General features: G+C 73.8%; 49 protein-coding genes and 1 pseudogene (2 of these 50 only partly in view). 23 read left to right on the top strand and 27 right to left on the bottom strand.

Translation table 11 applies throughout. The annotated features are described in order from the left end of the window. On the top strand, window positions 1-215 hold the final stretch of the coding sequence (locus AB0O01_RS11390) for an ATP-dependent Clp protease proteolytic subunit (RefSeq protein WP_365312463.1). Its footprint begins 388 nt before the window's first position; 215 of the gene's 603 nt are visible here — the last part of the coding sequence; its start codon lies beyond the left edge, outside the window; it ends in the stop codon at window positions 213-215. A 42-nt stretch (window positions 216-257) separates the two neighbouring features. On the opposite strand, the gene AB0O01_RS11385 is transcribed toward AB0O01_RS11390, so the two are convergent. Next, window positions 258-701 carry a helix-turn-helix transcriptional regulator gene (locus tag AB0O01_RS11385; protein ID WP_365312340.1) on the bottom strand — a complete coding sequence of 148 codons (444 nt, stop codon included), beginning with the start codon at window positions 699-701 and terminating at the stop codon, window positions 258-260. A 194-nt stretch (window positions 702-895) separates the two neighbouring features. Between AB0O01_RS11385 and AB0O01_RS11380 the strand changes: the two genes are divergently transcribed. Beyond that, window positions 896-1783: an RNA polymerase sigma factor SigF gene (locus tag AB0O01_RS11380; RefSeq protein ID WP_365312338.1), complete on the top strand. Its 888-nt coding sequence runs from the start codon at window positions 896-898 to the stop codon at window positions 1781-1783. Between the two features lie 114 nt (window positions 1784-1897). Here AB0O01_RS11380 and AB0O01_RS11375 read toward each other — a convergent pair whose 3' ends face one another. Continuing rightward, a complete protein-coding gene (locus AB0O01_RS11375) occupies window positions 1898-2353 on the bottom strand; it encodes an ATP-binding protein (RefSeq protein ID WP_365312336.1) in 456 nt (151 codons plus the stop codon). Window positions 2354-2609: 256 nt separating this feature from the next. On the opposite strand from AB0O01_RS11375, the gene AB0O01_RS11370 reads away from it, so the two are divergent. Continuing rightward, entirely contained in the window at window positions 2610-3908 is a 1299-nt protein-coding gene (locus AB0O01_RS11370) for a streptophobe family protein (protein WP_365312334.1), read from the top strand. A gap of 151 nt (window positions 3909-4059) precedes the next feature. Here AB0O01_RS11370 and AB0O01_RS11365 read toward each other — a convergent pair whose 3' ends face one another. Further along, window positions 4060-4470 (bottom strand): hypothetical protein, encoded by a 411-nt coding sequence (locus AB0O01_RS11365; protein ID WP_365312332.1) that lies wholly within the window; start codon window positions 4468-4470, stop codon window positions 4060-4062. Between the two features lie 438 nt (window positions 4471-4908). Beyond that, window positions 4909-5901, bottom strand: coding sequence for an L-glyceraldehyde 3-phosphate reductase (mgrA, locus tag AB0O01_RS11360; RefSeq protein WP_365312330.1), 993 nt, complete (start codon window positions 5899-5901; stop codon window positions 4909-4911). Between the two features lie 124 nt (window positions 5902-6025). Here mgrA and AB0O01_RS11355 point away from each other — a divergent pair, with 124 nt between their 5' ends. Both AB0O01_RS11355 and AB0O01_RS11350 read left to right on the top strand, forming a co-directional pair. Continuing rightward, complete coding sequence (locus AB0O01_RS11355) at window positions 6026-6922, top strand: LysR substrate-binding domain-containing protein (RefSeq protein WP_365312328.1); 897 nt, start codon at window positions 6026-6028, stop codon at window positions 6920-6922. A gap of 57 nt (window positions 6923-6979) precedes the next feature. Then, window positions 6980-7489, top strand: a complete 510-nt coding sequence (locus tag AB0O01_RS11350) for a DinB family protein (protein ID WP_365312461.1) — start codon at window positions 6980-6982, stop codon at window positions 7487-7489. Here AB0O01_RS11350 and AB0O01_RS11345 read toward each other — a convergent pair. Further along, on the bottom strand, window positions 7459-8550 hold the full coding sequence (locus AB0O01_RS11345; RefSeq protein ID WP_365312327.1) for an adenosine deaminase: 1092 nt from the start codon (window positions 8548-8550) through the stop codon (window positions 7459-7461). The genes AB0O01_RS11350 and AB0O01_RS11345 overlap by 31 nt on opposite strands. A gap of 117 nt (window positions 8551-8667) precedes the next feature. Further along, window positions 8668-9066 (bottom strand): VOC family protein, encoded by a 399-nt coding sequence (locus AB0O01_RS11340; protein ID WP_365312326.1) that lies wholly within the window; start codon window positions 9064-9066, stop codon window positions 8668-8670. A 478-nt stretch (window positions 9067-9544) separates the two neighbouring features. On the opposite strand from AB0O01_RS11340, the gene AB0O01_RS11335 reads away from it, so the two are divergent. Beyond that, window positions 9545-10006 (top strand): pyridoxamine 5'-phosphate oxidase family protein, encoded by a 462-nt coding sequence (locus AB0O01_RS11335; protein WP_365312324.1) that lies wholly within the window; start codon window positions 9545-9547, stop codon window positions 10004-10006. Between the two features lie 222 nt (window positions 10007-10228). Here AB0O01_RS11335 and AB0O01_RS11330 read toward each other — a convergent pair whose 3' ends face one another. The 3 genes from AB0O01_RS11330 to AB0O01_RS11320 form a co-directional block, all read right to left on the bottom strand. Further along, a complete protein-coding gene (locus AB0O01_RS11330; RefSeq protein WP_365312323.1) occupies window positions 10229-11338 on the bottom strand; it encodes a CU044_5270 family protein in 1110 nt (369 codons plus the stop codon). After that, on the bottom strand, window positions 11335-12066 hold the full coding sequence (locus AB0O01_RS11325; RefSeq protein ID WP_365312322.1) for an RNA polymerase sigma factor: 732 nt from the start codon (window positions 12064-12066) through the stop codon (window positions 11335-11337). The genes AB0O01_RS11330 and AB0O01_RS11325 overlap by 4 nt, the downstream gene beginning before the upstream one ends. 152 nt (window positions 12067-12218) lie before the next feature. Further along, complete coding sequence (locus tag AB0O01_RS11320; RefSeq protein ID WP_365312321.1) at window positions 12219-12815, bottom strand: TetR/AcrR family transcriptional regulator; 597 nt, start codon at window positions 12813-12815, stop codon at window positions 12219-12221. Between the two features lie 156 nt (window positions 12816-12971). Here AB0O01_RS11320 and AB0O01_RS11315 point away from each other — a divergent pair, with 156 nt between their 5' ends. Continuing rightward, on the top strand, window positions 12972-13487 hold the full coding sequence (locus AB0O01_RS11315) for a cupin domain-containing protein (protein WP_365312319.1): 516 nt from the start codon (window positions 12972-12974) through the stop codon (window positions 13485-13487). Window positions 13488-13599: 112 nt separating this feature from the next. Here AB0O01_RS11315 and AB0O01_RS11310 read toward each other — a convergent pair whose 3' ends face one another. The 3 genes from AB0O01_RS11310 to AB0O01_RS11300 all read right to left on the bottom strand — a co-directional run bounded on the left by AB0O01_RS11310 (window position 13600) and on the right by AB0O01_RS11300 (window position 17120). Next, entirely contained in the window at window positions 13600-14979 is a 1380-nt protein-coding gene (locus AB0O01_RS11310; RefSeq protein ID WP_365312318.1) for a phospholipase, read from the bottom strand. A gap of 132 nt (window positions 14980-15111) precedes the next feature. Beyond that, complete coding sequence (locus tag AB0O01_RS11305) at window positions 15112-16002, bottom strand: glycoside hydrolase family 19 protein (RefSeq protein ID WP_365312317.1); 891 nt, start codon at window positions 16000-16002, stop codon at window positions 15112-15114. Between the two features lie 314 nt (window positions 16003-16316). Beyond that, window positions 16317-17120 (bottom strand): SDR family NAD(P)-dependent oxidoreductase, encoded by an 804-nt coding sequence (locus AB0O01_RS11300; protein ID WP_365312315.1) that lies wholly within the window; start codon window positions 17118-17120, stop codon window positions 16317-16319. A gap of 240 nt (window positions 17121-17360) precedes the next feature. Here AB0O01_RS11300 and AB0O01_RS11295 point away from each other — a divergent pair, with 240 nt between their 5' ends. Beyond that, the gene (locus tag AB0O01_RS11295; RefSeq protein ID WP_365312313.1) at window positions 17361-18464 is read left to right on the top strand and encodes an acyl-CoA dehydrogenase family protein; all 1104 of its coding nucleotides are present in this window, start codon (window positions 17361-17363) and stop codon (window positions 18462-18464) included. Window positions 18465-18717: 253 nt separating this feature from the next. Here the strand turns inward: AB0O01_RS11295 and AB0O01_RS11290 are convergent, their stop codons facing one another. Next, the gene (locus AB0O01_RS11290; protein WP_365312312.1) at window positions 18718-19872 is read right to left on the bottom strand and encodes an LLM class flavin-dependent oxidoreductase; all 1155 of its coding nucleotides are present in this window, start codon (window positions 19870-19872) and stop codon (window positions 18718-18720) included. A gap of 119 nt (window positions 19873-19991) precedes the next feature. Next, entirely contained in the window at window positions 19992-20546 is a 555-nt protein-coding gene (gene ssuE, locus AB0O01_RS11285) for an NADPH-dependent FMN reductase (protein WP_365312310.1), read from the bottom strand. Window positions 20547-21544: 998 nt separating this feature from the next. On the opposite strand from ssuE, the gene AB0O01_RS11280 reads away from it, so the two are divergent. Next, window positions 21545-21991 (top strand): SPW repeat protein, encoded by a 447-nt coding sequence (locus AB0O01_RS11280; protein WP_365312308.1) that lies wholly within the window; start codon window positions 21545-21547, stop codon window positions 21989-21991. Between the two features lie 310 nt (window positions 21992-22301). Here the strand turns inward: AB0O01_RS11280 and AB0O01_RS11275 are convergent, their stop codons facing one another. Beyond that, on the bottom strand, window positions 22302-23075 hold the full coding sequence (locus tag AB0O01_RS11275) for a metalloregulator ArsR/SmtB family transcription factor (RefSeq protein WP_365312460.1): 774 nt from the start codon (window positions 23073-23075) through the stop codon (window positions 22302-22304). An 89-nt stretch (window positions 23076-23164) separates the two neighbouring features. On the opposite strand from AB0O01_RS11275, the gene AB0O01_RS11270 reads away from it, so the two are divergent. Together AB0O01_RS11270 and AB0O01_RS11265 are read left to right on the top strand one after the other, a co-directional pair. Beyond that, on the top strand, window positions 23165-23740 hold the full coding sequence (locus AB0O01_RS11270) for a hypothetical protein (RefSeq protein WP_365312307.1): 576 nt from the start codon (window positions 23165-23167) through the stop codon (window positions 23738-23740). A gap of 498 nt (window positions 23741-24238) precedes the next feature. Continuing rightward, window positions 24239-25423 carry a Cmx/CmrA family chloramphenicol efflux MFS transporter gene (locus tag AB0O01_RS11265; RefSeq protein WP_365312306.1) on the top strand — a complete coding sequence of 395 codons (1185 nt, stop codon included), beginning with the start codon at window positions 24239-24241 and terminating at the stop codon, window positions 25421-25423. A gap of 48 nt (window positions 25424-25471) precedes the next feature. Here the strand turns inward: AB0O01_RS11265 and AB0O01_RS11260 are convergent, their stop codons facing one another. Next, window positions 25472-26269, bottom strand: a complete 798-nt coding sequence (locus tag AB0O01_RS11260; RefSeq protein WP_365312304.1) for a GNAT family N-acetyltransferase — start codon at window positions 26267-26269, stop codon at window positions 25472-25474. Window positions 26270-26477: 208 nt separating this feature from the next. Here AB0O01_RS11260 and AB0O01_RS11255 point away from each other — a divergent pair, with 208 nt between their 5' ends. After that, window positions 26478-26960: a nucleoside deaminase gene (locus AB0O01_RS11255; RefSeq protein WP_365312302.1), complete on the top strand. Its 483-nt coding sequence runs from the start codon at window positions 26478-26480 to the stop codon at window positions 26958-26960. Between the two features lie 384 nt (window positions 26961-27344). Here the strand turns inward: AB0O01_RS11255 and AB0O01_RS11250 are convergent, their stop codons facing one another. After that, on the bottom strand, window positions 27345-28073 hold the full coding sequence (locus AB0O01_RS11250) for a chaplin family protein (protein WP_365312301.1): 729 nt from the start codon (window positions 28071-28073) through the stop codon (window positions 27345-27347). Window positions 28074-28393: 320 nt separating this feature from the next. Here AB0O01_RS11250 and AB0O01_RS11245 point away from each other — a divergent pair, with 320 nt between their 5' ends. The 3 genes from AB0O01_RS11245 (at window position 28394) to AB0O01_RS11235 (ending at window position 32533) form a co-directional block, all read left to right on the top strand. Further along, window positions 28394-30223, top strand: coding sequence for an alpha/beta fold hydrolase (locus AB0O01_RS11245; protein WP_365312299.1), 1830 nt, complete (start codon window positions 28394-28396; stop codon window positions 30221-30223). 124 nt (window positions 30224-30347) lie between these two features. Further along, a complete protein-coding gene (locus AB0O01_RS11240) occupies window positions 30348-31442 on the top strand; it encodes a chemotaxis protein (RefSeq protein WP_365312297.1) in 1095 nt (364 codons plus the stop codon). 77 nt (window positions 31443-31519) lie between these two features. After that, window positions 31520-32533, top strand: coding sequence for a Gfo/Idh/MocA family oxidoreductase (locus AB0O01_RS11235; RefSeq protein WP_365312295.1), 1014 nt, complete (start codon window positions 31520-31522; stop codon window positions 32531-32533). A gap of 16 nt (window positions 32534-32549) precedes the next feature. Here the strand turns inward: AB0O01_RS11235 and AB0O01_RS11230 are convergent, their stop codons facing one another. After that, on the bottom strand, window positions 32550-33638 hold the full coding sequence (locus AB0O01_RS11230; protein ID WP_365312293.1) for a maleylacetate reductase: 1089 nt from the start codon (window positions 33636-33638) through the stop codon (window positions 32550-32552). A gap of 120 nt (window positions 33639-33758) precedes the next feature. Between AB0O01_RS11230 and AB0O01_RS11225 the strand changes: the two genes are divergently transcribed. Beyond that, the gene (locus tag AB0O01_RS11225) at window positions 33759-34694 is read left to right on the top strand and encodes a dioxygenase (protein WP_365312291.1); all 936 of its coding nucleotides are present in this window, start codon (window positions 33759-33761) and stop codon (window positions 34692-34694) included. A gap of 1 nt (window position 34695) precedes the next feature. Here the strand turns inward: AB0O01_RS11225 and AB0O01_RS11220 are convergent, their stop codons facing one another. Further along, window positions 34696-35106 (bottom strand): SsgA family sporulation/cell division regulator, encoded by a 411-nt coding sequence (locus AB0O01_RS11220; protein ID WP_365312289.1) that lies wholly within the window; start codon window positions 35104-35106, stop codon window positions 34696-34698. A 411-nt stretch (window positions 35107-35517) separates the two neighbouring features. Here AB0O01_RS11220 and AB0O01_RS11215 point away from each other — a divergent pair, with 411 nt between their 5' ends. Continuing rightward, complete coding sequence (locus tag AB0O01_RS11215; protein ID WP_365312287.1) at window positions 35518-36927, top strand: SpoIIE family protein phosphatase; 1410 nt, start codon at window positions 35518-35520, stop codon at window positions 36925-36927. Between the two features lie 36 nt (window positions 36928-36963). On the opposite strand, the gene AB0O01_RS11210 is transcribed toward AB0O01_RS11215, so the two are convergent. Next, window positions 36964-38463, bottom strand: a complete 1500-nt coding sequence (locus AB0O01_RS11210) for a hypothetical protein (protein WP_365312286.1) — start codon at window positions 38461-38463, stop codon at window positions 36964-36966. A gap of 242 nt (window positions 38464-38705) precedes the next feature. Here AB0O01_RS11210 and AB0O01_RS11205 point away from each other — a divergent pair, with 242 nt between their 5' ends. Continuing rightward, on the top strand, window positions 38706-39878 hold the full coding sequence (locus tag AB0O01_RS11205) for an aminoglycoside phosphotransferase family protein (RefSeq protein ID WP_365312284.1): 1173 nt from the start codon (window positions 38706-38708) through the stop codon (window positions 39876-39878). A 309-nt stretch (window positions 39879-40187) separates the two neighbouring features. After that, window positions 40188-42116, top strand: a complete 1929-nt coding sequence (locus AB0O01_RS11200; RefSeq protein WP_365312283.1) for an N-acetylmuramoyl-L-alanine amidase — start codon at window positions 40188-40190, stop codon at window positions 42114-42116. Window positions 42117-42122: 6 nt separating this feature from the next. On the opposite strand, the gene AB0O01_RS11195 is transcribed toward AB0O01_RS11200, so the two are convergent. The 3 genes from AB0O01_RS11195 to AB0O01_RS11185 all read right to left on the bottom strand — a co-directional run bounded on the left by AB0O01_RS11195 (window position 42123) and on the right by AB0O01_RS11185 (window position 44105). Next, window positions 42123-42620, bottom strand: coding sequence for a hypothetical protein (locus AB0O01_RS11195; protein WP_365312282.1), 498 nt, complete (start codon window positions 42618-42620; stop codon window positions 42123-42125). A gap of 211 nt (window positions 42621-42831) precedes the next feature. Beyond that, a complete protein-coding gene (locus AB0O01_RS11190) occupies window positions 42832-43734 on the bottom strand; it encodes a universal stress protein (RefSeq protein ID WP_365312280.1) in 903 nt (300 codons plus the stop codon). A gap of 128 nt (window positions 43735-43862) precedes the next feature. Next, a complete protein-coding gene (locus AB0O01_RS11185) occupies window positions 43863-44105 on the bottom strand; it encodes a DUF397 domain-containing protein (RefSeq protein WP_365312278.1) in 243 nt (80 codons plus the stop codon). A gap of 377 nt (window positions 44106-44482) precedes the next feature. On the opposite strand from AB0O01_RS11185, the gene AB0O01_RS11180 reads away from it, so the two are divergent. Next, entirely contained in the window at window positions 44483-46273 is a 1791-nt protein-coding gene (locus tag AB0O01_RS11180) for a sulfatase (protein ID WP_365312276.1), read from the top strand. A 125-nt stretch (window positions 46274-46398) separates the two neighbouring features. Here the strand turns inward: AB0O01_RS11180 and AB0O01_RS11175 are convergent, their stop codons facing one another. Together AB0O01_RS11175 and AB0O01_RS11170 are read right to left on the bottom strand one after the other, a co-directional pair. Continuing rightward, complete coding sequence (locus AB0O01_RS11175) at window positions 46399-47655, bottom strand: hypothetical protein (protein WP_365312275.1); 1257 nt, start codon at window positions 47653-47655, stop codon at window positions 46399-46401. Continuing rightward, a complete protein-coding gene (locus AB0O01_RS11170) occupies window positions 47652-49148 on the bottom strand; it encodes an acyl-CoA synthetase (protein ID WP_365312273.1) in 1497 nt (498 codons plus the stop codon). Before AB0O01_RS11170 ends, AB0O01_RS11175 begins: the two co-directional genes overlap by 4 nt. A gap of 111 nt (window positions 49149-49259) precedes the next feature. Here AB0O01_RS11170 and AB0O01_RS11165 point away from each other — a divergent pair, with 111 nt between their 5' ends. Then, window positions 49260-51671, top strand: coding sequence for a penicillin acylase family protein (locus AB0O01_RS11165; protein ID WP_365312271.1), 2412 nt, complete (start codon window positions 49260-49262; stop codon window positions 51669-51671). Between the two features lie 151 nt (window positions 51672-51822). Here the strand turns inward: AB0O01_RS11165 and AB0O01_RS11160 are convergent, their stop codons facing one another. Further along, a complete protein-coding gene (locus AB0O01_RS11160) occupies window positions 51823-52053 on the bottom strand; it encodes a nitronate monooxygenase (protein ID WP_365312458.1) in 231 nt (76 codons plus the stop codon). Window positions 52054-52316: 263 nt separating this feature from the next. On the opposite strand from AB0O01_RS11160, the pseudogene AB0O01_RS11155 reads away from it, so the two are divergent. Both AB0O01_RS11155 and AB0O01_RS11150 read left to right on the top strand, forming a co-directional pair. After that, a pseudogene (locus tag AB0O01_RS11155) lies at window positions 52317-52527 on the top strand (serine hydrolase); the annotation flags it as partial. Window positions 52528-52687: 160 nt separating this feature from the next. Beyond that, the gene (locus AB0O01_RS11150; RefSeq protein WP_365312269.1) at window positions 52688-54082 is read left to right on the top strand and encodes a DUF1214 domain-containing protein; all 1395 of its coding nucleotides are present in this window, start codon (window positions 52688-52690) and stop codon (window positions 54080-54082) included. Window positions 54083-54105: 23 nt separating this feature from the next. On the opposite strand, the gene AB0O01_RS11145 is transcribed toward AB0O01_RS11150, so the two are convergent. Then, on the bottom strand, window positions 54106-55517 hold the 3' portion of the coding sequence (locus AB0O01_RS11145; protein WP_365312267.1) for a serine/threonine-protein kinase. Its footprint extends 934 nt past the window's final position; 1412 of the gene's 2346 nt are visible here — the last part of the coding sequence; its start codon lies beyond the right edge, outside the window; it ends in the stop codon at window positions 54106-54108.

Raw genomic sequence — 55517 nt, 5'->3', positions numbered from 1 at the left:
GCGGCCGGCGCGGCACGGTGTCCGATCTGGCGCTCCAGGCCAAGGAGATGGTCCGTATCCGCGGCCAGGTCGAAGAGGTGCTGACCCGCCACACCGGGCACGACATCGCCACCCTGCGCGCGGACATGGACCGCGACAAGGTGTTCACCGCGCACGAGGCGGTGGCGTACGGGCTGGCCGACCAGGTACTGAGCCGACGCCTGCCCGGCGCGTGAGACACCGGGAGGCGGGGGCAAGTCCTCTGTGGCTCCAGCGGATCAGGCGGCCAGGCACAGTCCGTCGTAGGAGGAGCGGGACGAGGTGCGGCCGGTACGGCCCGTGCGGCGGGTGACCCGGACCAGTTCGCCCTGGGCCAGCGACAGCAGATCGCCGAGCCCGAGGCCCAGGGCACGGGCCGCGGCGGCGAGCACCTCGGAGGACGCCTCCTTGCGGCCCCGCTCCACCTCGGAGAGGTACGGCATGGAGATCCGGGCCTCTTCGGCGACATCCTTGAGCGTCCTCTCCTGCGCGAGCCGCTCACGGCGCAGGACATCGCCGACGAGGTCCCGCCACAGCGGCTCGGCGGGCCTTGGACCCCCCGGCGGCACGGGCGCGGCGGACGCGGGCGCGGCGGGTGCGGTGGGTGCGGGCGCGGCGGGCCGCAGCGGGATCACGCGGGCTTCGTCGGGCGCTCGGCGCGCCGGGTGCACTGGGTTGCTCACCTCTCCAGCCTAGGAGCCCCGGCCGTCCGGGGAACCGGCCGGGATTCCGCTCTGCGGGAAATCCGGGATGTCCATGGTGCGCGAGGCATTGTGCATGCACCGCCGAACCCTGGGTAGCCGAGCCATCGAAGAGGCACGGACCGAAGCAGCAACCCGTCGACAGAAACCGGACCTTGGGGTTCGTGGGAGAGGCAATGGACACCGCCGTGATCAGGTCGAAGGCACAGGTCGAGCACGACACCGCCGGGACCCGAGCGGGGGAGGGGATACTGCCGGACTCCGTGGATCCGCGGACCGTGGCCCCCCTGGACGCACGTGAGCTGTCCCGTCAGCTCTTCCCCCGGCTGGCGGAGCTGGAGGAGGGCACGCACGAGCACCAGTACGTCCGCAACACCCTGATCGAGCTGAACATCTCGCTGGTGCGGTTCGCGGCCGGACGGTTCCGCGGGCGCGGCGACGACATGGAGGACATCGTCCAGACCGGCATGATCGGTCTGATCAAGGCGATCGACCGGTTCGACCTGTCCCGCGAGGTGGAGTTCACCACGTTCGCGCTGCCGTACATCGTCGGCGAGATCAAGCGGTTCTTCCGGGACACCACCTGGGCGGTGCATGTGCCGCGCCGCCTCCAGGAGGCCCGGGTCGAGCTGGCGAAGGCCCGCGAGGAGCTGGCCGGTCATCTGGACCGGGAGCCGACGGTGGCCGAGCTGGCGGCGCTCATGGACATCACCCCGGACGAGGTGGTCGAGGCGCAGCTCGCGTCCAACGGCTACAACTCGTCCTCCCTCGACGCGGCTCTCACCGGGGAGGACCCCGGCCATGGCGAGGCCGTGCTCGCGGACTTCATCGGCGTCGAGGAGCACGGTCTGCGGCTGGTGGAGGACGTCCACTCGCTGGCCCCGCTGATGGCCGAGCTGGGCGAGCGCGACCGGCGGATCCTTCATATGCGGTTCGTGGAGGAGGCCACCCAGGCGGAGATCGGCGAGAAACTGGGCTGCTCGCAGATGCATGTGTCGCGGCTGCTGAAGCGGATCATCGTGCGGCTGCGCAGGGGGATGCTGGGGGAACTGGGCTGCGCCTGAGGGCCGCCGCCCCTTGGAGGGCAATCCGGGCCGGGAGACCGGAAGACCAGCAGCGTCCTCCCGGTCACCCCGCCCGGACCTCACCCCGGCCCCCGGCCGGGAACGCACCCCCGGTCACCCGGCCCCGACGCGCACCACGGCCCGTACCCGCTTGCCCACCGGCACCCGCTCGACCGTCACCCCGGCCGTGAGGGCGTGCACGATCTCCAGTCCGTGGCGGCCGACGCGCTCCGGGTCGCGCGGGTAGGCGCGCGGCAGGGCGGCGCTGCTGTCGCAGACGCAGACCGCCACCTCGGCGTCCGTGCCCTCCAGTTCGAGGATGTACGGGCCGTTGCTGTGCCGGTCGGCGTTGGTGACGAGTTCGCTGACCACGAGGAGGACCTCGTCCTCGGCGCGGGCGCCGATCAGGGCGCACCACTCGGTTCTGAGCTGCTCCAGGAAGCGTCCGGCGAACGCCCGCGCCTCGGCGATGCACCCCGGTTCCCCGGTGTAGTGCGCCGCCCGCCGCAGCGGTTCGACGGGCACGTCGAAACCAGTCGGCATCACTGCCCCGTCCCGGTGCTCGATCATGGGTTTCTCTCTCGGAAGCCGGCGTGGCCGGACGCTGCTGCACCAGTGCTGGTACCCAGAGCCGGGCCGCGCAGTCCCCGGGGCGGAGAGCGTGACGCGGTGTGTCACGGCGCCGGGGAGGTCGCGGTGGCTCCGCAGCAGTGTAGGCGTCGGGTGTTTCCTGTGTGGGCGCTGTGCGCAAGTGGGGTGGGGGCGGCTCCGGCGCGGACGGACCTCCCGGCGGGCGGCCGGGGCGGCGGCTGCTTAGCGTGACGGGATGACCGCCCCCGTTCCCGGCCCCGTTCCCGGCCCCCCGGCGCCCGCCCGGCACGGCTGGTCCGACGCGCTGTTCACCGTGGTGGCCGGGCTGCTGGCGATGGGGGTGGTGGCGGCGCTGGGGCTATGGGCGGCCGGGGCGCCGGGGCTGCCGGACTCCGCGTATCCGAGGGTGGTCGCGGCGACGGTGGTCACGGCGGTGGGCGGCACGGTGGAGATGCGCGGCGACGCGGGCGGGCTGGTGCGGACGGAGGGCGACCTGAGTGTGCTGCCGCTGTCGGTGACGCTCGCCGGGGCCTTGGTGATCGGCGCCGGGTTCCTCCGGCCGCTGCGGCACGGGGCGCCGACGGGCGGGGCGGGCCTGGCGGGCTGGGCACTGCGGATCGCGGTGCTGTGGGTGGCGGCCCTGCTCGGGCCGGCCTTCGCGGCACGGCAGTTGTTCCGGATCTCGCTGGGCGAGGGCGCGGCGCGGGAGCTGACCGAGCTGTTCGGGATCTCCCCCGAGGTCGGCTTCACCACTGATGTCCCGCTCACCGTGCTGTTCGGGCTGCTGTGGCTGGCCGGGGTGTTCGTGCTGGCCCTGCTGGTCGCGCGCCGGGCGCCACTGCCGGGACCGGCGGCGCGACTGCGGGCGGCGGCGGGGCCGGTGGCGTACGCGATGGTGGGGCTGCTGCTGGGGTCGGTGGGGGTGGGGGCGGTGATCGGGCTGGTGGTGGCGGCCTCGCGGGGGCACGCGGCGGACACCTTCGCGGTGCTGCTGCTGGGGCTGCCGAATCTGGTGTGGCCGGTGTTCACGCTGGGGCTGGGTGCCACCTGGCACGGCCGGGTGGACGGGCCGTTCGGGCTGCCCGTGCCCCGGCTCCTGGACCAGGTCCTGCGCGGCCCGGATGTGTCGACCCTCGATCTGCGCACGCTGGCGGAGTACGACGGCCAGGTGTGGTGGCTGGTCGCGGTGGACGCGGTCCTGGTCCTGGGGGCGGCGTGCGTGCTGGCGGCCCGCTCACCGGCCCGCACTCCGCTGTGGCGGCTCGCGGCGGGGATGGCGGTGGGTCTGGTGCTGACGGTGCTGATGATCTGTCTGGTCTGCCGGATCAGCGCCCACTACGGGCTGTCGGTCCTGGGCATCGGCAGCCTGGGCGGGGACCTCGCCGGGGAACTGCTGCTGCGCCCGGAGACATGGCGGGCGCTGGGACTGGCGGCGCTGTGGGGCCTGGTGGCGGGCGTCGCGGGCGGCCTCCTGACCGAGGGCACCCGCCGCGCGAGGGCTCGCGGGGGGCACGGGTCCGGCACGGGGGCGTGAGGGTACGGCGTCCCTCCGTACGATCGGGCCACCGGCACCAGGGCGGGTATCGGGTCCGGGGCACCCGGCATCGGTCCAGGCATCCGGCATCGGTCCGGAGCATCCGGCATCGGCCCGGATCACCGCCCCCGAGACGCTGGTCCGCCGCGCCTCACGCCACCGGCACCTCCAGTGCCGGGACCGTCCGCTGCATGCGCAGGGCGTCCACCGACTCGGCCAGCAGTTCGTACTCGGTGGTGTCGTCGTGCGCCGCGATCCGGACCAGCCGCCCGATCGCGAGCTGGTCGGCGACCAGTTCCTGCTGGGCCGCGTCCGCGCACCAGCGGCGCAGCAGCCGGGGCACGTCCGGGACGGTCCCGGCGACCGGGACCAGGGCGCCCTGGGGGTAGGCCGGGCTGGTGGGGAGCGGGTCGAGCCGCTCCGCTATCCAGGAGGCCCGGTCACGCAGCCACCAGAGCGCCAGTGCGAGCGTCGGTGCGCGATAGGTGCCGAGCGGGACACCGATCCGCCGGCCGTCGCACACCCCGTACGCCGTGACATGGCACAGGAATTCGTCGTGCACCTTTCCACTCCCCCGCTGATCGCGTGCGGCCTTGCCTCGCTTTCGTGCGGCTCCGGAGCGGTGAACTGCCCCTCACGTTGAGTATGTTCACTCTTGACACACTGTCACCATTACTTTCCGGCCAGTCTCTTGGCATATTCCCGGGGCCGGATGGCCGAAAGAGTGAGGGTTGGCCGACGGCGGACGCATAAGCCGCCGGTCGGGGCCGGGGGGCGAGCGGCTGCGGGGGCGGGGCGGGAGAGCGGAGAGGGACAGGCCGACGGTACACCGCCGGGGGCGGAACGGAAGCAGACCGGAGGCGGAGCACGCACCCGTACGCGCCCTGGGCGGCCGAGCACGCACCCTTGCGCGCCCCCTGCGCCCGGTGTACCCTGGCGCGCTTCGTGCGCGCCCGCCCCCTCCGCCCTCCCGCACGCCCCCGGATGGGGTGCCCCCCGCTCAGCCCTTGACGATCGCGTCGATCCGGGACAGTTCCCCGGCGTCGAAGTCCAGATTGCGGGCGGCGCCCACGCTGTCCTCCAGTTGGGCGACGCTGCTCGCGCCGATCAGCGCCGAGGTGACCCGGCCGCCGCGCAGCACCCAGGCCAGGGCGAGCTGGGCGAGGGTCTGGCCCCGGCCCGCGGCGATCTCGTTCAGCGCGCGCAGCCGCTCCAACTGCTCGGCGACGGTGTCCGCGGTCAGGAACGGACTGGCACCGGCGGCCCGGGACCCCTCGGGGATACCGCCGTCGAGATAGCGGCCGGTGAGCAGACCCTGCTCCAGCGGGGAGTAGGCGATGGAGCCGACGCCCAGCTCGTCCAGCGCGTCCAGCAGACCCTCGTCCTCGGGGCGGCGGTCGAGCAGGGAGTAGCGCGGCTGGTGGATCAGCAGCGGGGTGCCCAGCTCGCGCAGGATCCGGGCGGCCTCCCGGGTCTGGGCGGCGGAGTAGTTGGACACGCCCACGTACAGCGCCTTGCCCTGCTGCACGGCGGAGTGCAGCGCGCCCATCGTCTCCTCCAGCGGAGTGTCCGGGTCGTAGCGGTGCGAGTAGAAGATGTCGACGTACTCCAGGCCCATCCGCGTCAGGCTCCGGTCGAGCGAGGACAGCAGGTACTTGCGCGAACCCCACTCCCCGTAGGGGCCGGGCCACATCAGATAGCCCGCCTTGGTGGAGATCACCAGTTCGTCGCGGTACGGGGTGAAGTCGGCGCGCAGGGCGTCGCCGAGCGCGGACTCGGCGGCACCGGGCGGCGGGCCGTAGTTGTTGGCGAGATCGAAGTGGGTGACACCGAGGTCGAAGGCGCGGCGCAGGATGGCCCGCTGGGTCCCGGCGGGGCGGTCGGGGCCGAAGTTGTGCCACAGGCCGAGGGAGAGCGCCGGGAGGCGCAGGCCGCTGCGTCCGGTACGCCGGTAGGGCAGGTCCGCGTAGCGGTCGGGGTGTGCGGTGTACAACGCGACTCCAGGGGGTTGGCGGAGGTCCCGGGTGATCCGGTGATCCGTCCCTACTCTGGCCCGTGGCGCACGCAGCGGTCCAACAGGAGAATCAGATGGAATTGAGCGACTACGCTGCTCAATCATGGAACTGCGCCATCTCCAGCACTTCGTCGCCGTCGCCGAGGACCAGCACTTCACCCGGGCCGCCGAGCGGCTGATGGTCTCCCAGTCGGGGCTGTCGGCCTCCATCCGGGCCCTGGAGCGCGAGCTGCGCGCCCCGCTGTTCGTGCGGACCACCCGCCGGGTGACCCTGACACCGGCCGGGCGGGCGCTGCTGGACGAGGCGGAACGGATCCTCGCCCAGGTGCGGTCGGCGCACGAGGCGGTGGCCGCGGTGCAGGGCGTGCTGCGCGGGATGCTGGCGCTGGGCTCGGAGCAGTGCATCGCCGGGGTGCATGTGGCGGGGCTGCTGGCAGCGTTCCGGCGGTGCCATCCGGATGTGGAGATCTGTCTGCGGCAGGCGGGCTCGGGCGCGCTGGCCGAGGAGGTGGCGGCGGGTCGGCTGGATCTCGCCTTCGTGGTGCAGTCGGCGGCGGAGGACCCGGACCAGTTGCGCCGGGTGCCGCTGACCAGCGAGCCGATGACGATGCTGTGCCATCCCGGGCACCGGCTGGCGCGGGCGGGCGCCCCGGTGACCCCGGGCGAGCTGGGCGGCGAGGTGTTCGTGGACTTCCACCCGGACTGGGGGCCGCGCCGCACCACGGACGCCGCGTTCGCCGCCGCGGGGGTGCGGCGCAAGGTGGCGCTGGAGGTCAACGACGTCCACGGCCTGCTCGACATGGTGGACGAGAATCTCGGCATCGCGGTCGTCCCGGCCCACTTCCGCTTCAAGCGCGAGTCGCTGACCGCGCTGCCGGTGAAGGACACCGAGGACACGGTCTACGAGACGGTCGCCCTGCTGCCCCCGGCCCAGGCCACCAGCCCGGCGGCCCGCGCGCTGATGGGGCTGCTGGAATCGGGCGGAGCGCACCGCCCGTAGGCCCCCCTCGGCCGTGGCGGGGCCGCGTCCGGCCGGAAGGTGCGCGAGGGTGTGACCATGCATGCCAAGGACATCCTCATCGACGGCTTCGGCCGGATCCAGGAAGAGGTCCACACCGTGGTGGAGGGCCTCGACCCCGAGCGGCTCAACGCCCGCCCCGCCCCCGGCGCCAACTCCGTGGCCTGGCTGGTCTGGCATCTCACCCGGGTGCAGGACGACCACATCGCGGACGCGTTCGGGCTGGACCAGAGCTGGCTGACCGGCGACTGGGCGGACCGCTTCGGCCTCGGCCTGCCCCGCCACGACACCGGCTACGGCCACACCCCGGCCGAGGTCGGCCGGGTACGGGTGGCCGACGCCCGCCTCCTCACCGGCTACTACGACACCGTCCACACCCAGACCCTGGGGGCGCTGCGCGGGCTCACCGCCAGGGATCTGGAGCGGGTGGTGGACGAGCGCTGGGAGCCGCCGGTCACCCTCGGGGTACGGCTGGTCAGTGTGCTGTCCGACGATCTCCAGCACGTCGGGCAGGCCGCCTACGCGCGGGGGCTGCTCACCCGGTCGTAGCCCGGCAGCACCACGTCCTCGATCAGGGCGTTGCGCTCGTCGAACGGGAGGAAGGCGCTCTTCACCGCGTTCACGGTGACCGTGCGCAGATCGTCGGCGGTCCAGCCCGCCTCGTTCACCAGCAGGGACATCTCACGGGACAGGGTGGTGCCGGAGACGAGACGGTTGTCGGTGTTGAGGGTGACGCGGAAGCCCAGGTCCTTCAGAACGGTGATGGGGTGCTCGGCAATGGAGGTGGCCGCGCCGGTCTGGAGGTTGGAGGTCGGGCACATCTCCAGGGCGATCCGGCGGTCCCGGACCCACCCGGCGAGCCGCCCCAGCTTGCCGTTCACGATGTCGTCCATGATCCGCACGCCGTGCCCGATCCGCTGGGCGCCGCACACCTGGAGCGCCTGGTGGATGCTGGGCAGTCCGTGCGCCTCCCCGGCGTGGATGGTGAACGGCACGCTCTCGCGGCGCAGGTGCTCGAAGGCGGCGAGGTGGTCGGCGGGCGGGAAGCCGTCCTCGGCGCCGGCGATGTCGAAGCCGACGACCCCGGCGTCCCGGTACGCCACCGTCAGATCGGCGATCTCCCGGGTCCGGTCGAACATCCGCATCCCGCACAGCAGCGTGCCGACCCGGACCGGGGTGCCCGCCGCCGCGGCCTTCGCCATCCCCGCCGCGAGCCCCTCCTGGACGGTCTCCACCACCTCCGGCAGGGTCAGCCCGCCCCGCAGCATCAGCTCCGGCGCGTACCGCACCTCGCCGTAGACCACGCCGTCGGCCGCGAGGTCGAGGACGTACTCCTCGGCGGTGCGCAGCAGCCCCTCCCGGGTCTGCATCACGGCGAGGGTGTGCTCGAAGGTGGCGATGTACCGGACCAGGTCACCGGAGTTGGCGGCCTCGTAGTACCAGGCGGCGAGGGCGTCCGGGTCGGTGGTGGGCAGGGTGTGCCCGACGGTCGCGGCGAGTTCCACGACGGTGGCGGGGCGCAGGCCGCCGTCGAGGTGATCGTGCAGCACGGCCTTGGGGAGCCGGCGGAGGGTGGCGTCGTCCAGCGCTTCTACGCGCGTAGCGGTCATGGTGCGGTTCATTTCTGGGCGGGCCCGGCGGGCGGGTGGGTGTGAAGGGGTGAAAGGGGTGACGGTGTGCAGGGTGGAGCGGGTGAGCGGGAGACCGCTCCTCGGGGTGGGCGGTGCCTACGGGGTGGTGGCGGGCTGGAGCAGATCCCACCGGTTGCCGTACAGGTCCTGGAAGACGGCGACCGAGCCGTACGGCTCATGCCGGGGCTCCTCCAGGAAGGTCACCCCCGCGGCCAGCATCCGGGCGTGGTCCCGGGCGAAGTCGTCGGTGTGCAGGAAGAAGCCGACCCGGCCGCCGGTCTGGTCGCCGATCCGGGCGCGCTGGGCCTCGCCCTTGGCGCGGGCGAGCAGCACGGCGGCGCCGGTGCTCCCGGTGTCCGGTTCGACGACGACCCAGCGGGAGCCGTCGGGGCGCGGGCTGTCCTCGGCGAGACGGAAGCCGAGGGCCTCGGTGTAGAAGCGGATGGCTTCGTCGTAGTCGTCGACGACAAGGCTGACCAGGGCGACGCGTCGCATCGGGACCTTCCGGGAGTGCGGTTGACCGGAGAGGTTATACGTAAAACGCGGGGTGCGCCACCTGGCGGTGCCCGCCTCCTCGCCGGGTGCGCCGCGCGGCGGTGCCGGCCCTCTCGCCGGGTGTGCCGCCGCCCCGGGGATGCCCATCTCCTCGGCGCGTCCGCCGCCCGGCGGTGCCCGCCCTCTCGCCGGGTGCGGCGCGCGGTGGTGTCCGCCTGCCCGCCGGGTGCGGCGCCCGACGGTGGCCGCCTGCCCGCCGGGTACGCCATCCCGGGGATGCCCACCCTCCTCGCCGTACGCCGCCCGGCGGTGCCGGCCCTCCTCGCCGAGTGTGCCGCGCGGTGGTGCCCGTCGAGCCCGTCGGGTGCGTCATCCCGGCGGTGCCCGCCTCCTGCCCGGGGCGTCCGGGCCTCTCCGCCGGGAGTCCTAGACCCCTGGCCCGAGGCGCCGGGGGCGGGCGGCGGATAGCGTGCCCGGCATGACGACCACGGAGGTGCCGCGCGACCGTGAACAGCGCAAACGGGAGGTGCTGGAGCGGCTGGAGAACGAGATGGACATCTGGGTGGCCTCGGCGGACACCGGCGGGGTGCCGTGTCTGGTCGCCCTGTGGTTCGTCTGGCACCAGGACGCGGTCTGGCTGGCGACCCGCCCCACCAACCCCACCGGCCGCAATCTCGCCACCGGCACCCGCGCGGCCCGGCTGGCGTTCGGTGACACCCGGGACGTCGTGCTGATCGACGGGGATGTGGAGGTCCACTCCCGCGAGGAGGTACCGGCCGCCGCGGCGGAGGCGTTCCACCGCAAGACGGGCTGGGACCCGAGGACGGACCGCGCGGTGTACGCCTACTACCGGGTAAGCCCCCGGGCGGTCCAGTCCTGGCACGAGGTACGGGAACTGCCGCAGCGGCACATCATGCGCGACGGGCGCTGGCTGGACTGAGGGAGCCGGGCGGGCGGCCGGGACGGGCGCGTCCTGGCGAGGTACGGCCGCGGGGGTGACCTCCGGGTCGTCGCCCCTGCGGCCGGGCCCGCGCCCCCTCCGGCGTCTGCGGTGGTCGCCCGAGGACGCACCGCCCCGGGTGTCGGCGAGGTCGCCGGGCACCGCGCACCGCCGCGCGCCGGATCGTCCGGACGGTCCGGACGGTCCGGACGGTCCGGAGGGTCAGGACGGTGACGACGTCTCCGGGGTCTGCTTCATCCCGTCGACGACGGCCCGGTCGATGACCGCGCTGGTGTGCATGATCGTGCCGGGCTCGATGACGACGCCCTGCTCCGTGCGCTCGTTCACCTGGACGCTGCGCTCACCGAGGAAGACGAAGGTCTTCCGGTCGAAGATCCACTCCTCCCGGGCGCCGCTGGTCTCGTCGAGCCGGGCCACCGCGATGCCCTCCCGCCCGGCCGCGTCCTCGGCGTCGTTCACCACGACGACCCCGGGGATCTTCGCGGCGGTCTTGAACAGCGCCGAGTACAGCTCGGTCGGCGGGTAGCTCTCGCCGAGCAGGTCGCCGATGGTGGAGAACGCCTGCTGGTCGGGGGAGTTGCCCTGGCCCTCGGTCTCCTTGTAGATCTTCGCGAGGAGCTGGTCGGGGTCGGTGGTGAGCTTGGTGAGGTAGTCGTAGGAGGGGCCGTTGATCGTGGCCTCGGGGGTGTTGCCCTGCTCGTCGGGCAGGCTCAGGGTCTCGCCCTCGGGGCTGTCGTTGACGGCGGGGTCGATGAGCCAGCCCTCGGTGCCGTCCGGGGACTTCCAGACCTTGCGGGTGTGCAGGGCGTGGCTGGCGAGGGAGGCGTCGTCGCCCTCGATCTTGAGGAAGGAGTCGGCGACCCGGGACTCGACGTAGACGAACTGCCCCGGCTTCGGGATCGGCCGGGCGGTGCCGTCGGGGGCGGAGGCGGCGTGCGAGATCCTGTCGAGCAGTTGGGGCACGCCGTCGGAGCTGGCGGTGCCGAGGTCGGTGGTCAGGGCCGGGCCGGTGGCGAGGCCGCCGCCCCCGCCGTTGTTCAGCACCGTGACGGCGACGATCACGCCGGTCACGGCCGCGGCGACAGCGGGCAGGGTGATCGCGGGACGCGGCAGCCGCAGCCGCCGGGGCTTCATCCCGGAGGCGGCCGTCCCCGTGCTCTCCTCGCGCTGCCGCATGTCCTGGATCTGGGCCATCAGACGCTCCTTGTGGAACTGGTGACGGCCCGGTGGCAGGTCGCGCGCTGTCCGGGACAGGAGCTGGGCGCTCTCGTCCTCCTCGGCAGGGCGCTGCCGGGACGGGTTCGCGTTCATCGGTTTCCTTCCTGTGCGGGCCGGATCGCGTGGTCGTGATCGCCTCTTGTCTGTCGGGCGGCGCGGACGGCTTCCCGGGTTCCGCGAACTTTTTCGCGGGCGGTGCCGGCGGCGCCCCGCGCTACGGAGGCCGCGGCGGTCGTCGGCGCGGGGCGCGGAGCGGTGTCCAGCGGGCGGGCGAGTTCGGCCTCGGCGAGGGTGCGCAGCTTCCGCCGGGCCCGGGAGAGCCGGGAGGCGACCGTGCCGACGGGGATGCCGAGCGCCTCGGCGGCGGACTCGTAGTCCAGGCCCTCGCCGAGGCAGAGCGCGATGACCTCGCGTTCGGTGCGGCGCAGCGCGGCCAGCGAGGTGAGGACGGTCGCGAGCCGGCGCCGGTCGTCGAGCCGCCCGGCCACCTCGTCGGCGTGGTCGGGTACCGCCAGGGACAGTTCGGCCGCCGCGGCGGCACCGGCGGCGGCCCGGTAGCGGCGGTTGGAGCGGAACTGGTTGCGCGCGGTGTTGGTGGCGATGCCGAGCAGCCAGGGCCGCAGGGATCCCCCTTCGGGGCTCACCCGATCCCGCAGCCGCCATGCCTCCAGGAAGGTGGCGGCCATGACGTCCTCGGCGGTCGACCAGTCGGCGGTTAGCCGGAAGGCATGGTTGTAGACCGCGCGCGCATAGCTGTCGAACAGCTCGGCGTACGCGGTCGGATCCCCGGCTCTGATCCGGGAACGCAGTTGAGTACTCACCTCAGACAACTGTCCGGCACCCTTCGCCCCCTTCCCGTGACCCGGGTCACAGCCGTCTCACCCGGGTCGCGATCCCCTCACCAAGGTCGCGATCCCCTCACCCGGGTCTCAGTCCTCCCCGCCCGGTCACAGCCCGCTCCCCCGGGGCGGGTTCACTGCGCCCGGCGGGGCCAGCAGGCGAGCAGTTGGTCGGCGACGGTGTGCAGGGCCGCGCGGGGCACTCCCGAGGCGGCCTGGACGGCGAGTCCCTGGACGACCGAGACCAGGAGCCGGGCGAAGGCCCGGGAGTCGGTGCCGGGCGGCAGACCGGCGGTGCCCGGGAAGGAGTCGAGCCGGTCGGCGAGGACGGTCACCCCGTCCTCCCGGAGCCCGGTCAGATACGCCCGCACCGACGCCGAGCGCGGGTTCACGGCGAGGGCGCTGTGCACGACCAGACAGCCGGGCGGGGTGTCCTCCCCGGCGACGGCCTCCACCGCACGGTGCAGGAAGGTGTGGGCCAGCGCCTGGGCCGAAGGCTCTTCGAGGGCGGCGCCCAGATAGGACCCGGGGCCCGCCATATAACGCTCGACAGCCTTGCGGAAGAGGGTCTCCTTGTCGCCGAAGGCCGCGTAGACGCTGGGGGCGCTCATGCCCATGGCCGCAGTCAGATCGGACAGGGCGGTGCCTTCGTAGCCCTGGGTCCAGAAGGTCAGCATGGCCGCGTCCAGCGCCCGCTCGGGGTCGTAGCCGCGTGGCCGGCCACCCGGCATGAGCCCGCCTCCCCTTCTGCCCCCGCCTGTCCGCCCCGCCCGCGCGGGGAGCGTCTGCGCGCAGCTTATCGAGGGCTCGGTTGACACCCCGTCATGGGAACCGGAATAGTTTCCTATCGATCGTTAGGATACTGCTGCTCAGTGACGAGGAGAGCCATGAGCCTGATCGATCCGTACGCGACCGATCCCCGCTACACCCAGCGGAGCGCGGTCTATGTGCCGGCCGGGGAGGGGCAGACCTCCTGGGTGTTCGCCGACACCTACACCCTCAAGGCCGGTGCGCGGGAGACCCATGGGTCGCTGACGTTCCTGGAGGCGACGGTGCCGCCGGAGGGGGGACCCGGGCCGCATGTCCACAACGATCACGACGAGACGTTCTATGTCATCTCCGGGGAACTGGAGTTCCTCAACGGCGACGAGACGGTGACCGCCGGGCCCGGCGGGTTCTTCTTCGTCCCGCGCGGCACCCGGCACCGCTTCCGCAACCGTGGCCACCACGCCGTGAAGATGATCTTCTTCTTCACGCCGGGCGGCATCGAGGAACTCCTCCTCGCCGGTGCCACCCCCGCCGAACCCGGGGTGGCACCCCCCGTCCGCGACCTCAGCATCGCGGCGCCCCCGGCCGAACTGATGGCGCGCTACGGCACCGAGAACCTCCCCGACCCCGAGTAGACGGAGGGCGACGACCCCGAGCGGACGGGGGACAGCCCCGAGTGGACGGGGTGGGGACGGCCCGCCCGCCGGGGTCAGGGGTAGACCTCGGGGCCAGGGATAGACCTCGGGGTCAGGGATAGACGTAAGTGTTCAGGGTGTCGACCGCGGCCTGTGGATTGCCCAGGTCGTAGCGGTCCACGGCGAGGAAGGTGGGCTTCTTGCGGGCGGCGGGCTCGCAGAAGCGGCGGGCGCGGTCGGTGAGCTTGGTGTTGTCGGTCCCGGCGGTGCCGGACACCGTGGTGTCCCGGAAGTGGTTCATCACGAACAGCGGCTTGAAGGCGCCTTCGGTGCGGGTCAGCGGGAGGGTGGTGTCGGGCCCGTACCAGCGGCTGTAGCAGGACCAGTCGGAGGCGCCGACGCCGGAGCCCATGGACCAGTGGTTCTCCACGGTCCACTCGCTCTGGTACATGACCCCGAAGGTGTCCCGGGTCAGTCCCGCGGACTGGTCGGCGGCGCGGCTGTGGTCGGTGAAGATCAGCAGCCGGTCGTCGGCGGCGATCAGATCGGCCACCTTGGGCCAGCCGTTCTGCCGGACGCCGGTCCGGTCGGGGCGGTGGAGGAGGTCGGAGAGGCCGCTGACGCGGGCGAGTTCGGAGCGCAGGACGGCCGGGTCGACATAGTCCTCCAGGAAGACGGTGGCGAGCTGGTCCGGGTGGGCGCGGAGGAAGTCCACGATCCGCTGGAGGTCGACCCAGAGGGCGACCGGGCGGCTGACCAGGGTGCAACTGGTGTGGCAGAGGATGGCGCCGTCCGGCGTCTGATGGATGTCCAGCATGAATCCCCGTACACCATCGGCGAGTTGCCGGTCGATGCCGCGCGACTGGTTGGGGAACAGATTGACGAAGGGCGGGGCGAAGCCGCCGTCGACGCCGTTGGCGTAGGCGTTGTGCGCGGTGAGGAAGGTGACCTGGTCCAGGGTGCGCTCGCTCGCGGGCGGCATGGGGCGGGTCGCGGGGGTGACCGGGGTGAGGTACCAGGTGGCGAGGGCGCCGGAGCCGCCGAGGGTGAGCCGGGCCGGGTAGGTGGCGCCGGAGGGCTTGGCGGCGACCGTGAGATGGCGGTCGGTGCCGGGGGCCTTCAGGGTGTACTGGTCCGCCCCGGCGGAGGTGATCTCCCAGAGGGCGTCGGGGCCGGTGCAGGCGACGGCTGCGGCCTGGTCGCCGGACCGGCCGAGACAGGAGCCGGGGGTGTCGGTGTTCTCCAGGAGGTGTCCGGAGCCGCTCGCCCGCAGCGTCCACTGCTGGCGGTCCTCGTTGCCCCGGGGGTTGTGCTGCTCGACGGCACCGCCGCCCGCGTCGGCGGCGTTCAGGCCGGTGACGGCGCTCTGCACGTAGTAGGCGCCGGGGGTGGGGACGGCGGTGGCCCGGGCCGCGGCACCGGCCGGAACGGGGGCCACGGCCGACGCGGCGAGCGCGACGGCCGTGGCGAGCAGGATGTGGGGGGTACGCATGACGGGGTCCTTCGTCCGGGGCGTCAGATCCATGGGGTCAGGAGCAAGACCATGGGGTCAGGAGCAAGACCGCTGGGGTCGGATCCATGACCGTTAGGTCAGGTGCATGACACCACGCCCCGCCGGACCGCGTCAGCAGTACAGGTTGCCGCCGGGTGAGACTCCGAGGATCTGGGTGAACCGGTTGTAGTTGTTGACCCGGCTCTGGACCTGGGCCGGGTTCTTGCCGTCGCACTCCAGGGAGCCGTTGATGGAACGGATGGTCTGGCCGAAACCGGCGCCGTTGACCATCGCGTTGTGGCCGGTCATGGTGCCGGGGCCGCGCTGGGTGTTCCAGTACCAGAGCCCGGTCTTCCAGGCCACGGCCGCGTTGTTCTGGACCTGCCAGGGGTTGTTGAGCAGGTCGATGCCCAGCGCGTCCCCGGCCGCCTTGTAGTTGAAGTTCCAGCTCAGTTGGATCGGGCCGCGCCCGTAGTAGGCGGCCTGGCCCGCGGGGCAGCCGTAGGACTGGCTGGTGTCGCAGTAGTGGGGGTAGTTGGCGGTGTTCTGCTCCACGATGTGGACCAGGCCGCCTGTCTCGTGGCTGACATTGGCCAGGAAGGCCGCCGCCTCCTGCTTCTTGACCGTGTCGCTACCGGTGGTGGCGAACGCCGGGAAGGCGCTCATCGCGGAGACCAGCCCGCTGTAGGTGTAGAAGGAGTTGCGGCTCGGGAACATCTGGTTGAACTGGGCCTCGGTGACCACGAAACCCGTGACGGGGGTGCCGGGTGTGGTGTCACACGCGTACGGCTCCCAGTACCAGGTGCTGATGGTGGGGTCGTAGCCCGGGTTGGCGTGCTCGGCGATGTACGCCTTCCCGTCGGTGTAGCGGACGATGGCTCCGGCGGCGTAGGACTGCCCGGCCACCCAGTTGGGGTAGCTGGAGCACGGGGCCGCGACCGCCTCGGTGGCCGGGAGGAGCACCGGCACGGAGGCCGCGATGGCGACGGCGGCGAGAACTGCGGAGATGCGACGCCTCTTCACGGAGTGAACTCCTTTTCAGGACACGGCCGCACCCGGACAGGACGGGAGGAGAACCGACCTTGAGCGCGCACGCCGGCGTCACACCGGTCACGGCGGTCGGGGGCGGCCGTGGTGGGGGGTTGTGGACGCACACTCAACCGTCTTGGTCTGGACCAGTCAAGGGTTTAGACCAGTTGACGGATGTGGAGATTATGTCGACCCAGGTCAGGGGGTTGGGCGGGCGCGTTGACGGCTGATGCGCGGTCATGTCCGCTGCCCGGAAGAGCGGTTCCCGAGGAACCCGACCCACCCCCTCCCCTGCCCCCCGGGGGGGCTCACGGGCGTGGCGTGGCCCGGCTCACCGCCTGTGACGCCTCCTCCCGGGACTGCTGGAGGCACATCGCGGCGTCGATCACATTCGGGCGTCCCGGGATGCACAGTTCCGCGCCCTGTTCCATCGCGCTGATCGCCGTGGCCGCGACCTTGTCGGCCGCCACCCACATGACCCTGGGAACGGCCGCGATCTCCTCCTCGCTGAATCCGGCGGTCCGGGCGAACGGGGTCGGCACCGGGCCGGGGCACAACGCCGTCACCGTGACCGGTGAGTCCTGGAGTTCGAGAGCCAGGGTGCGGGAGAAGGAGAGCACGAACGCCTTCGAGGCGGCATAGGTCCCCTGCCCCGCCAAGGGGCGGAACGCGGCGACCGAGGACACGTTCAGAATGGCCCCGGACTTCCGTGCGAGCATGCCGTCCACATAGCGGCGGCAGAGCTCCACCACAGTGGTCACATTGAGTGCGATGTGCGCGAGTTCCGACGCGACATCGCACTCCGCGACGCTGGTCCGGGTGGCGGCCCCGGCGGCGTTGACGAGGATGTCGACGGTCAGACCCGAGCGCTCGACGCGCTCCGCGAGCAGCCGACGGCCGGATGCCTCGGCCAGATCGGCTTCGACGGTCTCGACGCGCCCGCCGTGCCGCGCCGCGTCCTCGGCGACCGCGCCGAGCCGGGCCGGGTCACGGCCGACCAGGACAGTGCCGTAGCCGCGTTCCGCGAGGGCCTGTGCCAGGGCCGCGCCGATGCCCGAGGAAGCGCCGGTGATCAGTGCGGTGCCCTGTGCGGAGGGCGGCGGTAGTGACATGGCCTCAACGTAGCCTCCCCGCACGGGGGATGTACCGGCACAGATCGGCCATTGATCAGCCGGTCATCAGCCGGGCCGGACCGGTCGGGGCGGGGGGCGCCGGGGGGCGCCGGGGGGCGCCGGGGGCAGCATTGCGGCAACTCCGCCCCGGATCTGCGGCAACTCCGGGGCGGGTCTGCGGCAGCGCTGCGGCAACTCCGGGGCGCGTCTGCGGCAGCTCCGGGGCGGAGAATCACCCCCATGACCACCCCACCCCCGCCCAAGCCCCCCACGCCCCCCACATCCCCACCCTCACCCCCGCACCCCCTGGTCGACCGTGCCCGGCGCCTCGCCCATGACCTGCTCGCGCCGTGTGCCCAGGAGGTGGACCGGACGGAAGTACCTCCGAGTCACCTCGCGGCGATCCGGGAGTCCGGGGTGCTGGGGGTGAGCGCGCCGGTGGCGTACGGCGGGGCGGGGGCGCCGGACGCGGTGGCGCGGGAGGTCGCGGAGATCCTGGCGGGCGCCTGCTGTGCGACCTGGTTCGTCCAGACCCAGCACCACACACCGGTCCGGCTGCTCGCCCGTTCCGACGCCCCGGTGCGGCAGCGGCTGCTGCGTCCGCTGGCCACCGGTGAGCTGCTGGCCGGGATCGCGTACGCGCATGTCCGCGCCTATCCCCGGGTGCCGGTGCGGGCGACGGCCGAGCGCGGCGGCTGGAGGTTCGACGGCACCGTGCCCTGGTACACCGGCTGGGGGCTCAACGAGGTGATGCTGCTGGCGGGGATCAGTGAGGGGGAGTCGGGCGCCGAGGTGGTGCTCGCCTTCGCGGACGCCCGGGAGCAGCCCGGGATGCGGGCGTCGGAGCCGCTGCGACTGGCGGCGCTGACGGCGGCGCGGACCGTCGCCCTCGAACTCGACGGACTGTGGCTGCCGGACGAGGCGGTGGCGCTGCGCACCCCTCGCGAGGCGTTCGCCGCCGTCGACCTGCCGCGCAGCGCGAACGCCTCCCCGGCGGTCTTCGGTATCGCCTATGCCGCGCTCGATCTGCTGGACGAGGAGGCACGGGCCACCGTGGCACCGCTGCGGGAGCGGATCGACGCGGTGCGGGAACGGGCGTACGCGCTGGCCGAGTCGGCGGAGCCCCGGGAGCGGATCGAGGAGCGGCTCGCGCTGCGGGTGCGCGCGCACGATCTGATGCGGGCGGCGACGACGGCCGCGGTGGTGGCGGGCGGCGGCCGGGTGACCGGCCTCGACAGCCCGGCCCAGCGGCTGTACCGGGAGGGCATGTTCCTGCTGATCCAGGCCCAGACGCCACCGGTACGTGAGGCGCACCTGGAGCATCTGGGGGCGGGTGAGGTCTAGCGGGTCGCTGAGCGCCACGCGCTGGAGGCGGGGCGGGGCGGGGCGGGTCGCCGAGCGCCGTGCAGCGGCAGGGCGGCGGGTCGCCGAGGGCCCGGCGGCGGCAGCGCGGTTCCTCGACGGGGGTGATCTCCGGGTCGGCGAACCCGGCCCCGGCCGCTCCCCGGAGGCGTGGCACCGGGTCGGCCCGCGCTGTCGGCGCGCAGGGCCCGCATCGGCAGATCCCGGCCCGGCCGCACGCCCGGTCCGCGCGGGGCTACCGGGTGAACGACGCCCGCGCCCCGGCCCCCGCCGACTCCCCCGCGGGCTCCTCCGCCGGATGCCGCCACAGTCCCCGGCCCGCCAGGAGGGGCAGGACGCCCTCGCCGAACCAGTACGCCTCCTCCAGGTGCGGGTAGCCGGAGAGGACGAACTCGTCGATGCCGAGGGCGTGGTACTCCAGGACGCGTTCGGCGACCTCGCTGTGGCTGCCGACCAGGGCCGTGCCCGCGCCGCCGCGGACCAGGCCGATGCCCGCCCAGAGGTTGGGGTGGATCTCCAGGCCGTCGCGGGAACCGCCGTGCAGGGCGAGCATCCGGCGCTGCCCCTCGGACTCGCTGCGGGCGAGGCCGCTCTGCACGGCGCGCACGGTCTCCGGGTCGAACCCGGCGAGAAGCCGGTCCGCCTCGGCCCAGGCCTGCGCGGCGGTGTCCCGGGTGATGACATGGAGACGGATGCCGAAGCGCAGGGTGCGGCCCTCGCGGGCCGCGAGCCGCCGGATCCGGGCGATCTTCTCGGCGACCTGGGCGGGCGGCTCGCCCCAGGTGAGGTAGACGTCGACGTACTTCGCGGCGATCTCCCCGGCGATCGGGGAGGACCCGCCGAAGTACACCTCGGGCACCGGGTCGGGCACCCGGGCGAGCCGGGCGTCCTCGACCCGCAGATGCGCGCCGTCCAGGTCGACCGTCTTCCCCTCCCACAACTGCCGTACGACATCGAGGAATTCACCGGTACGGCGGTAGCGGTCGTCCTTGTCGAGGAAGTCGCCGTAGGCCCGCTGCTCGTGGGTCTCGCCGCCGGTGACGACATTGAGGAGGAGCCGCCCGCCGGACTGCCGCTGGAAGGTGGACGCCATCTGCGCGGCGAGGGTCGGGGAGACGAAGCCGGGGCGGAAGGCGACCAGGAACTTCAGCCGTTCGGTGTGCCGGCTGACCATGGCGGTGGTGAGCCAGGCGTCCTCGCACCAGGCGCCGGTCGGGGTGAGGGCGGCGGCGAAGCCGAGGTCCTCGGCGGCGCGGGCGATCTGGCTGAGGTAGGCGACGGTGGGCGGCCGGTCGCGGCCGGAGGCGGTGGCCGGGGAGCCGTGACCACCGCCGACGACATGCCGGCTGTCGCCGTTGGTGGGCAGGAACCAGTGGAACGTGAGGGTCACCGGGGATTCTCTCCGATCGGAGCGGACCATGGCGGGGCCTGTGCGGAGGCGGGGCCTGTGCGGAGGCGGCACCCGCAGGAGGCGGGGCCTGCGACGAGGGGCGTCGACCGCCGGGGGCGTCAGCTCGCGGCGGCCAGCAGCGGCCTGCTGCCGAGGGCCAGCGAGAACTGGTCGACGACCTGCGCGAGCGCCTCGGTGGCGGCGTCGGCGACGGTGAGGGAGCCGTCGTCGTGCACGGCGATGTCCTTGTCGAGGGTGAACCAGCCCTGCACTATATGGCCGGCGCCCATGGAACTGAGGACGGGGCGCAGTGCGTAGTCGATGGCCAGCACATGTGCGGTGGTCCCACCGGTCGCGAGCGGCAGCACGGTCTTGCCGCCCAGCGCGTACTGCGGCAGCAGATCGAGCAGCGCCTTGAGGACCCCGGAGTACGCGGCCTTGTAGACGGGCGTGCCGATGACGACCCCGTCCGCGCGGGCGAACAGTTCGGTGGCCGCCACGATCGCCGGGTGCCGGAAGTCGGCGCCGAGCAGTGCCTCCGCGGGGATGGTGCGGACGTCGAGCGGGACGACGTCGTGGCCCTGGGCCGTCAGGCGCTGATCGAGATGGCGCAGCAGCCGGTTGGTCCGGGAGGAGGCGGAGGGGCTGCCGGAGACGGACAGGACGGTGGCCATGCGGTCCTCTTTCGGGGTTCGGGAAGCGCGGGGCGAGGGAGGCGAGGGAAGGGGAGCAGGCGTGGCCGGTGGGCCGGGGCGGGCCCCATCCGTGATTCCGCCCCGTCCCGTCCCGATCCCGTGCGCGTTCCGGTGCGGGCGGTGAATGACGGGGACTGAGCGGCCCCTTGGATCTCCCGCCGCCGAATTCCCTTTCGGACAGGCCGAATTGATCCCCGGCCGCGGCCGGGTCCCGGAATTGCGGGTGCGCGGAATGCGGAAGGGAAGGTAAAGGGATGAGGAGGGTGGAGAGAGGAGACGTGCGCGGCGGATCGGGGCGGAGATCAGGCCACGGAGCAGCAACAGGAGGCGCTGAAGACGCGCGCGAGATCGACATGGCGTCGCCGCGTGAGGTCCAGTCGCATCATCATGTCCTCGATCGTCGCAGCCGCCTGTCCGGGCGTCAAGGCAAACTTGACCGGTCTCGTATCGCGGACCATTGAATTCCAGGAACACCCCGGGCGAAAACCTGTGAACGGGCCGGAATGCGGGCCGTATTCCATGGCGGCGGCGACTCTCGGGCGGGAATAGGACGCTCCCGCCGGGCACCGGGTCCGGGGAACTGCGGCTGTCCTGGCCCGCGTTGAAGACGGTGAGGCGGTGAGGCGGTCCGGAACGTCCGTCTCGGCGTGCGTGAGGCCACCCGCCCCCGGAACGTCGGTCTCCGCGCGCGTGAGGCGGACCCGCCCCGCCAGAGCACCGGCCGGAGCGGGCGCCGCGAGGGCGATCACCGGCCGCCCGGCCCCCACCCACCCGGCGCGGCACACCCCGGCGCCGGGCCCACCCTCCCCGGTACCCCCTCCCGGCACCCGCCCTCCCCCGGCGGCCGTCCCACCGATCGGTCACTCTCCCTGAGCGCTACACATAAGTCCGAAATGGGAGCACAATGAACTTATGCGGCGTTTACCGCACACCGCACCAGAAGCGGTAATGCCTGCCAGTCACAAGGGAGACGACTCATGGCCAATGTCTCGCACACCAGAGGTGACATATCAAGCCACCCTGATGTCTCCGAAATGCGGGATCGCTATGCCCGCATGCTCGGCGGTCGCGATGTGGCGCTCATGGACGGACCAGTGTTCCTGCTGGGTCTGTACTGTGCGGCGTCCCCGTGGATAGTCCACTACTCGGCCACTCAGCCCGCCCTCGCCACCCACAATCTGATCATGGGGATAGCGATCGGCCTGCTGGCCCTCGGATTCACCAGGGCCCCGGAACGCATGTACGGCCTGAGCTGGGCAATGTGCGCGATGGGCGTGTGGATGATCATCGCGCCGTGGATCGTCGGCACGAACCCCGACCGGGGCGTCATCTGGAACAACGTCGTCATCGGAGCCCTCGCCGTGATCCTGGGCCTGGCCTGCGCCGGTGCGGCCTTCAGGACGGCCCGCAAGCCACTGACGTAGAGGGAAGGACACAGCCGGGAAGGGACAACAGCCGGACGGGTCCGGAAGAACCCGCAAGGGCCCGGAAGAATCCGGAAGGGCCCGCAAGGACTCAGCAAGGACTCCGGAAGGAGTCGGACGAAAGGACGGCCCGGCCGGTCCGCGCGCCTCGCGTATCGCGTATCGCACATCGCGCGCCGCGGACCGGCCAGGTTGTGTCACCGACCGCCGGGCCGGAACGACCCCGGGGCCAGCCCCTGTCGGTCAGGAGAAACGGCCCCGGGTCAGCCCCTCCCGGTCAGGAGAACGGCCCCCGGGGCAGCCCCCTCGGTCAGGACGAAGGCGTCAGCCACGGCTCCTGCGGCAGCACTCGCCCGGTCTCCAGCAGGGTCTTCAGGTTGGACAGCACCTGCGGCCAGCCGAGCGAGACGTCCGCCAGCTCGCCCTCGTCGGGCAGGTCCTCGTGGGTGACGGTCAGGCGGACGATCTCGCCCTGCGGGCGGATGTCGAAGGTGACCCGGGAGTAGGCGTCGTCCCCCCGCTCCGCCTTCGCCGGGTCCGCCCAGCTCGTGATCAGCCGGGTCGGGCGGTCGCTCTCGACGACCGTGCCGACGATGTCCTCGACGCCGGATCCGTCGGTGCGGACGTGCGCCCAGCGCGATCCCGGCCTCCAGTCCGGCGAGACATTGCTGTGGCCCCAGTAGGTGGCGGTCAGATCGGCGTCGGTGAGCGCGTCCCACACCTTCTCGGGTGTGCTCGCGATGTAGGTGACATAGACATAGGTGGGCTTGTCGGTCATGGCTTCCTCGGCTCGTCGCTTCAGGGCACCGAGCGCACGCAGCCGCGGGCGCTCGAACTTGTCGATCCACCGCTCCTGCATCTCCTGGAGCGGCACCGGATTGAGGTAGTGCAGCTTCTCCCTGCCCCGCCGCACCGTGCTGATCAGGTTCGCGGCCTCCAGGACGGCCAGATGCTGGGTCACCGACTGACGGGTCATCTCGATCCGCGCGCACAGCTCGCCGAGCGTCTGCCCGTTCTGCTCGTGCAGCCGGTCCAGCAGCCTGCGGCGGGTGTCGTCGGCCAGCGCCCTGAAGACCTGGTCCATCTCGGAGTCACTCTCTGATCGCACACTCAACGTTATGCAGGCAAATACTTGCATGTCAAGCGGAGACCGCTCCGGGCACCCTGATCCGCATGGATCCAGCGCGGGTACCGGCCGAGGTACTGCTCATCGGCGGACGCGCCGGCGTCGGGAAGACCACGGTCGGCTGGGAGGTCTCGGCCCGGCTGCGGGCGGCGGGCATCGCGCATGCCGTGCTCGACGGCGACTTCCTCGGGATGGTGCATCCGGCGCCGGAGGGCGATCCCCATCGGTCGGCGGTCACCGAGTGCAATCTCACGGCGGTCTGGGCCACCTACGCCGAGCTGGGCCACCGCCGGCTCGTCTACACCAACACCCTGAGCGTGCTGGGCGAAACGGCCGCCATGTTCCACCGTGCGATGGGCGCCGATGTACGGATCGTGCGGGTGCTGCTCACCGCCACCGACGCGACGACCGCCCGGCGGCTGGCCGGGCGCGAGCTGGGCTCGGAACTCGCCCGGGAACTGGCGGGCAGCGCCCGCAAGGCCCGGCTGCTGGACCGGCACGCCCCCGAGGACACGGCACGGGTGACGACCGACGGACGATCGGTGCCGGACCTGGCGGAGGAGGTCGTGCGGCTCACGGGATGGGGGACGACGGCCGCTTCCCCACCTGACGCGTCTCGCTGAGTCGTCCGCGTCGCGGGGTGGGTGACGGCGGGTCGGGGCTGAGGGCGGCACGCCCCGGGAGCGCGTAATCCGGTTGCTCGCCGGGGCGCCCCACCGCTACCGTCCCCGGCATGACATCTCCCGAGTCGGACAGAACCAGGCCGCCGGTCACCCGGCGGCGGACAGGTTCTCAGCCGTAGGGCGTCGCGTCAGTCCCCGACTGCCGGGGCGACGACACCACGCCCCGGCCGATCCGAGCGCTCGGATCGATTGGATCGCTCGGATCGATTGGATCGATCGAGCGGCCCCCCTCGCCCCCGCCTCCCATGACCGGCCCCCTCCCGTATCCGTGGGCCCGGTCGTCGTCCCGTCGTGTCCTTCCGACTCCGCGCACCTCGACCCCGCGCACCTCGACCTCCGTCGACACCGTGTCACCGTCCGCCGGTGACCGGTCGCGGCGCGGCGCGGCCCATGGCATCGCATCCCCCGTTCATTCCGCTGCCGTGGGAGCCGACTTCCGTGCCGTTGTTCATCAGAGTCCTCAGCCTTGCCGTGTTCGCGCAGGGCACGTCCGAATTCATGCTCGCCGGTCTGGTGCCCGGCATCGCGTCCGATCTGGACGTGTCGACCGGCGCCGCCGCGAGCCTCACCTCCGCCTACGCCGTCGGCATGATCGTCGGCGCCCCCGTGATGGCCGCGCTCGGCGCGCGGTGGCCCCGGCGGCGGGCCCTCGCCGGATTCCTGGCGATGTTCGTCGCCGTGCACGCCGTCGGGGCGCTGACCGGCGATTTCGCCGTGCTCTTCGGTACGCGGGTGCTCGCGGCGGTGGCGAACGCCGGGTTCCTCGCGGTCGCCATGTCGGTCGCGCACACCCTGGTGGCGCCGGAGCGCCGGGCGCGGGCGACGGCCGTGCTGCTCTCCGGGGTGACGCTGGCCTGTGTCGTCGGGGTGCCGGCCGGGGCCGCGCTCGGTGAGGTCGCCGGGTGGCGGGCGGCGTTCTGGGCGGTGGCGCTGCTGTGCCTGCCCGCCCTGGCGCTGGTCTTCCGCTCGGCCCCCTCCGACGCGGCCGACCCGTCGGCGGTGTCCCTGCGCGCGGAGCTACGGGTACTGCGGTCGCGGCCGGTACGGGTCGCCCTGGCACTGGGGGCGCTGGTCAACGGGGCCACCTTCGCGACCTTCGCCTATCTCGCGGTGCTGGCCACCGAGGTCACCGGGGTGTCCGCGGGCGTGGTGCCCGCACTGCTGGCGGCGTTCGGGATCGGCTCGTTCGCCGGGGTCACCTGGGCGGGCCGCACCGGGGACGGCACCCTGCGCCGGGACCTGCGGATTGCCCTGCTCGCGCTGCCCGCCGCCTGGGCGGTCCTGGCACTGAGCAGCACCTCGGCCGTGGCGCTGCCGCCGGTCGCCGTTCTGCTCGGGGCGCTGTCGTTCGGCGTCGGCTCGTCGCTGATCAACCGGGTGATGAGCACCGCGACCAACGCCCCGGTGCTCGCCGGGTCGTTCGCGACGGTGGCCTTCAACGCCGGTGCCTTCGCCGGTCCGCTGTGCGCCGCGCTGGCGACCGGGGCCGCAGGGGACGCCCGGCTCGCGGTGTGGGTGAGCGTGGCCCTGTCCGCGGCGGCGGGCGCCGTACTCCTCATGGACGGGGCGGGCCGGCGCAAGGCGCGTCCGGTCACGGCCGACCGCCGGGCGGACCTGCCCTGAGCCGCCGCCCGCAGCCGCAGTGACGCGCCCCCGGCCCCTGCCGCGCCGCTACGCCGCCGCCGGTACCCCGTCCGGCACGTACAGATACGGCGTCGTCGTGGTGAGCGGCTGGAAGCCGAGGCGTTCCAGGATGGGGCGGCTGCGGGCGAGCGCGTCGACCTGGAGGTAGCGGTAGCCGTTCGCGACGGCGACCCGGGCGCGGTGGGCGACCAGGGCGCGGTAGATGCCCTTGCCCCGCCAGGACTCCACCGTGCCGCCCCCGAACAGCCCGGCGAAGCGTGTGCCCGGCAGCAGTTCCAGCCGGGCCGCGCTCACCGGCTCGTCCCCGGCCAGCGCGAGCACCGCCACGACGGCGTCCGGGTCGGCCTTGAGCTGGGCCAGCATCCGCGCTCGCAGCCGGGCCCCGTCCGTGCCGAACGCCTGTTCGTGCACCCGGGCGGCCAGGTCGACGCCGGACGCGTCGGTGACCGGGACGATCCGGATCCCGGCCGGCGCCTCGGCGTCCAGATCGAGGTCGGCCACCTCGACGATCATCAGGGTCTCCTCCGGCTCCGGGGTGAACCCGGCGGCGACGAGCCGCTGTCCCAGATCGAAGGGGTGGTCATGGCCGTAGACCTTCCACTCGAACTCCCGGCCGAGCGCGGTGAAGTCGGTGATCTGGCGGGCGATGGCCGCGTCTGCGGTCGACTCGTCGAGGTCGGACCAGAGCACGCCGTTCCAGCCGTGGGCCGGGGCGATCTGGCGGACCACCCGCCCCACCCGCTCGATCGTCGCGTCGGGCCCGTCGGGGTGCGCACCCTCGCGCATGTCCCGGTCGAAGAGTGCGAGTACCCCGGAGTGATCCATGGGCCACACTCCATCACCGAAGCGTGCTCAGGGCAACGAAATTGGCCGAACCTCACATATCCCTTGGGCCGCGCCGCCGTACGCGACATAGGCTGCCGGGAAGATCACTCCCGGTCGGCGGAGACCGGGGAAGACCGCAGAGCACTGCCGACGACCGGCCGGAGCGCACACCGCCGGGCCGCCGGGCACGACGAGGAGGCCGTACACCATGGTCGAGAGAGCCGAGCTGACGTATCTGCGGCGCTGTCTGGAGCTGGCCGAGGAGGCGCTCGCGGACGGGGACGAGCCGTTCGGATCGGTGCTGGTCGGTGCGGACGGGACGGTCCTGGCGGAGGACCGCAACCGGATCGCCGGGGGTGACAGCACCCGCCACCCCGAGTTCGAGCTGGCCCGCTGGTCGGCCGCACATCTGACGCCCGAGCAGCGCGCGGCGGCCACCGTCTACACCTCCGGCGAGCACTGCCCGATGTGCGCGGCGGCACACGGCTGGGTGGGCCTGGGCCGCATCGTGTATGTGGCGTCCTCGGCGCAACTGGTGTCCTGGCTCGCGGAACTGGGCGTCGAGCCCGCGCCGGTACGCCCGCTGCCGGTCCAGGAGGTGGCTCCGGGAGTGGCGGTGGAGGGGCCGGTACCGGAACTGGAGGCGGAGATCAGGGAACTGCACCGCCGGGCCCATCCGCGCCTCGCCTGAGCCCGCCGGGGTCCGGGGGGTGCGGGGCGCGTGCCGCGGGGTTCACCGGTTGCGCAATCCGCCCGGGGTCGGCCGACCGGCCCGCATGCCCTCGGGACCGGCCGACGGGCCACGCTCCCCGCGACCGACAAGAACAGTCCATTGCCCCGCGACCGACAAGGACAGTCCACAGCCCCGCGGCCGACCAGCACAGCCCGGAGCCCGGCGACCAACCGGCACGGCACACGGCCCCGAGGACCGACCAGCACCGCCCCCGGGACCGACGGCCCCGCAGCGGACCCCCATCACGCCCCCACCACACCTCCGGGCTCCGCCGATCACCCGTACCGGCGGAGCCCGGTCACCGGACGACTCCGGTCACCGGACGATTCCGGCGAGGCCGCATCAGCGGCGCGCGGTCTCCGGGCGGTGGCGCCGGTAGAGCGCGGCCCCGCCCAGTACCAGCGCGCCCGCGCCGAGCGCGACGGGCAGTGTGGCATCCGTACCCGTGTGGGCCAGTGACGCCGTGGTGCCCGGCGGGGCCGGTGCGGGTGCGGCCGGGGCGGGTGCGGGCCGGGCCGGGGTCTCGGCCGCCGGTGTCGGCCTCGGCTTCGGCTCCGGTGTCGTGGGGCGCTCGGGCTCGACGGGCCGCTCGGGGCGTACCGGACGCTCCGGGGGCTTCTGCGGGCCCGGCCCGTTGGCCGACTCGTTGCCGGTCGCGGGGTTGCCCACGCCGACGACGTTCACACTGTTGCCGCTGACATTGACCGGCAGATCGATCGGCAACTGCACTCCATTGCCGGACACCACCCCGGGTGAGCCCGTGGACCCGCCCTCCGCCGACGCCCCGCCGGGCTTCCCCGACCCGGCGCCGCCGCCCGCGCCCTCATTGGCGCAGGCATTGCCCGCGGCCGGGTTGAGGAGCCCTACCACATTGACGGTGTTGCCGCACACATTGATCGGGACGTCCACCGGGAGCTGAATGGTGTTGCCGGAGATCAGCCCCGGTGAACCGGTCGCGCCACCGGCCGCCCCCGCACCGCCGGCCGCGAAGGCGGCCTGTACGGACACCACGGCCATCGCGCCGGAGGCGGCGGCGACCGCGATCACACCGTTCCGGGTAACCCGCTTCATAGGTTCCCTGCCTTCCAGACTTGGTCACGGGCACTCGCCCGCAACGGATAAAACGCAGGCGAACCATCCGAGTTATGGCCAATCCTCCTTTCACCCCATCGAGTGGACAGAGTTATCGAACTGGTCGCAAAACCGGGTATCGATCACATCACGTGATCATCCGGACAGACTGCATGCGGGACTCCATCCGCCCCGGGACGCCGGACACCGGCCGTGGGCTGCCGACGGGCGGCCCGGTCGGCCGCCGCCTATGGTGAGCCGAGGCCCCGTTCCCCGGTTCGCGGCGCGGCATCCGCCACAGGCCGCCCTTGGAGGCATCGATGCTGAGCAGGCTGCTGGTGCGTCCCGCGGTCGTCGCGGCGGCCACCGGTCTCGCACTCGTCGGCACCGCGCTCCCCGCGTCCGCGACAACCTCCGCCACGACCTCCAGTACTGCCGCCTCCCCCGGTTCCCCCGGCTCGGGCCGGACCGCCGCCGCCGCCGAACCCGACCTCACCCGCTTCTACCGCCAGCGGGTGACCTGGGGCGACTGCGAGGGCGACGGAGTCCCCGAGGACCTCCAGTGCGGCACGGTCACCGTGCCCCTGGACTACGCGCGACCCGGCGCCGGAACACTGGACCTGGCCCTCGCCCGCTACCGCGCCACCGGCGACCGGCACGGATCGCTGGTCCTCAACTTCGGCGGGCCCGGCGGCGCCGGGGTGACCGAACTCGCCTACGGCGGCGAGGACTTCATGAACCTCACCGACGGCTACGACGTCGTCGGCTTCGACCCGCGCGGGGTCGGCCGCTCCTCCCCCGTGAGCTGCGGCACCGCCGCCTACGGGACCGGGAGGGCCCCCGAGGAGGAGTCCACCGACCCCCTGGCCGACCCGGCGGCGCTGATGCGGCAGCTCCGCGCGGCGGCGGCCGAGTGCGCCCGGCACTCCGGCCCGGTCCAGCACCACATGGGCACCGTCGACGTCTCCCGCGACCTGGACGTCATACGCCAGGCCGTCGGCGACCGGAAGCTCAACTACCTGGGCTTCTCGTACGGCACCCGGCTGGGCTCGGTGTACGCGGCGCAGTTCCCGGACCGGGTGGGCCGGATGGTCCTGGACGGGGTGGACACCCTCACCGAACCGCTCGCCGCGCAGGGCATCGCGGGCGCCCGGGGCCAGCAGACCGCGCTGGAGGACTTCCTGAACTGGTGCGTCGGCGACCTGGCCTGTCCGTTCGGCCAGGATCCGCGCCGGGCGCGCGAGGACGTCGTACAACTGGTGCGGTCGCTGGACGAGGATCCGGTGCCGACGACCTTCGGCGGGCCGTTCTCCGGTCAGGATCTGGTGGGGGCGATCGGGCAGGCGCTCTACAGCGAGGAGCTGTGGCCGCTGCTGGAGCGGGCGCTCGCCTCGCTGATGGAGGACGGCGACACCCGGGGGGTGGAGAGCTTCGCGACGGGCGGGGCGGCGACACCGGGCGGGGTGGCGGTGTCCACGGCGCCCCGGCCCCATGCACAGACGACCGGGAAACCCACCCCCGACACGACCAGTCCCGGAAAGCCCGTCCCCGACGCCACCACCACAGGGAAGCCCGCTCCCGACGCGACCACCCCCGGAAAGCCGGCCCCCGACACGACCACCCCCGGAAAGCCAGCTCCCCACGCGCGCCCCGCCGGGAAACCCGCTCGCCACGCGACCATCACCGCCGAGGACGACATCCCCTTCGACAATCTCCCGGCCGCCCTGGCCGCCGTGAACTGCGCGGACGACCCCGACCGTCCGGATGCCGGACGGCTCGCCCGGGATCTGGCCCGGCTGCGCCCGGCGTACCAGCGGGCGTCCCCGGTGTTCGGCACCTACCGGCTCACCCAGGTGCTGCTGTGCCACGGCCGCCCCCGGGGCACGGATTTCATCCGCGAGCGGGTCAGGGACGTCGGCTCGGCGAAGATGCTGCTGGTGGGCACGCGAGGCGATCCGGCGACGCCGTACCGATGGACCGAGCAGACGGCGCGGCGGCTGGGTGGTGCGGCGGTCGTGCTGGACAACAAGGGCGACGGGCACACCGGATACGCCTCCTCGAAGTGTGTGCGCGGCAAGGTCGAGGACTTCCTGCTGTACGGTTCGCTGCCGCCGACCGGCAGTTCCTGCGCGGACGAGCGGGGCCGGTGATCAGGGAACCGGCGAGTGCGGGTCCCGGTGATATCGGCCGCGTGCGGGCGATGCCCGACACCTCACACCCAGTGCCGGAAACGCACCGAATGCCCCATCCGTGAATCCGCCCTATGGTGCTGTCATGGAGCACGCACTGAGTCCCGCGACCCTTGCCGAGCTGCGCCGTCCGCGCCCCTATCCGGCCGTCTCCGTCCTCACCCCCACCCATCGCCGTGAACCCGACAACGCCCAGGACCCGGTCCGGCTGCGCAATGTGGTGGCCGAGGCCAAGAAGCAGATGGAGGCGGACCCGGCGGTCACCAGGGAGCGGCGGGCGGAGGTGGTGAGCCAGCTCGACCAGGCGGTCACCGAGGTCGATCTCGCGCACTCCGAGGACGGTCTGGTGATCTTCGCGGCGCCCGGTGAGCACCAGGTGTGGTCGCTGGCCCGGAGTGTGCCGGAGCGGGTGGTGCTGTCGGACACCTTCCTGACCCGCAACCTGGTCTCCGCGCAGGCCGCCGAGCGGCCGTTCTGGGTGCTGTCGGTCTCGGCGGACCGGGTCACGCTGTGGAACGGCGGGGGCGAACGGGTGCGTGCGGCGGCCGTCGGCGGCTTCCCCCTGGTGCGGGAGCCGGAGAACTTCGACCCCGAGCGCCAGGAGCAGATCGGCGACACGCCGAGCACCTTCCGCGACGAGCGCACCCGCGCCTTTCTGCGCGACGCCGACACCGCGATGGACGCCGTACTGCGGGGCAGTCCGCGGCCGTTGTTCGTGACCGGTGAGACGGCCGCGCTGGCGGCGTTCGAGGAGGTCGGCCAGGTCGCGCGGCGCGGGGTGCAGCTTCCGCACGGCGGGCTGGCGCAGGGCACCCCGGACGCGGTGTGGCAGGCGGTGCGCCCGGCGGTCGAGCGGGAGGCGGCGCGCGGGGTGGAGCGGGTGACCGGGGAACTCGAAGCCGCCCGGGGCCGCAAGGAGTTCGCGGCCGGGGTGGACGAGGTGTGGCGCAACGCCCGCGAGGCCCGGGTGCGGCTGCTGGCGGTGGAGGAGAACTTCCGGGTCACCGTCCGCGACGACGGCGACCATCTGATCCCGGCCGAGGGCGGTGACCTCGACTCGCGTGAGGACATCGTGGACGAGATCGTGGAGACGTGCCTGGAGACCGGCGCCGATGTGCGTTTCGTCCCGGACGGCACCCTGGGCGACGCCCGGGGCATCGCGGGCGTCCTGCGCTACTGACCCCGCTTCTCCGTCCCTCCCTCCGCCCGCGATCTACGCTGGCCGAGAGTCGTCGTCGGCCGCGAGGGAGTGTGGACGTGGGTGAGTTGCTGGGGGTCGCCGTGCTGGGTGCCGGGCACATGGGTGCCGACCACATACGGCGGATCGGGAGACGGGTGGGCGGCGCCCGGGTCGTCGCCGTGGCCGACCCCGACCGGCCCCGGGCCGAGCGGGCGACGGCCGGACTGGACGGCGTCGCCCTGCACACGGAGGCGGAGGCCGCCCTCGACACCCCCGGCGTCGACGCGGTGGTGATCGCCACGCCGGACACCCTGCACGAGGCGGCGCTGCTGGCCGCGCTGGAGCGGCGGCTGCCGGTGCTGTGCGAGAAACCGATGACCCCGGATCCGGCGGGCGCCCTGCGCGTCCTCGCCGCCGAGACGGCACTCGGCCGCCGCCTCATCCAGATCGGCTTCATGCGCCGCTACGACCCCGAGTACGCGCGGCTGAAGGAGGCGCTGGACGCCGGGGAGCTGGGCCGGCCGCTGATGCTGCACTGCGTCCACCGCAATGTCTCCGCCCCGCCCGGCTTCACCTCCGCGATGCTGATCAGCAGTTCCGCCTCGCACGAGATCGACGCGGCGCGCTGGCTGCTCGGGCAGGAGATCACCGCCGTCACGGCCCTGCGGCCGAGCCCTTCCACACAAGCGCCGGGCGGGCTCCAGGACCCGCAGTTCCTGCTGTTCGAGACGGCGGGCGGCGCGCTGGTGGACGTGGAGATCTTCGTCCACTGCGGCGTCGGCTACCAGGTCCGCTGCGAGGTGGTGGGCGAGCGGGGCAGCGCCCGGATCGGCGAGGAGCACGGCCTGCGGATCACCGGCGGGGCCGGGGCCCGCACGGAGGTCCCGCAGGACTATGTCGTCCGGTTCGCGGACGCCTACGACCGTGAACTGCGCGCCTGGGTGGACGCCGTACGGGACGGCCGGGTCACCGGCCCGAGCGCCTGGGACGGCTATGCGGCGACCGCCGTCGCCGAGGCGGGCGTCCGCGCCCTGGGGAGCGGCACCCGCACCCCGGTCGAACTGGCCCCGCGCCCGCCCCTGTACGGCTGAGGCGTGTCCGGCGCGCTCATACGTCCGCCCCCGTGTACGCCGCCCGCAGCAGCGCCCGCGCGTCGCCCCGGGTCACCGGGCGGGGGTTGGCGAAGGGCTGCTGGGCGAGGAGCAGTTCGGCGGTGGGGTCGATGTCCGCCTCCGTCATGCCCAGGTCGGCCAGGGAGCGGGGGGCGCCGAGGGAGCGGGACAGCTCCTGGAGGGCGGTGGGCGGGTACCCGGTGTCCAGCGCCCGGCCGAGCGGGGCGAGCCGGTCCCGGGCGGCCTCCTCGTTGAAGGCGAGGACGTGGGGCAGGACCACGGTGTGGGTCTCGGCGTGCGGCAGATCGAGCGCGCCCCCGAGGACATGGCACAGCCTGTGGTGCAGGGACATGGTGGTGACGCCGAGGCAGGACCCGCACAGCCAGGCCCCGTACAGGGCGTCCGCGCGGGCCCGCCGGTCGCCGGGCTCGCGGACGATCCCCGGCAGCGCGCCCGCCAGCCGCCGTACGCCCTCCTCGGCGAGCAGGGCGACGAAGGGGGAGGTGTCGGGGGCGTAGAGGGCCTCCACGGCGTGCGCGACGGCGTTCATGGCGCTGGTGACGGAGGTGCGGGCGGGCAGGGTGAGGGTGAGATCGGGGTCGTAGAGGACGGTGCGGGGCAGGACGGCGGGGTCGCGGCCGGTGGTCTTGCGCCCGGCGTCGGTCAGGCCCCAGACCGGGGTCATCTCGGACCCGGCGTAGCTGGTGGGGACGGCCAGGTAGGGCAGGCCGGGGTCGAGGGCGAGGGCCTTGGCCAGTCCGGTGGTGGAGCCGCCGCCGACCGCCACGCAGCCGTCGGCCGCGAGGTCCCTGGCCACCCCGCGCGCCCGGTCGGCGACCGCCACGGGCACATGCATCCGCGCCTCGGTGAACCGGCCCGCGCACCGCTCCCCGAGCAGCGCGGCGGCGGTCGCCGCGAGGTCCGCGCGGCCCGGCGTGGACAGCACCAGCAGCCTGCGCAGCCCCAGGTCGGCGGCCAGTCGGGGCAGCGCGGCCAGGGTGCCGGCCCCGAAGCTCACCCGCGTGGACGGCGGCTGGTGGTCGAACGCGAACGCCTCGCGTCCGGCGTCGTCGGCGGAACCCATGGGGATCTCCTTCGTGGTGCGGGAGGGACACGGCCGGGGAACAGTCCAAGGATCAAGGAACAGGAAAACAGTTCAACAGGACAACGAGCGAACGACGGAACGAGAGAAGGCGAGAGCGGGATGCACCCGGACCCGACCCCCACCGGCGACGGCGCCACCGGAAACGGCCCGGCCGCGGACGTCACCTCCCCCGAGGAGATCACCGCGGCCGTCGTCGCGAGCTTCGGCGGCTGTCCGCAGCCCCGGCTGCGGCTGCTCCTGGAGCAACTGGTCCACCATCTGCACGCCTACGCCACCGAGGTGGGCCTCACCCAGGAGGAGTGGTACGCGGGAATCCGGTTCCTGACGGCGGCGGGCCGGATCACGACCGGGGAGCGGCAGGAGTTCATCCTGCTCTCGGACACGCTCGGGCTGTCCATGCTGGTCGACGCCCTCCACCACGAGCAGGGCGGGACCACCACCGAGTCCACCGTCCTCGGCCCGTTCTGGGCGGCGGGCTCACCGCTGCGCCCGTACGGCGCCACGATCGCCGAGCGCCCCGCCGGGACGCCCGCGTGGGTCCACGGCCGGGTCACGGACCCGAGCGGCACCCCCGTCGCCGGGGCCGTGCTCGATGTCTGGCAGAACGGCGACGACCGGCTCTACGCGGTGCAGGACCCGGACGCGCCCGAACACCATCTGCGGGGCCGCTTCCGCACCCGGGAGGACGGCTCGTACGCCTTCGCCGCGGTGCGGCCCACGCCGTATCCGATTCCCGACGACGGGCCGGTGGGGCGGATGCTCGGCGCCGCGGGGCGGCATCCCTGGCGGCCCGCGCATATCCATCTGCGCCTCGACGCACCCGGTTTCCAGTCGCTGACCACGCACATCTTCGACGCGGACAGCGCCTATCTCGACTCGGACACGGTCTTCGCGGTCAAGCCGTCGCTGATCCGTGCCTTCGTGCCGCGCGCCGGCGACGACCCGGAGCGGCCCCCCGGCGTCGAGGGCCCCTGGTTCTCCGTCCGCAACGACCTGGTGCTGTCCCCGGCACCCGCGCGGCCGGCCGGGGGCTGACCTACGGCTGGCCGGTCAGCTCGTTGAGGCAGCGCTCCACGGCGGGGCCGAGGTCCTCGGCGCCGGGGGTCACGATGGCGTAGGTCCGGACCAGGAACCGGCGCAGGGCGGCGGTGTCGAACTGGAGCAGGGCCAGTCCGTAGGGGGAGTGGAATTCGAGAACGGTCCGGCTCCGGCCGCAGGGCCAGATGTGGACATCGCCCTCGCCGACCGGGCCGTCGAGCCCGGCCGCGAGCAGGGCGCGGGCGAACGTCCAGACGACATCCTCACCGGCCAGGGTCACCTCGGGCGGGAAGGCCACGTGCACGGCGAGGGGGTCGCTGGAGCAGTAGTGCAGGGTGGCGGGGACGGGGAGCTCCTCCTCGCCCGTGATCAGTCGGGCACGGGCGGGTTGGTCGAGGGTGATCTCCATGGCCGTCTCCCCTGAGGTCGTCCGGATTTCCGGTGTGCTGTTACGACCCCGGACACCCACTTCCCCGTACGCCCCCGCCATGATCAATTTATGTGACCTGCGTCACAGCGAGAGAGGCGCGCCCGCGGAACCCGGCCCGCGCCGAGCGCGGCATCATGCACCCGTCCGTCAACACGCGTAGGGCGACTACGCCGACTCCGGGCCCCGGTGATAGGCCGAAGTCGCAGGACAGTCCGGCCGTGGAGACGGTGGCATATGCCTGAAGCACCACCGTATCGTGTGTTGCCAAATCCCTTACAGGGCGTGGCGGCCTGTGCGACAGTCGTAGCGGTCCCATCGCCAGCCCTGGTCGTACCTCCCCCGGCCCCGGCCCGCCCGGAGCGGGGGAGTCCCCTCGCATCGGAGTGCGTCATGCCGTCCCCTCTCCCAGCGGACCGCCCCGCCGCCCGGCTGCCCTCGGGCGCCCCGGTCGAAGCGTTGATCACACAGACCCGCCGGCTCAAGGGCGATGTGGACGCCGTACGACGGGACACCTCGGAGGACGACTGCGCGCCCCGCCGCCGCTGGCAGCGCGCGCTCTACGATCTGGCCCTGCATCAGCTCGACGACCTGGACGAGCACTTGGCCCAGTTGCGGGACGGCCCCCGGGCCGCCGTCCCCGCCCCGCGGCCGGCGCCGCCCGCCCCGGCGGGCGGTTCGCTGCTGGCCCGGGTCGGCAGCGCGGAGTGGAACCTGCTGACGGACGAGGCCAACTGGTCCGCCGAACTGCACACCATCCTCGGCCGCGACCCCGCCGCTCCCCCGCTCACCCTCGACGAACTGCCCTCCCTGGTGCACGAGGAGGACCGCCCCCGGCTGACCGCGATGGTGACGGACTGCCTGGTCGACGCCCGGCGGATCGACGGCGAGTTCCGGGTGCTGCGCCCGGACGGCGGGATCCGCACCGTGCACATGATGGGCGAGCCCGTGCTCGACGCCGACGGCAGCACCGCCTCCATGTGGGCCGTGCTGCGTGATGTCAGCGCGCTGCGCCGCAGCCAGGCCGCCGTGAGCGAGACCCGTGACTCGCTGCGGCGCCACCGGGAGCGGGAGCACTCGGGGCACCGGCTCGCGGTCGAGTCGCGGGAGGCCGCCGTCCCCGCGTGGCGCGGCCCCCTGCGGCTCCCGCGACAGGGCGCCGGACTCGATCTCGCCGCCCGCGCGCTGCCCGCCTCCCCGGGCACCCCGACCGGCGGCGACTGGTACGACGTCCTGGAACTGCCCGACGGGGACACCCTGCTGACGATCGGTGAACTGACCGGGCGCGGCCCCGCCGTGACCGCGGACGTGGCGATGGCGCTGGGCGCGGTGCGGGGGATGGCGATGGCCGGGACCGGACCCGGCCAACTGCTGTCCTGGCTCAACCAGTTGCTCGACAGCGGCGCCGAACCCGCCCTGGGCAGCGCGGTCTGCTGCCGCTACCGCCCGGCGGCCCGGACCCTGACCTGGGCCCGCGCGGGACACCCCGCCCCGCTGCTGTTCCGCGACGGGACGGGGGGCCGGCTGACCGCTCCGGACGGGGTGCTGCTGGGCGCCACCTCGGGTGCCGAGTACGGCGAGACCGAGGTGACCCTCGTACCGGGTGATCTGCTGTTGTTCCACACCGACGGGCTGGTGCCCGTCGAGGGGCGCTCCTTCGTGGAGAGCCCGCTCCTCGATCTGGCCCCCCGGCTGTCCGGGGCGCGGACGGCTCAGGACGGTCTGGACACGGTCGAGGAGGAGTTCGGCGGGAGCGGACGCGAGGACGACGCCTGCGTGCTCATCGCCAGGGTGACGTCGTAGGGACGAGGGGGACGGGGGCCGTGGGGCGGCCCCGGGTCATGCCGGGGTGCCGCTGCCGCCGCCCTTGCCCTTGGCCCGGCTGAGGGCGGTCTTCAGTTCCTCCCGGAGTTCGCTGATGCGCGGGTGGTCCGCGTACTGGGCGGTGAGCCGGTACATCTGGTGCATCCGGTCCCAGGTGCGGTGCGAGGAGTTGCTGCCCATCGACTTCAGGGCCGCGCGGGCGTAGGTGGCGCCCTGATCGGGGTCGTTCGCGATGAAGCTCGCGGACGCCATCGACAGATGGTCGAAGATCTTCGACCGCTCCCGCCCGTCGTTGCGCAGGGCGAGCGCCTTCTCCGCGTAGTGCTGCGCGTGCCCGGCGGCCCCGGGGTCGAACTCCGCGAGGCTGCGGTAGGACAGGGCCTGCATCCCGTACAGATCCTCGTCCTTGAAGGTCTTCATCCAGCTCGGGGTCTCCTCGTCGCTCCCGGCGACGAAGAGGTCCTCGGCCCGGCCCAGGGTGCGGCGCATGGCCTGGCCCCTGCCCATCGACGCCTGCGCCCATGCCTCGATGGTGTGGAACATGGACCGGGTCTGGGGCAGCATCTGCTCCCCCGCGCCCGAATGGGCGAGTTTCATCAGGTCCAGCGCCTCGTCGGGGCGGCCCAGATGGACCATCTGCCGGGCCGCCCGGGAGAGCGCCTCGCCGGCCCGGGGCCGGTCACCGCCCTCGCGGGCGGCCTGGGCGGCGATCACGAAGTACTTCTGGGCCGTGGGCTCCAACCCCACGTCGTGCGACATCCAGCCCGCCAGGGCGGCGAGGTCGGCCGCCACGCACCACAGGCGGCGCTGGAGATGCGGAGGGTGATGGTAGGCGAGCATGCCGCCCACCTCGTTGAGCTGGCCCACGACCGCCTTGCGTTGCAGCCCGCCCCCGCGGGCCGCGTCCCAGGCTCGGAACACTTCGACCGAACGCTCCAGTTCCTCGATCTCCTGCGATCCGATGGGGGCGGCCTCGTAGCGGTCGAACCCAGCGGGGTCGGCGTGCAGGGGGTTGTCGAGTACGGGAGCGTCGGGGGTCAGGGCCGGATCGGTGTGCAGCCAGTCGTGCATGGCGCTGCTGAGTGCGGATCCCGCGGCGAGCACGGCGCCCGCGCCCACCAGACCGCGTCGGTTGAGCATGAGGTCCATTCCCGTGAAATCGATGAGGAACGCGGCCGTCCGTCCGGGCGCCCAGGGCAGTTCGCCGGGATGCTGTTGCTCCGTGCTCCCGTCGCCCTGCCGTTTCCCCACGCGCCCGTGCCGGACCAGACCGAGGTCCTCGATGGTCACGACACGGCCGAGACGCTCGGTGAACAGGGCCGCCAGCACCCGCGGTACGGGATCGCGCGGGATCTCTCCCATGTCGATCCAGCGCCGCACCCGCGAGGTGTCGGTCGAGAGCTGGGGGTGGCCCATGGCCGCCGCCTGCTTGTTGACCAGCCTCGCGAGCTCGCCCTTGGACCAGCCGGCCAGGCCGAACAGGTCCGCCAGGCGGGTGTTGGATGGTCCGCTCACGTCAAGCCCCCAGGTTCTCGGCTGAGTTGACATTAGCCCGGTGAAAGGTGCCGAGCGACTATTCGCCAGGGTTCGCCAGGGTGCGCCAGATGGTGTGCCACCGGGCACGGGGTGTCAGGTAGGAAAGCGCCACCCCGACCCGGCGGCCGTACTGGTACACGGTGCACTCCCCAGGGTGCACCAAGGTCACCGGGCCGGGGTGCGTATGACGTCGCAGGCACACGAAGGGATCTGTTTCGCCCATGTACGCAGCCTCGTCCTCCGTGTCCGCACCGCCCCGGCCGCTCCGCCCGCGCCCCCAGGGCACGGTCCCCGCCCGTCCCGGCGAGGCCCCCCTGCCGGGTGGCGGCCCCTATCTCGCCCCCGCGCGAGGGGCCGGAGCCGTGCTCGGCGCGGGCCGGGCCCGGCGCGCGGGCCTCGGCAACCAACCGCTCAGCGGGAGACTCGACTTGTCCGGCCCCCAGGGCGCGCAACTGCGGACGGCCATCGCGTCGGTGCACCGGATCTGCCCGGAGTTCGCCCCGGTGCAGGTACTGCGCCGCAGCAACCGCGCCGTGCTCCTCGTCGGGACGACCGGACGCAGCACCGCCGTCGCCAAGTGTTTACTGGATCAGTCACCCCGGTGGGCCGAGCGGATCCGGCACGAGATAGCGGCATACCGCTCGTTCGTCCGGCACCGCCCCCCGGTGCGGGTGCCGAGGCTGATCGCGGCGGACCCGGACAACTGCACACTGGTCATCGAGCGGATGCCGGGCCGGGCCGCGGCGCTGCACCGCCACCCCGCCGAGGCCCCGCCCCGCGCGGACATCCGGGCGGCGCTCGGCGCGATCTGCCGGCTGAACGCCTGGCGTCCCCCGGCGGGCACCTTCAGCGCCCCGGTGGACTACGCGGACCGGATCTCCCGCTTCCACGAGCAGGGCCTGCTCACGGACCGGGATCTCGGTGACCTCCAGAAGCTGCTGCACGGCATCGCGGCGAGCGCGGGCCGTCAGGGCATGGGCCAGTTCTGCCACGGGGACGCCCTGCTGTCCAACATGCTGCTGTCCCCGGCCGGTCCGGTGCTGGTGGACTGGGAGCACGCGGGCTGGTATCTGCCGGGCTACGACCTGGCGACCCTCTGGTCGGTGCTGGGCGACGCCCCCGGGGCCCGTCGGCACATCAGCCAGATCGCCCAGCAGGCGGGACCGGCGTCCCGGGACGCCTTCCTGGTGAATCTGATGCTGGTGCTGACCCGGGAGATCCGTACCTACGAGACCGCAGTACAGCGTTCCATGCGCGAGCCCACCCCGGCGGCGGGGGCGGGAACGCCGGGCGCGGTGCCCAGCGGCGAGGAGCAGCGGCTGCTGCTGCGACGGCTGCACGACGACTGCCAGATGGCCCGCAGGGCGGTCCGGGCAGCGGTCGGCACCCGCTGACGGCACGGGAGAGGAGCGAAGGGGAAAAAGGGGAAAGGGGAAGAGGAGAGGAACGGCCCGTGGTGCGCCGGGACAGCGGCGCACCACGGGCTTCCCCATGTCCGGCGCCCAGGGCCGTCGGCGCGGCCATTGGTGTACGCCGGTGACGCCGCACAGGTCATCCCGGTGCCCCCGTGAAACCCCGCCGACCTGCGCCGACACGGCATCTCGGATACGACTGGGCATGATTGACGGATCGTCGGGAAGCGGCTACCACTGGCACTCCGGCCCCGTACGGCTCCGCGTGTCCGCCCGTCCCTGGAGGCTGTCTTGCGTCCATCCCCCACCGCCGCCCGCAGGAGTGCCGGAGGGCTGGCCGTCGCCGCGCTGCTGCTGCCGCTGCTGGGCGCCGCCCCGGCCCCGCGCGCCGGGCTCCAAGAGGCGTTCGCCGCGGCCTCCGCCGCGTACGGGGTGCCGCGGAGCGTGCTGCTGGGGGTGTCGTACCTCCAGTCCCGGTGGGACGGCCACGGCGGGGCGGCGAGCGTGACCGGCGGATACGGTCCGATGCACCTCACCGACGCCCGTACGGCACTGGCGGACGCTCCCCACCACAGCGAGGGCGCCGAGGACCCGCGCGGCGACAGTGCCCGCCCCGCTCTGCCGCCCACCGCCGTGCCGTCCCGCGACACGGAGCTGCCCGCGCGGCTGACGACCCTGCGCCGGGCGGCGGAACTGACCGGGCTGGGCGCCGAGCGACTGCGCACGGACCCGGCGGCGAACGTGGCGGGCGGCGCGGCGCTGCTGGCCGCCGCGCAGCGGGAGCTGGGCGCCCCGGCGAGCGGCGATCCGGCCCGCTGGTACGGGGCGGTGGCCCGGTTCTCCGGCGCGGACGACTCGGCGACGGCGACGGCCTACGCCGACGAGGTGTTCGCGGTGATCCGGGCCGGGGAGCGGCGGGTGACGGACTCCGGTGAGCGGATCGCGCTGCCCGCGACGCCGGGTCTGGCGCCGGACACCGAACAGGTGACGGCGCTCGGGCTGCGGACCCCGGCGGCGGACGGTACGGAGTGCCCCGCACGCGTGTCCTGCGAGTGGATCCCGGCGCCCTACGAGCAGTTCGGCGACGGCGACTACGGCAACCACGACCTGGGCGGACGGCCCGGGACCCAGCGCATCCGGACCATCGTCGTCCATGACACGGAGGGCCGCTGGGAAGGCGTCCTGGACATGGTCCAGGATCCCGCCTACGTCTCCTGGAACTACACCCTGCGCTCCACGGACGGCCATATCGCGCAGCACGTCAGGGCGAAGGACGTGGCCTGGCACGCGGGCAACTGGTACACCAACGCCACGTCGATCGGGCTGGAGCACGAGGGGTTCCTGGCGTCGCCGGACGCCTGGTACACGGAGGCGATGTACCGCTCCTCGGCCCGTCTGGTCCGGTATCTCGCCGACCGGTACGGCATCCCGCTGGACCGGCAGCACATCCTCGGCCACGACAATGTGCCCGGCCCGACGGCGGCGACCGTCCCCGGGATGCACACCGACCCCGGGCCCTACTGGGACTGGGCGCACTACTTCGAGCTGCTGGGGCGCCCCTTCGGGCCGACCGCGGAGGCGGGCGCCGGGCTGGTGACGATCCTGCCGGAGTACGCGAAGAACCGGCCTCCGTTCACCGGCTGCGCCACGAAGGGCGAGCCGTGCGCGGTGCACGGCTCCGGCGCGGTCCGGCTGCGGACCGGGCCCGGGGCGTCGTATCCGCTGGTCAGGGATGTGGGGCTGCGGCCGGGCGGGGAGCCGTCCACGATCGATGTGAACGACATCGGCTCGCGGGTCGCCACCGGCCAGCAGTACGCGGTGGCGGGCCGGGACGGGGACTGGACGGCGATCTGGTACCTGGGGCAGAAGGCGTGGTTCCACGATCCGGCGGGGGCGCCGGTGGCGGTGCCCGCGCGGGGCAAGGTGATCACTCCTCGGGAGGGGCGGGCGAGTGTGCCGGTGTACGGCCGGGCGTACCCGGAGCCGTCGGCGTACCCCGAGGGGGTTCCGGCCCAGCCGGTGTCACCGCTGCCGTACACCCTGCCCGCGGGGCAGCGGTATGTGGTGGGGGACGAGGTGCGGGGGGCGTACTACTACGCGGTCACCTTCGCCACGGACGGGCACCGGGTGGTGACCGGGAAGGACCGGTACTACGCGATCCAGTTCGGTCACCGGGTGGCGTATGTGAAGGCGTCCGATGTGCGGCTGTCCCGGTCGTAGCGGGGGTCAGCCCTGCTGGAACAGCTCCGCCGGGAGGGGCTTGAGGAGGGCGTAGAGGTCGTCGGTGATGGGGCGGTCCCAGGCGGCGATGGTGACCAGGACGCCGTCGCTGCGGTCGAACTGGACGCAGGAGATCCGGCTCTCGGAGAGCTTCACGCGCCGCACGATCAGCAGGTTGTCGCCCTGCATCACCGGGACGTCCTCGGTGCCGGTGACGGTGACCTCCTCGTCGTTCTCCAGCGCGAGGAGGAGCTGGCCGACCTCGAAGGGGATCTGGCCCTCGGCGACCTCGCGGGCCGGGGAGCCTTCCGGGAGGTTGCCGATGATCATCGCGGGGCCACGGCCGCCGAAGAGGTCGTAGCGCAGGAAGACGCCCTGGCAACTGCCGTCGGGGGCGGGGAGCAGACCGGCGCCGAGATTGCCGGGCCAGTCGCCCGGGTCCATGGCCAGTACGTCGAAGTCGGGCCCGGCGGGGGTGGCGCTGCGGCGGCGGAGGAACGACATGCGGCCATGGTACGGGGTCCCTCCGGGGCGGGGGGATTGTGCGGGTGCGGGGTTCCCCTGGGGCGGGGGGATTGTGCGGGTGCGTTGGGGGGATGCGCAGTTCCCCGCGCCCCTGGGGGGAGGGGGGTGGCTGGGGGCGGGGGGGGAATGTGCGGGTGGGTTGCGGGGATTGCGCAGTTCCCCGCGCCCCTGGGGGGTGGGTGTTTCGTGGTTAGTCGGCTCGGGGGGATTGGGGGATGACCGCGATGGGGGACGCGGCGTGGAGGAGGACCGCTTGGGTTACCGAGCCGAGCATGCGGGCCGGGGCCGTCAGGTGGCGGCGGTGGCGGCCCACGACCGTGAGGGTGGCGTCCCGGGAGGCTCCGACGATCGCGGCGGCGGTGTCGCCGGGGACGGCGAAGGCGTCGGCACGGACGTCGGGGTGGGTCTTGCGGTGGGGGGCGAGGAGGTCGTCCGCGAGGGTGCGGGTCTCCTGCTCGATGGCGTCCTGGTCCAGGGCCGGGGGGAGGATCTCCGCCGGGGTGGTCCAGACCTGGATGGGCCAGGGGTAGGTGGCGACCGCGTGGACCCGGGCACCGCGGCGGGCGGCCTCGCCGAAGGCGAAGTCGAGGACGGCGTCGTCGGGGTTGTCGACCTTCACGCCGACCACCACCCGGGGACCGGGCTCGACCTCGGGGGCGTCGTCGACCTCGCGGCCGGGACGCGGGACGACCACGACCGGGCACGGGGCGTCACGGGAGACGGCGATGCCGTTGGAGCCGAGCAGCAGGCTGGCGAAGCCGCCGCGGCCACGGGAGCCGAGCACGATGAGCTGGGCGGTGTCGCCGAGTTCGGGAAGGACGACGTCCACCGCGCCGTCGATGCCGAGGTATTCGGCGTCGGGGAGGTCGGTGCGGGGGGCGAGGTGGGCGCGGGCGGCGTCCAGGACCTCGTCCTCGACCGGGCCGGGGGGCAGGACCACCGGGGAGCCGGGCTGGGTCCAGGCGGCGTACTGCCGGACATGGACCACCTTCAGGGGCGCCTCGCGTCCCCGGGCGGTGTCCGCCGCCCAGTCCAGGGCCCGCAGACTGTCCTCGGATCCGTCGACCGCCGCGATCACCGGCAGCTTGCTCATGGTCCTCACCTCCGGAATACGACCATCCGCTCCTGGACCGTATCGGGTGATACCGGTCCAGGAACGGCTTCATGCTCGCATGTCGGGGTGGGCGGGGGTCCGGCGGCCCCCTGTGGACCGGGCAGGTCCTAGGTGAGGTCGAACTCGCCCTCCCTCGCGTTCGAGACGAACGCGCCCCACTCCGCGGGGGTGAAGATCAGGGAGGGGCTCTCCGGCCGGCGGCTGTTGCGCATCGCGATGAATCCCTCGACGAAGGCGATCTGGACATCCCCCCGTCCCCGGCTGCTGGACCGCCACTCGGCGTTGCTCAGATCCAGTTCCGGCTTGTCCCATCCCGTGAGCGGCTTGTGGGTGATGGTGGTCTCGGCCACGTCCGTGCTCCTCCCGGTTCCGTCGTCCGCGGGCCAGCCTAGCGATCGTGTCCCGGGGCCGACAGGCCACGTGGGGGGAGTGAGGGGGAGTGCGTTCAGGACTCCGGCGGGCGGTCGCCGAGGAGCGGACCGCGTCGGGGGTGATGCCGTGTTCGTGGAGGTGGGCGTACGGGTTCTTGAGGGCGTTGCGGCGGTCCTTGTGGGCGACGAGGGCGACGAGGGTGCCGAGGGCTTCGGCGGGATACAGCTCGTGAACGCCCGGTGGCCCGGCGACGTATCCGTGGGGAAGGTGGGCCCGGCGGGCCGGGCGGGTCCGCGCCGCCGTCATCGCCCCGTCCGGCCCCGCGCGGGGTCAGTTCGCACGGAAGGAAATCAGGGTGTCGCTCTTCACTCGCCCTCGTCAGGAGCCGTTGCCGGACGCCGATGAGGGGCGGGGGGCGCAGAGGGGGGTGCCGGACTCCGGGGGCGGCACCCCGGCGGGGGCCGGTCGACCCCCGCTCCGGTTCCGGTTCCGGCCTCGGTTCCCGCTCCGGCTGCGGCTCCGGTACCCCCGTGCCGCCCGTGGTGCCGGGGTCGGGGTCTCCGTGCTGGCGGGGGTGCTGGTGTTCGGGGCGCTGCTCATGCCCAACCGGGTCGAGCGGCTGTCGGTCGGGGCGTTCGCGCGGCTTCCGGCGGAGGGGATTCTGCTCGCGGCGCTGCTGCTGGCGCTCCCGGCGCGGGCGCGGCGGATCGCGGCGGTGGTCTCGGGGGCCGCGCTCGGTCTGGTGACGGTGCTGAAGTTCCTGGACATGGGCTTCCACCAGGTGCTGGCCCGCCCCTTCGACCTGGTCTTCGACTGGGTGCTGCTGGACGACGCGGCCGGGTATCTCAAGGAGTCGTTCGGGCGTTCGGGGCAGGTGCTCGCGGTGACCGGGGCACTGGTGCTGCTGGTGGGGCTGCTGGCGCTGATGACGCTGGCCATGGTGCGGATCGCCGGGCTGATGGACCGGCACCGGCACCGCGCCACCCGGACCGCGGTGGTCCTCGGCACCGCGTGGATCACCTGTGTGACGCTGGGGGTGCAGATCGCCGGGGTACCGGTCGCCACCAAGGGGAACACCGAGTTCCTGGGGAACCGGGTGGAGCAGGTGTGGGCGGGGCTGCGGGACGCGAAGGTCTTCGAACGGGAGGCGGCCGTCGACGCGTTCGCCGGCACCCCGCCCGAGGAGCTGCTGACCGGGCTGCGCGGCAAGGATGTGCTGTTCACCTTCGTCGAGAGCTACGGCCGGACGGCGATCGACCATCCGGCGACCGGTGAGCGGATCGGCACCGTCCTGGACGACGGGACGGCGACGCTGGCGGCGGCCGGGTTCAGCGCGCGCAGCGGCTGGCTGCGGTCCCCGGTGACGGGTGCCGGGAGCTGGCTCGCCCACTCGACCTTCCTGTCGGGGCTCTGGGTCAAGAACCAGCAGCGCTACCGCGCCCTCACCGGCGGCGACCGGGCGACGCTGACCAGTTACTTCCGCGAGACCGGGGCCTGGCGCACGGTGGGGGTCGTGCCGGGGGTGCGCCGGGCCTGGCCGGAGGGCGACTACTTCGGACTCGACCACATCTACGACTCGCGGCGGCTCGGCTACGAGGGCCCGTACTTCAGTTGGACGCCGGTGCCGGACCAGTTCGCGCTGGAGGCGTTCGAGCGGCTGGAGCACGGCCGGGCGGACCGGCGTCCGGTGATGGCCGAGATCATCCTCGCCTCCAGCCACAACCCCTGGGTGCCGCAGACCAGGATGCTGGACTGGGACGACCTCGGGGACGGCTCGGTCTTCGACGCGATGGCCGAGGAGGGCGACGACCCCGAGGAGGTGCTGCGCGACAGCGACCGGCTGCGCGCCGCCTACCGGGACTCCATCGCCTACTCGCTGACCTCCCTCGTCCAGTGGCTGGAGCGGTACGGCGACGAGAACACGGTGATGGTCTTCCTCGGCGACCATCAGCCCGTCCCGGCGGTCACCGACGGGCGGGGCGGCATGGAGGTGCCGATCACGGTGGTCGCGAAGGACGGGAAGGTGCTCGACCGGATCGCCGGATGGGGGTGGACGCCGGGGCTGAAACCGGCCGGTGACGCCCCGGTGTGGGGGATGGACGCCTTCCGGGACCGGTTTCTGACGGCGTATGGGACGGGTTCCTGACGGCGGGCGGGGGCGGTTCCTGACGGTGTACGGGGGTGGTTCCTGACGGCGGTATGGGGGCCCGGGTCAGCGGCCGGCCCTGCCCTCGGGCCCCTGTCCCGGCTCGCGGGCCCGGCCCCTCGGCCCTATCGGCGGGCCTGTCCGCGCAGGGAGGCGAGGACCAGGCGGCCGTAGCGGGTGGTGAGGGCCGCGCCGGTCGCGGCGAGGGCGGCGGTGAGGGCGAGGAGGAGGTGCCGGGGGTTCTCGTCGCCGAGGACCTGGAGGATCGACAGGGCGGTGCCCAGGGGCAGGCCGAGGATGGTGAGGACGCCGAGCGCGCCCGCGATCTGCTGGCTCTCCCGGGTCTGGACGAGCCTGCTGTAGTCGGCGGCCTCGGCGAGGACCGCGTCGAAGTGCTCGGGCATGCGGTGCAGGGTGTGGAAGGCGCGCAGCAGCCCGGCGGCGGGGCCGTGCACATTCTGGTGGGGCCGCCAGTAGGCGCTGCGGAAGGCGGCGAGGTCCCGCTCCAGGGCGGCCACCCGGCGGGCGAGCCCGGGTCCGGTGCCGGTGCCGAAGACCGTGGAGAGCTGGTCGGCGAGGGCGTTGAGGTGGTCGCGCTGGACCATGCCGAGCAGCAGGGTGTCGAGGTGGACGGAGCGGATCTGGCCCTGCGCGAAGTCGTAGAAGTCGCCGTCGCCCCGGTCGGGGCGGTGGCCGAGGAAGCCGGTGCCGTGGGTGAGGACCAGGGCGCTCCAGTCGGCGGAGAGCCGGATCGCCTCGGTGGCGACGCGGTCGAGGGTCTGGGGTGTGGCGGGGTTGTCGCGTTCGGCCGCCCGTGCGGCCAGGCCCCGCAGCCAGTTGTCCGCCGAGGCGGGCAGGGCGCCGTCCGCGCGCAGGGCGGCCGGGTGGCCGGTGTCCGGGGTGAGGAAGGCGACGGTGTAGGGCCTGGCTATCGCAAAGGGGTCGGCGGGTGGGCCGGTGTCGGCGGCGGGCCCGAACAGGGCGGCCGGGTCGAGGGGACCGGTGAGGGGGTCGGGCAGGGCGCCGGGGCGGTGGCCGATGGCCCGCAGCACCTCCAGCAGGGCGGGCCCGGCGAGGTCGAAGTGGAGCACGCCGAGGGCCCGGTGGGGGGCGTCGGGGCGGGCGGCGCCGAGGAGTTCGAGGCCGATGAGGGTGAGGGGGCCGGAGGTGACGTTCGCCGCGCGGTGCCAGCGGCGTTCGTACAGGGCCCGCGCCACCGAGGGGGCGAAGTAGGGGCGCCGCCAGTCGGCGTCCCGCCGCCGCTCCCCCGCCGGGAACGGGAACGGGCCACGCGGCCAGTCGGGTTCGCCGGTCAGCCGGACCGGCAGGACGACGGAGACGCTCTGCCGGACGCCGGTGACGGCCCCCAGGTCCCGGCTCACCCGGCGAACCGGTCCCGCAGTTCGCGCTTGAGGATCTTCCCGCCCGCGTTGCGGGGCAGCACATCCACGAAGAAGACCCGTTTGGGGGCCTTGAAGTGGGGCAGCCGGTCGCGGGCGTGGGCGATGAGAGCGGCCTCGGACACCTCGGAGCGGGCGACGACCACCGCGGTGATCGCCTCGATCCAGCGGTCGTCGGGCAGCCCGATCACGGCGGCCTCGGCGACCGCCCCATGGGTGTAGAGGACGTCCTCGACCTGCCGGGAGGCGACCACCACCCCACCGGAGTTGATGACGTCCTTGACCCGGTCGACGACGGTGAGATAGCCGTCGGCGTCCCGGACGGCGAGGTCGCCGGAGTGGAACCAGCCGTCCCGGAACGCCTCGGCGGTCGCCTCGGGATCGTCCCAGTAGCCCTCGCACAACTGCGGCGAGCGGTAGACGATCTCGCCGGGCGTGCCGTGCGGCACGTCCCTGCCGTGCTCGTCCACGAGCCGGGCGTCCACGAAGAGCACGGGGCGTCCGCAGGAGTCCATCCGGCCCTCGTGCTCGTCGGGGCCGAGGACGGTGGCGAGGGGGCCGATCTCGCTCTGGCCGAAGCAGTTGTAGAAGGCGAGGTCCGGGAGCCGGGCGCGGAGCCGTTCGAGGACGGGCACCGGCATGATCGAGGCCCCGTAGTACGCCTTGCGCAGGCCCCGGAGGTCGCGGGTGGCGAAGTCGGGCCGCTGGGACAGGGCGATCCACACGGTCGGCGGGGCGAACAGGCTGTCCGCGCGGCCCTGTTCGACCAGGTCGAGGATCCGGTCGCCGTCGGGGGCGTCGAGCAGGACGCTGGTGGCGCCGACCGCGAGATAGGGCAGCAGGAAGACATGCATCTGCGCCGAGTGGTAGAGCGGCAGGGCGTGCACGGGCCGGTCCCCGGCGCTCAGGTCCAGGGCGGTGATGGCGCTGAGGTACGCGTGGACGAGGGCGCGGTGGGTCATCATCGCGCCCTTGGGCCGGGCGGTGGTGCCGGAGGTGTAGAGCAGTTGGACCAGGTCCTCGGAGCGGGCCTCGTGCCCGTCGTGGGGCGGGGCGCCGGGGAGGCGGGCGAGGAGGGAGCCGTCGGCGTCCCGCAGGGGCAGGGTTCGTACCCCATCGGGCAGGCGGTCGGCGAGGTCCGGGTCGGTGAGGACGAGGGTGGCGCCAGACTGGCGGATCAGGTGGGCGAGGTCGTCACCGGTGAGGTTCTGGTTGACCGGCACATGCACCAGGCCCGCGCGGGCGCAGGCGAGGAAGGCGATGAGATAGGCGTCGGAATTGTGGCCGAAGGCGGCGACCCGGTCCCCGGGCGCGGTCCCCAGGGTGCGCAGCACGCTCGCCGCGCGGGACACGGCGTCGTCCAGGTCCGCGTAGGTCCAGGCGCGGTCGCGGTACTCGACGGCGACGCGGGCGGGGGTGCGGCGGGCGCTGCGGCGCAGCACTCCGTCCACGGTGCTGTGGTGTCCGGGCGTCATGACAGGTGATCCTCGGCGGCCGGGCGGACGAGGTCAAGGGGACCCGGCCGGGCCGGCCTACCGAACAGTAGGCTCCATCCCTCCTTCCCCCCAACGATGTCGGGAGGCTCGATGCGCATCCGTCCGAGACCGCTCATGGTCCTGGCCGCCGCTCTGCTCACCGCCGTTCCGGTGCTGCCCGCCGCGGCGGCGCCGGAGCCGGGCCGCGGCGAGCAACACCCCTCCGGCGGCGGCCTGTCCGCCATCGTCCGCTACACCGAGTACGGCATTCCGCACATCGTCGGGCGCGACTACGCGTCGCTCGGCTTCGGCACCGGCTGGGCGCAGGCCGCGGACCAGGTGTGCACGCTGGCCGAGGGTTTCACCACCGTCCGCGGGGAGCGGTCGCGGTACTTCGGGGCCGACGCGCCCTCGGACGCGGCGCTGTCCTCGGCGGGCCGGAATCTCTCCAGCGACCTGTACTTCCGCGGGGTGCGCGAGGCGGGGACGGTGGAGCGGCTGCTCGCCACCCCGGCTCCGGCCGGTCCGAGCCGGGACGCGAAGGAGCTGATGCGGGGGTTCGCGGCCGGGTACAACGCCTGGCTGCGGCAGAACCGCGTCTCCGACCCGGCGTGCCGGGACGCCGCCTGGGTCCGGCCGGTGAGCGCCCTGGACGTGGCCGCGCGCGGGTACGCGCTCGCGGTGCTCGGCGGGCAGGGCCGCGCGGTGGACGGCATCACCGCCGCGCAGCCGCCGGGTCCCGGCACCGGGGCGGCCTCCCCGGACGGGATGGCCGTGGCGCGCGGCGCGCGGGAGCTGTTCGCCGCGGGCAACTCCTCGATGGGCTCCAACGCGGTCGCGTTCGGCGGCGGTACGACGGCGGACGGACGGGGGCTGCTGCTGGGCAACCCGCACTACCCGTGGGAGGGCGGGCGCCGCTTCTGGCAGGTGCAGCAGACCATCCCGGGCCGGCTGAACGTCTCCGGCGGCGCCCTCCTCGGCACGCCCATGGTCGGTATCGGCCACAACGAGCGGGTGGCGTGGAGCCACACCGTCGCCACCGGCATCACCATGAACCTGCATCAACTGACCCTGGATCCGGCCGACCCGACGGTCTATCTGGTCGACGGCCGCCCCGAGCGGATGACGCGACGCCAGGTCACCGTGGCCGTCGAGGACGGCGCCCCGGTCACCCGCGACCAGTGGTGGACCCGCTACGGCCCGGTCCTCACCTCCCTCGGCCCCGGGATCCCGCTGCCCTGGACCACGGCCACCGCGTACGCGGTCAACGACCCGAACGCGGTCAATCTGCGGCTCGCCGACGCCTCGCTCGGACTCGCCCGCGCCCGCAGCACCGAGGGGGTCCTCGACGCCCTCCACCGCGCCCAGGGCCTGCCCTGGCTGAACACCGTCGCCGCCGACTCCCGGGGCGGCACCCTCTTCACCCAGGCCCAGGTCCTCCCCCGGATCACCGACGACCTGGCCCGCACCTGCTCCACCCCCCTCGGCCGGTTCACCTACCCGGCGTCCGGTCTGGCCGTCCTGGACGGCTCGCGCGGCGACTGCGCGCTCGGCCGGGACCCGGACGCCGTGCAGCCCGGCGTGTTCGGTCCCGCGAAGCTGCCCGTCCTCCGGGACGCCCCGTACGCGGAGAACTCCAACGACAGCGCCTGGCTGGCCAACGCCGACCGGCCGCTGACCGGGTACGAGCGGGTCTTCGGCGACCTCGGCACGGCCCGCAGTCTGCGCACCCGGGGCGCGATCGAGGATGTCTCGGCACTGGCGGAGCGGGGCGGGCTGACGGTGGGGGACCTCCAGGCGTTGCAGTTCGCCAACCGGGTGCCCGCCGGGGATCTCGCGGCGGGCGACGCGGCGCGGGCCTGCGCGGCGCTGCCGGGCGGTACGGCGACCGGCGGCGACGGACGGGCGGTCGACGTGAGCGGGGCGTGCGAGGTGCTGGCCGGCTGGGACCGCACGCTGGACACGGACAGCCGGGGCGCGCTGCTCTTCGACCGGTTCTGGCGGAAGCTGACGGCGGCCGTCCCGGGGGCCCGGCTGTGGAAGGTGCCGTTCGATCCGGCCGACCCGGTGGGCACCCCGCACACCCTGGACACCTCGGTGCCGGGTTTCGCGACCGCGCTGGCGGACGCGGTGGCCGAGCTGCGGGCGGCGGGCATCGCGCTGGACGCGCCGCTGGGCGAGCACCAGGTGGTGGTGCGCGGCGGGCAGCGGATCGCGGTGCCGGGCGGGACCGAGGGGCTCGGGGTGTGGAACAAGATAGAACCGGTGTGGGACCCGGCGGGCGGCTCCACCGAGGTCACCACCGGGTCCAGCTATCTCCAGGCGGTGGGCTGGAACGGCGGCCCCTGCCCGGTGGCCCGCACGCTCCTGACCTACTCCCAGTCCTCCGACCCGGCGTCACCGCACCACGCCGACCAGACCCGGCTGTTCGGCGCCGAGCGGTGGGTGACGTCCCGGTTCTGCGAGCGGGACATCCTGAACTCGCCGGAACTGCGGGTGGTCACGGTACGGGAGAGGGGTTGACCCGGAGGGTCCCGGCGGGTCCCGGCGGGGGGTGCCGCTGGCCCGGACGGTCCCCGGCGGGGGCGCCGCTGACCCGGACGGTCCCCGGCGGGGACGGGGGCGGCGGGGGTGGTTCACAGGGGCCGTTCCCGTCCCCCCAGTGGGGGGGCACTCAGTCGCTGTTTGAGGGCGAGGGCGGCGGCGATCTGCCGTTCGCTGCCGATGCCTCCGGCGGCGAGCACGGGCAGCGGTCGGCGGCGTCGACGTCGGGGGTGAGCACCGTCGTGGCGATCTCCCCGGTGTGGCCGCCCGCCTCGTAGCCCTGGGCGACGGCGATGTCGATCCCGGCCGCCCGGTGCTCGCGGGCGTGCCGGGCGCTGCCCGCGAGCGCGGCGACCGGGATGTCCCGCGCCGGGCGCGGGCGATGACATCGGCGGGCGGGGAGCCCAGCGCGTTGGCGAGGAGCCGGTGGGGCGGCCGAGGGCGGCGTCGAGCCCGTGGGGCCGCCCGCCGACCCGGGAGTCCATCCACCCGGCGACCGCCGTCCGGCTCACCCTGCGCCACAGCTCCCCCGCCCGCGCCGGACTGCTGGACGCCCCGCTGCGCCGGCCGGTCACCGACGCGGAGGCGTTCCGCGACCCCTCCCCCACCCATCCCTGGTACGCGGAGGCCACGGCCGACGGCACCGAGTGGCGCCCGGTGCCCTTCACCGCGGACGCCGGGGACGACCGTCCGGCGGGCACGGTGACGGGCTGGTCGGGCCGCGTCCGGGACGGGGTGACCGCGGGTCTGCCCCCGGCCCCGTCCCTCACCCTCCACCGGCGGTACACGACGGACCGGCTGTACGTGGGGCGGGGGGTACGTGGACGCCCTGCGGGTGACGGCCGACGGGGGCGGCGGGGCGTTCGACGGGAGACGGGTGGGGGACGTGGCGCGGGTGGTGGCGGTGGGGTGGGTGGGGTCGGGGGACCGGGGAGATCACCCGAACGACAGACCGGGCCTGGCGGCAGCCCCCCGCTGCGGGGAAGGTGGGGATCATGGAACCGGAGGCGGTGGGGTTCCGGGGCGGGTTCCCGGAGCCGGAGGGCGTCGCGGAGGCGTACGACCGGGGTGACGCGCGCCGGGCGGTGGAGGCGTACCGCTTCTTCTATCCCGTGGTGTCGATGGAGGGCATCCTGCGCGGGACGCGCGCCGCCGGGGCCGTGGACAACGAGTCCGCGCCCCTGCTGCTGGCCCGCCCGCACCACGTCGGCTTCACCCTCAACTCCGACACGCCCTACCTGGGCGCCGCCCTGGACCTGGGGCTCAGTGGGCCACTGGTGGTCGAGGTGCCGCCGGGGCCGGTCGTCGGGCTGGTCGACGACCACTATCACCGCTGGCTGGTGGATCTCGGGCTGCCCGGCCGGGGCGCCGGGCGCGGGGACCGGGTGCTGCTGCTGCCGCCCGGCCACCGGGAGCCGCCGGAGGCGGAGTCGGCGGGGTACGAGGTGGTGCGCTGCGGGACCTGGCATGTGCTGTGCGTGCTGCGGGCGCTGCCGCTGGGCGGTGATGTGGCACGGGCGAACCGGCTGCTGACGGCCGTACGGGTGTATCCGCTGGGGCGGCGGGAGGATCCGCCGCGGTTCGAGGTGGTGAACCGGGACGACACCCCGATGGACACCACCCCGCTGGCGTGGGAGGACAACCTGGAGTACTGGCGTGTGCTGCACCGGGTGATCGGGGCGGAGCCGCCCGCCGAGGAGCACCGGCCGATGCTGGGGACGCTGGCGGAGCTGGGGATCGAGGCGGGGCGGCGGTTCGCGCCGGAGGCGCGGATGGAGCGGATCCTGACGGAGGCGGCCCGGCAGGGGCGGGACGGGCTGCTGGTGTCGGCGTTCGCGTCCCGGCGGCCGGACCGGACGGTGTGGCCGGACCGGGCCTGGGAGTGGGCGGGGCTGCGGCCGGAGAACGGGGCGTTCGAACGGGCGGGCTCGCTGGACGTGGAGGCGCGGGACCGCTGGTTCGCGCAGGCGATCGTGGCGTCACCGGCGATGTTCCGCCGGGAGCGGGGCGCCGGGTCGCTGTACTGGCTGGGCCTGCGGGACGGCACGGGCGCGTATCTCGACGGCGGCCGGACCTACCGGCTGCGGGTGCCGCTGCCGGTGCCGCGCACCCTGTTCTGGTCGCTGACCGCGTACGACGCCGCGACCCGCTCCGAGGTGCCCGCCGACCAGGGCCAGGCCGCCCTGCGCTCGCTCTTCGACGACCTGGAACCGGCGGGCGCCGCGCACGTCGATCTGTATCTGGGTCCTGCGGCGCCGCCCGCCGGGGCTGGCCGCTGGATCCAGACGGTGCCGGGGCGCGGCTGGTTCGCGTACTTCCGCATCTACGGTCCGGATGACGCGGCGTTCGACGGGCGCTGGCGTCCCGGTGACTTCGAGGCGCTGGACTGAGCGGGCGGGTCGCGGGGAGGGGGTCAGTCGCCGGGGCGCAGGGAGGCGGCCCTGCGGTCGAGGTGCCCGGCGCCGGTGGCGCGGCCGAGCTGCTCCCGGCAGTGGGCCTCGTCCTGGCGGGCGGCGAGGGTGTCGGGATGGTCGGCGCCCAGGGCGCGTTCCCGGGCCTCTGCGACCCGGCGGTACTCGGTGAGGGCGTCGGCCCAGCGGCCCAGCCAGCCCAGGCCGACGGCGACCTCGCGGCGGCTGACCAGGGTGTCCGGGTGGTCGGCGCCGAGGGACCGGGCCCGGAGCGCGCAGACGTCCCGGGACTCGGTCAGGGCCTCCTCCCAGCGGCCCAGCCGCCCGAGGTTGACCCCGAGGCCGTGGCGGGCGCGGAGGGTCTCGGGGTGGGTGGGGCCGTGGACGCGGATGCGGTCGGCGATCAGGTCGCGGTAGAGGGTGAGGGCGTCGGCGCTGCGGCCGAGGCGGCCCAGGCTGATGCCGATCTCGTAGCGGGCGGCGAGGGTGTCGGGGTGGTCGGGGCCGAGGGCGCGGGCCCGTGCCTCGGCGACCTCCCGGTAGGTGAGGAGCGCCTCCGCCCACTGCCCCAACTGGCCGAGCGCGTAGCCGACTTCGTAGCGGGTGACCAGGGTGTCCGGGTGGTCCGGGCCGAGGACCCGGGCGCGGGCGTCGGCGACTTCGCGGGCGGTGCGGTACGAGTCGTCCAGGCGGCCGAGGCGGGACAGGTTGAAGGCGAGGTTGTGGCGGCAGCGCAGGGTGTCGGGGTGGTCGGGGCCCTGGATGCGCTCGCGGACGGCGAGGACGGCGGTGTAGAGGTCGTGGGCGTCCTGGGGCCGCCCGGACTGGCCCAGGACGTAGGCCGTCTCCTGGCGGGCGGCGAGGGTGTCGGGGTGGTCGGGGCCGAGGGCGCGGTGGCGGGCCCCGGCGACGAGGGTGTACTCGGCGAGCGCCTCGTCGGCGCGGCCGGTGCGGCTGAGGGTGAAGGCGATCTCGTAGCGGCTGGCGAGGGTGTCGGGGTGCCCGGCGCCGAGCAGCCGCTCCCGGTCGGCGGCCACCGCCCGGTGCACCTCCCCGGCCTCGGACCAGCGGCCGAGCCGTCCGAGGCTGAGCCCGGCGTTGTGCCGTCCGGCGAGTTCGGCGAGCACCTCGGGGGACGGGGTGGGGGCGGCGGGGCGCCCGGTGTCGGGGCGGGGGATCCAGGCGGCGGTGAGACCGGCCGCCTCGTCGGGCGGCGGGACGGGGCGGGTGGTGGCGCCGGTGGCCCGGCGGCCGGTGGTCATGCCCCGGGTCCAGTTGGGCAGCGGGCCCGCCTCGGCCGGGTCGCCCCCGGGATCGGCCCCGGGCTCGGGCCAGACGACGGACGCGGTCCCCGGCGCCCCCGCCGCGCCCGGCACCCCTGCCGCACCCGGCGCTCCCGCCGTCCCCGGCGCGT

The organism is Streptomyces sp. NPDC093252 (assembly GCF_040683675.1).
In the GTDB taxonomy this organism is placed as follows: Bacteria; Actinomycetota; Actinomycetes; order Streptomycetales; family Streptomycetaceae; genus Streptomyces.
Note: the sequence above shows the minus strand (reverse complement) of the source record. Positions and strands in the feature narration are given on the sequence as shown.

What these genes read in the sequence shown, in the direction of transcription:
- AB0O01_RS11380 (WP_365312338.1), top strand. Translation starts at nt 896, where the DNA reads ATGGACACCGCCGTGATCAGGTCGAAGGCACAGGTCGAGCACGACACC.
- AB0O01_RS11375 (WP_365312336.1), bottom strand. Translation starts at nt 2,353, where the DNA reads ATGATCGAGCACCGGGACGGGGCAGTGATGCCGACTGGTTTCGACGTG.
- AB0O01_RS11370 (WP_365312334.1), top strand. Translation starts at nt 2,610, where the DNA reads ATGACCGCCCCCGTTCCCGGCCCCGTTCCCGGCCCCCCGGCGCCCGCC.
- AB0O01_RS11355 (WP_365312328.1), top strand. Translation starts at nt 6,026, where the DNA reads ATGGAACTGCGCCATCTCCAGCACTTCGTCGCCGTCGCCGAGGACCAG.
- AB0O01_RS11350 (WP_365312461.1), top strand. Translation starts at nt 6,980, where the DNA reads ATGCATGCCAAGGACATCCTCATCGACGGCTTCGGCCGGATCCAGGAA.
- AB0O01_RS11345 (WP_365312327.1), bottom strand. Translation starts at nt 8,550, where the DNA reads ATGACCGCTACGCGCGTAGAAGCGCTGGACGACGCCACCCTCCGCCGG.
- AB0O01_RS11340 (WP_365312326.1), bottom strand. Translation starts at nt 9,066, where the DNA reads ATGCGACGCGTCGCCCTGGTCAGCCTTGTCGTCGACGACTACGACGAA.
- AB0O01_RS11335 (WP_365312324.1), top strand. Translation starts at nt 9,545, where the DNA reads ATGACGACCACGGAGGTGCCGCGCGACCGTGAACAGCGCAAACGGGAG.
- AB0O01_RS11330 (WP_365312323.1), bottom strand. Translation starts at nt 11,338, where the DNA reads ATGAACGCGAACCCGTCCCGGCAGCGCCCTGCCGAGGAGGACGAGAGC.
- AB0O01_RS11320 (WP_365312321.1), bottom strand. Translation starts at nt 12,815, where the DNA reads ATGCCGGGTGGCCGGCCACGCGGCTACGACCCCGAGCGGGCGCTGGAC.
- AB0O01_RS11315 (WP_365312319.1), top strand. Translation starts at nt 12,972, where the DNA reads ATGAGCCTGATCGATCCGTACGCGACCGATCCCCGCTACACCCAGCGG.
- AB0O01_RS11310 (WP_365312318.1), bottom strand. Translation starts at nt 14,979, where the DNA reads ATGCGTACCCCCCACATCCTGCTCGCCACGGCCGTCGCGCTCGCCGCG.
- AB0O01_RS11300 (WP_365312315.1), bottom strand. Translation starts at nt 17,120, where the DNA reads ATGTCACTACCGCCGCCCTCCGCACAGGGCACCGCACTGATCACCGGC.
- AB0O01_RS11295 (WP_365312313.1), top strand. Translation starts at nt 17,361, where the DNA reads ATGACCACCCCACCCCCGCCCAAGCCCCCCACGCCCCCCACATCCCCA.
- ssuE (WP_365312310.1), bottom strand. Translation starts at nt 20,546, where the DNA reads ATGGCCACCGTCCTGTCCGTCTCCGGCAGCCCCTCCGCCTCCTCCCGG.
- AB0O01_RS11280 (WP_365312308.1), top strand. Translation starts at nt 21,545, where the DNA reads ATGGCCAATGTCTCGCACACCAGAGGTGACATATCAAGCCACCCTGAT.
- AB0O01_RS11275 (WP_365312460.1), bottom strand. Translation starts at nt 23,075, where the DNA reads ATGGACCAGGTCTTCAGGGCGCTGGCCGACGACACCCGCCGCAGGCTG.
- AB0O01_RS11270 (WP_365312307.1), top strand. Translation starts at nt 23,165, where the DNA reads ATGGATCCAGCGCGGGTACCGGCCGAGGTACTGCTCATCGGCGGACGC.
- AB0O01_RS11260 (WP_365312304.1), bottom strand. Translation starts at nt 26,269, where the DNA reads ATGGATCACTCCGGGGTACTCGCACTCTTCGACCGGGACATGCGCGAG.
- AB0O01_RS11255 (WP_365312302.1), top strand. Translation starts at nt 26,478, where the DNA reads ATGGTCGAGAGAGCCGAGCTGACGTATCTGCGGCGCTGTCTGGAGCTG.
- AB0O01_RS11250 (WP_365312301.1), bottom strand. Translation starts at nt 28,073, where the DNA reads ATGAAGCGGGTTACCCGGAACGGTGTGATCGCGGTCGCCGCCGCCTCC.
- AB0O01_RS11245 (WP_365312299.1), top strand. Translation starts at nt 28,394, where the DNA reads ATGCTGAGCAGGCTGCTGGTGCGTCCCGCGGTCGTCGCGGCGGCCACC.
- AB0O01_RS11240 (WP_365312297.1), top strand. Translation starts at nt 30,348, where the DNA reads ATGGAGCACGCACTGAGTCCCGCGACCCTTGCCGAGCTGCGCCGTCCG.
- AB0O01_RS11230 (WP_365312293.1), bottom strand. Translation starts at nt 33,638, where the DNA reads ATGGGTTCCGCCGACGACGCCGGACGCGAGGCGTTCGCGTTCGACCAC.
- AB0O01_RS11225 (WP_365312291.1), top strand. Translation starts at nt 33,759, where the DNA reads ATGCACCCGGACCCGACCCCCACCGGCGACGGCGCCACCGGAAACGGC.
- AB0O01_RS11220 (WP_365312289.1), bottom strand. Translation starts at nt 35,106, where the DNA reads ATGGAGATCACCCTCGACCAACCCGCCCGTGCCCGACTGATCACGGGC.
- AB0O01_RS11215 (WP_365312287.1), top strand. Translation starts at nt 35,518, where the DNA reads ATGCCGTCCCCTCTCCCAGCGGACCGCCCCGCCGCCCGGCTGCCCTCG.
- AB0O01_RS11205 (WP_365312284.1), top strand. Translation starts at nt 38,706, where the DNA reads ATGTACGCAGCCTCGTCCTCCGTGTCCGCACCGCCCCGGCCGCTCCGC.
- AB0O01_RS11195 (WP_365312282.1), bottom strand. Translation starts at nt 42,620, where the DNA reads ATGTCGTTCCTCCGCCGCCGCAGCGCCACCCCCGCCGGGCCCGACTTC.
- AB0O01_RS11190 (WP_365312280.1), bottom strand. Translation starts at nt 43,734, where the DNA reads ATGAGCAAGCTGCCGGTGATCGCGGCGGTCGACGGATCCGAGGACAGT.
- AB0O01_RS11170 (WP_365312273.1), bottom strand. Translation starts at nt 49,148, where the DNA reads ATGACGCCCGGACACCACAGCACCGTGGACGGAGTGCTGCGCCGCAGC.
- AB0O01_RS11165 (WP_365312271.1), top strand. Translation starts at nt 49,260, where the DNA reads ATGCGCATCCGTCCGAGACCGCTCATGGTCCTGGCCGCCGCTCTGCTC.
- AB0O01_RS11150 (WP_365312269.1), top strand. Translation starts at nt 52,688, where the DNA reads ATGGAACCGGAGGCGGTGGGGTTCCGGGGCGGGTTCCCGGAGCCGGAG.